This is a genomic window from Flavobacterium gawalongense (assembly GCF_007097265.1).
Lineage (GTDB): Bacteria > Bacteroidota > Bacteroidia > Flavobacteriales > Flavobacteriaceae > Flavobacterium > Flavobacterium gawalongense.
The window spans coordinates 1-52,037 of the sequence record NZ_VJZP01000030.1 but is presented as its reverse complement, the minus strand read 5'-3'; the positions used below and the strand labels follow the sequence as shown (position 1 = coordinate 52,037).

Here is a 52,037-nt window from a genome sequence, read left to right as displayed (position 1 = left end):
TTAGTGGTGAATTTTATGAAATATAAGTTGTTAACAATGAAAATGTTAAAACAATATTTTTTGAGATGTTTTTTGCGTAAGGTGAGTAATAATTTACTTTTTGTATTCTAATCCAGGACCATCACAGCTTTTCCAAATACTTGACAAGCTGTTGTTATCCGTAAAATAAAGCACCTCTTTTTGATTTCCGTAGCAGTTTCCTATAATCTCGCTGGCATTGGGATATGTCAATTCTAAATACATTCCGTCCGAATGAGTTGTAGCAGTGTAAGTTCCAGAAATAGTTGTTTTAATCGCATTTCTTTCTCTGGATTTTGTAAATGTTCCATTAGTGTTGAACAAATAAAATTCTTGCCATTCCATTGCTGCGCCTGTCGTTTCAGAATTAGAAAGAGTCCCCGACATTTTAACCAAAGTCCATTTTCCGTAATAACCAGTATTATCCGATGTTAAAGCGTCTTTTGAACAGGAATTAAAAATAGAAAGGAAAGCAACAAGAATAGTAAAATGTTTCATATATCAGTTTTTACAGCTACTATATAGATGATGCCAATTATAAAAGGTTGCGTAAAATTATAATTATTTGCTTTTTTTTAATGCTAAAATAAATTAGTCCGAATTAGTATCATTCACAGCTAACTTTTTTAGTATCTTTTTATCTTTCTTCATACATTTTTAACAACTGCGTCACCGTATTCCAATTTCTGATAGTTGCCGTAACATTCAGTTTTTTCTCGATATATTTTTGATCAAATCTTGTCTTTCCTGCACCAACAGCGTATTTAATAAAAATTCTGCTGCCATCAATACTGGCTTCATCCGGTTTAAATTGGCTAATTTTCAAATCATTGATACTATCGCTTCGCAAAGCGGTAGAAATAAAAGCCACATATAGTTTTTTAATGTCTATATCTTTTTCTTTCAAAAAAGGATTGTTCCTGAAACATGCTTCCAAGTCTTCTTTGGCAATAACCACAATGGAAACTTCATGTCCAAAAACTTTGAAAATTTCCTGTTTGATTAGAAATCCTACTTTTGCAGGATTTTCTTCATCTGTATCCACAAAGACATTTCCAGATTGAATGTAGGTTTGTACATTTTGAAAACCGATAGATTCTAAAGTCGTTTTCAAAGCCTCCATTTTTATCATGTTGTGACCGGAAACATTGATACCGCGAAGCAATGCGAGATGAGTTGTCATTTTTAATACTTTTTATATTTTGCGAAGATATTGTGTTTGGAACGGAATTCGCAACTTAATTAATGGAGATTATTGTATAAAAAAAACAACCTCGCTCAAGACGACTTAAACGAGGTTATTTTTTTTATCTTTAGCATGGTTGCAGATTGTTGCAGATTGCTACCATTGTTAACAATGAATAGCCTGATTATCGAATTTGTACCTTTACAACAACTTTTTTTACTTTAGAAACTTGATCTGCTTTTACACAAGGTCTATGAAGATCATCCGGAAAAAAAATGGTAAACATTCCCTCTTCTACTCTAATCAAGGAGGTATCACCTTCATAGAAAGAATAATCTTTTTCCTCATCAGTAAGTATCATTTTTTGATTGTTTTTAGTCGTAACTCCCATCAATTCAACACCTTTTATAATATATTGAATATCGATATACTTAGTATGTCCTTCTAACTTACAATCTTTTACTTCCTTTGTGTCATATTCCTGCACAATTGCAAAAATAGCATCATTGTCTATCTGATATTTCCCCGACTCTATTTGGACTAAATCAGTGTTGTTAATAAATTCAAATCCTTTAGCAATTCTTTCGCTCAGGTTCTCATAAAGTTTATAATTTTCAATTTTATCTAGTACCATTTTTTATTTTTTATTGTTATCAAAATCAATTCAGCTTTCCAAAATATGGGTGCTAAAGTAAGACTACTTTTTCAGGTTATTACTACTCTTTATTCTATAAATTCCTTTTCCGTTTATTATTGAAAACCCTAGTTTATCATGATAAGTCATGCGAGATGAGTTGTTATTTTAAGGTGTTTTTATTTTTGCAAAGATATTGTGTTTGAAGGGAATTTGGGGTTTTACTTTCAATGTTTATATTTGAAATTAATTTATTTTCTGCTGATAATCTTGAATTATTTTATAATCCTTATTTTTTACAATTATTCGATAATTGCCTTTGTCTAAAACTAAATCTACCGTTTGGTTTTTATTTGTTATTTCAGCAATATCAGCAGGGATTCCTTCTTGTTCAAATTCATTATTTCTGTAGGCCATAACTAGAACAGGATATTCAGAAATAGAATTGGCAGGAATATGAAAAAATTTTCTTCTCCCATCTAATGTAAGCCAATCTGCTCTTCCATTATTGTAAACACTTAAGGGGTGAATAATTCTACAATCAGCTTTATTCTCGTTTATTTCACCATTATAAGTTTTGCCTTTAGCATTAACCATTACAACTGGTTTCTTCGAATTGGCCATTTGTATATAAGGGCTATTAAATTTTAAATTCCCTTTCTCAGAACCTGGGATTTGATCAATGGTAAATGGATTTATTCCCGTTAAATCATTCAATCTGCCTGCCATAGCTTTTTCCCATTCTTTTATGCCTGGAATTCCCTCATTGAGGTGATCATAACCACAGTGAATTAAAAATTTAGAATTGGGGTTTTGGACAATCACTTTAGTGATATTTTTTGCCTGTTCTCTTTCTCTATCTTTTCCGGTTTTACCTTTGACATACTTGTATTCGTAGTTGAATAAAATGAAACCTATATCTAATGCTTCTTTTATTAAATTTGAATATTGAGACTCATGAATGTACATACTTCCACTTTCCAAAACAGGAAACTTTCGTTGGTTTATTAATGTATCTGAAAGCGCTTCAATTCCTAAAAAGCGATAACCATTTTTATATAATCCTTTCAATAGTGAGGTGGTAAATACTCTATGTCTGGAATTATTGTGAGCTTCATTAATTATGATTATTTTTTCTTTTTTGGAGCGATTTAAAATGTATTCTTTAGCATTCTGAGATTTAAATTCTTTAAAATAGACACTATCTTGAGCTGAAATAGAAGGAATCTCACTTCCTGTTTTATCCCATGTTTCTAATGCTTTTTTATAATTTCCACTTATTGCATAATCAGTTGCCCCTACTTGAGTTTTCCAAGGAACGGTATCTTTTTCCATTTTTGTCTCTATATCTTCGGAGAATTTATAGACTTTTTTTGTTACTTGCGCATGTAAGTTAATGTTTATTGAAAATAAGACGAATACAGTAGTTAGGGCTAATTTCATTTGATTTTTATATTGTATAGTTTTAAAATTTATTTTACACTTTTTCAAATATACCATTTTTCCTACTCCAATACCAAACAATCTCATTTCCTATTTTCCAAACAAAAAACTATCTTCGCTTTTAAAAGATAAAAGAATATAGAACAAAGGGAATAGACTCAAAAATCTATTTTCTATACTCTTTATTCTATTTTCTAAAAAAATATAAAATGTCCAACAACCTCCTCCTAACTCCCATAGAATACCTCAAAGGCGTTGGTCCCAATCGGGGCGAATTGCTGCGTAAGGAACTAGGGATTCATAAGTATGTGGATTTGGTTAATTTTTTTCCAAATAGATACATTGACAGAACGCGGTATTACAAGATTAACGAACTGCAAAACAACATTGCCGAGGTTCAGATTATTGGTAAAATCATCAACATCAAAACCGTAGAATTTGGCAGAAACCAAAAACGATTAGTCGCTACTTTTGTTGATGATACGGGGCAAATGGAACTCGTTTGGTTTCAAGGTCACAAATGGATTCGGGAGAGTTTAAAGCTAAATGAAATCTGTGTGATTTTCGGGAAATGCACGTCTTTTGGAAATGCCTTCAATATGGCGCATCCAGAAATTGAACTCATGAGCGAACACGAACAAAGTTTACGTTCTGCGATGCAACCTGTTTATCCTTCGACAGAAACCTTGACGAATCGAGGGATTTCAAATCGGGTAATTAATAAACTGATGCAGCAATTGTTTCTGGAAACGCAGGCGTTGTTCACGGAAACCTTACCAGATTATTTGATCAACGAATTGAAACTAATTCCTAAAAAAGCAGCTTTATTCAACATTCATTTTCCAAAAAGCGCCGAAGTTTTGGCGAAAGCCAAATTCCGATTAATCTTCGAAGAATTGTTCTTTATCCAATTGCAATTAATCACAAAAAATCTGATTCGGAAACATAAAATAAAAGGGCATCCGTTTACCACAGTGGGTAAATATTTCAATGATTTTTATCAGAATCACCTGCCTTTTGAACTCACCAACGCCCAAAAAAGAGTAATCAAAGAAATAAGAACGGACATGGGCAGCAACGCCCAAATGAACCGATTGTTACAAGGCGACGTAGGTTCCGGAAAAACAATTGTGGCTTTTATGAGTATGCTTTTGGCACTTGATAATGGCTTCCAAGCGTGTTTGATGGCGCCCACTGAAATCTTGGCCAATCAGCATTTTATTGGTTTATCCGAATTGGCACATCCCGACGGTTCGGGACTAAATATTAATATTAGAATATTGACGGGTTCCACCAAAATAGCTGCTCGAAGAATTATCCATGAAGAACTGGAAAACGGAACGTTACACATTCTTATCGGAACACATGCTTTATTAGAAGATAAAGTAAAATTCAAGAATTTAGGTTTGGCTGTGATTGATGAGCAACACCGTTTTGGCGTAGAACAACGTTCTAAATTGTGGAAGAAATCCACCCCTGACCCCTCCAAGGGAGGGGAAATAATTCCGCCACACGTTTTGGTAATGACCGCCACGCCTATTCCCCGAACTTTGGCGATGAGTTTGTATGGCGATTTAGACATTTCAGTAATTGATGAATTGCCTCCGGGACGAAAACCGATTCAGACCGTACATCGATTTGACAGCAACCGTTTGAAGGTTTGGAAATTCCTACGGGATGAAATCGCTTTGGGTCGCCAAATCTATATTGTGTATCCGTTGATTCAGGAATCGGAGAAAATGGATTTCAAGGATTTAATGGACGGTTACGAGAGTATTTTCCGTGATTTTCCGTTACCTCAGTATTCTATTTCCATTCTTCACGGAAAAATGAAACCTGCCGATAAAGATGCCGAAATGAAACGCTTTTCGGAAGGAAAAACGAATATTATGGTGGCTACAACCGTAATTGAAGTCGGTGTGAATGTTCCTAACGCCAGTGTAATGATTATTGAAAGTGCGGAACGTTTTGGATTATCGCAACTGCACCAACTTCGGGGTCGCGTGGGTCGTGGTGCGGAGCAAAGTTATTGCATCCTGATGACAAGCCATAAATTGAGTTCCGACAGTAAAACCCGAATGGAAACAATGGTGCAAACGAATGATGGTTTCGAAATTGCCGAAGTGGATTTGAAGCTTCGGGGTCCGGGAGATTTAATGGGAACGCAACAAAGCGGCGTGCTCAACCTTCAAATTGCTGATTTAGTAAGAGACAGAGATACTTTGGCATTAGCCAGAAATTATGCTTTAAAATTACTTAAGGAAGATTCGGGAATGCAAAAACCGGAACATGCTACTTTGAGAGCCGTTTTTATCGAAATGGCCAAAAAGAAAAACATCTGGAATTATATTAGTTAAATACTTAAAAATCAATTTATTGTGTTGTTTTTATTTTGTAAATTTGCTAATACTAACTGTAAAAATGTATTCCGATGTCTAGAAAGCCAAGTTTTACAAAATCTACAGAAGAGGACCAGCATTTTATTCTACTAAAAGAGGCGGTTAAGGAGCGCTTGGATTTAGAAGAAATAAATTATCAAAACCAATTTAAAGTCCTTTTGTTACCTTCTCTTTATTTTCTATTTTGGTTTGTAGCCATGCAATACCAGTCCTATTCTTTCTTATACTATCTTTTTTATGGACTAATGGGAGTTCTTGTAACTTTAATTTTTGTAAATCTTATCCATGAAGCTTGTCATTACTCCTTATTCAAAAAGAAATGGAAAAATAAAGTTATCATGTATCTTTTTGATTGTATTGGAGCAAATAGCTTTATTTGGATTAACCGACACATTAGAATGCACCATAACTATCCCAACACTATTGGTTGGGATACGGATATTGAACAAGGAGGACCACTTAAACTTTTTCCTTCAGAAAATAATTTATTTATTCAAAAATACCAACATTATTGGGTGTTTTTTCTGTATCCATTATTTCTTTTAAATTGGTTACTCGTACGGGATTTTAGAGATTTCTATTCGGCTAAGCGATACATCAGAAAGTTTGTCAAAATTCCTCTTGTGGAGTATTTTAAATTGTGGTTTTTTAAATTATTATTTATCTCTTACGCCATTATAATTCCTATTTTAGTTTTTAATGTTAGTATCGGTCAAGCCTTATTAGGCTTTTTAATACAAATGATTTGCGGCAGTTTAGTAGGACTGGTCATATTACTCCCGTCACATGCTAATGTTGGCAATGAATTCCCTATACCAAATGCAAATTACCGACTTCCTACTACTTGGCTGAGACATCAATTTATAACTACAAATGATGTTCATTGTGAAAATTTTGTATCAAAACACGTAATGAATAATTTTAATTATCATTTGGCACATCATTTATTTCCAAATGTCAGTTCTACACAAATTATTAAAGTAACTGAAATCATCAAAGAATTTGCCATGGAATATAACTTCCCCTATAAAAGCTATTCCTTATTAAAAGCTTTCCAACTTCATTATCAACTAGTAAAAAAGAATGCGATTAAACCCGAAAGTTTTTTTGAAGAAACAATGTAATTAAACATGAAAAACGAATTCAAATTTGCCGACTTGCATTGCCACCCAACATTAAAAACCTATGGACATTCGTTTGAAGACAGCAGTTATGGCTTGAAAAGAAGAAATATTTGGTATCAGCAAGAAAATAGTTTTGTTCGAAAACTAATCAGTAACTATCTTGGTTTGACTAAATTTTCACAAGCTGATTTTACCACGTTGAAAAATGGAAATGTCAAAATTGTTACCGCTTCACTTTATCCTTTTGAAAAAGGCTTTTTTATAAATTCATTGGGCGGTGGTTTTGTTTCTGCTTTTTTGGCAAATATCATAACCGGAATCAGTTATTACAGAATCAGAAACATTCAGCAACATATCAATTATTTTGAAGACCTCGAAAAAGAGTATTACTTTTTACTGGAATCCATTCATCAGAATAATAAAATGGGACTGTTTTTTCCTAAAAAATCAGAAGATTTTAAATTAATTAGCCATGCAAACAAAACGGCTGTAATCCTCGCAATTGAAGGAGCTCACGTATTTAATTCAGGATTAAAAAAATATGGGAGAGAAACCGTGGAAAAAGAAGTTCTTGAGAATATATATAAAGTTAAAAATTGGAAAATTGCTCCTATCACTATCACTTTTGCCCATAATTTCAGTAATAATTTTTGCGGTCATGCCAGAAGTTCAGATGCTTTAGGTCCATTAGTCAATCAAAATGAAATGCTAAACGATGGTTTTACGGACTTGGGATTGAAGGCCGTAAAGGCATTATTAGACAACAAAAACGGTAAAGTTATTTATCCCGATTTAAAACACATGTGTTTACAGTCCCGTAGAGAATATTATCACTATTTAGACACCAACTTTAAAGGAAAAAACATTCCCATTATTGTAAGTCATGGAGCTGTGACCGGAACCTCATGGAATAATCCAGAATCAATTTCTGATGAATCCATTTTCTGTAATACAGATATTAATTTCTATGATGAAGAACTAATTGCAATATCAAAAAGTAATGGCCTTTTTGCGATTCAACTTGATGGCAGGAGATTGGCTAAAAAAAATGTTTTGAAGAAATTAAATTCCAAAAAAAACAAGGCATTTGCCTCAGCAGAAATTATATGGAGACATTTAGAACATATTGCAATCCTTTTAGATAAAAATGATTTGAATTCATGGAATAGTACCTGTATCGGAAGTGATTTTGATGGTACCATAAATCCTTTACCTGGTATTTACAATGCTTCCGACTTACCTCTATTAGCAAATAATTTGTTGGAATTATCTACCCACTTTTTATCGCATTATGATTTCAAAAATGACTTTAATAAATTGACAAGTCCTGAAACAATAGTGAATCAATTTTGTTATGACAACTTGCATCATTTTTATTTAAATAAGTTCTAAAAAAATCAAAAATACTTTTGCTTGATCTGTTTTTTTAACACAATGCAGACATTTTTTTTGGACTACTAATAATTTCTAATAGCACTTTCTATAATTCATCCCGTATAATCAATGTTTTTTCGATTAACATTAGCTAATTTTTAACCTAAATATTAATATTTGTATGTACAAACGTTAAATAAAAATTAACGTGCCTTTTTTTTAAAATTGAATACCCTAACTTTGCTTATTGCGTCAAAACGACACTTTAACAATGCTTTTACCCAATAAAACATGAAAATAAAATACCTTGTTTACACCTTATTGCTTGTCGGAATAGGTGGTTTTATAGCTTATCGAATTTCATCAAACAGTGCCAAAAATGAAGATTCAAAAGATAAAGGAATGAATAAAGCCATGACATTGAGTGGTATTGTCGTGGAACCCCAAACTTTTGACAATAATTTATCTCTTTCCGGTTCTATCGAAGCAAACGAGCAAGTAGAAATTAGAAGCGAAGTTTCGGGTATTGTTGAAGGCATTTATTTCAATGAAGGAAGTAACGTAGCAAAAGGGCAAGTACTTTTTAAAGTAAATGATTTAGAATTAAGAGCACAATTGACTCAGGCCAAAACCAGAGAAGGTTTAGCCTCGGAAAACGAAAGAAGAGCGAAACTTTTGCTGCAAAAAGAAGCCATCAGCCAAGAAGAATATGATGTGGCAAGAGCTGATTTCAAATCGGCACAAGCACAAAGCCAATTGATAAAAGCACAAATCGCAAAAACATCGGTTAGAGCACCATTTTCAGGAAAAATTGGATTGCGTTCCATTTCTCCCGGAACCTATATCACTCCTACTGTTTTGGTAGCGAAACTGGTTAATATTGGCAAACTGAAAATCACTTTTTCGATTCCTGAAAAATATGCCAATCAAATTAAAACAAATTCTAATTTAAGTTTTAAAGTTGCCGGTTCCACCGAAAATTATACCGCAAAAATATATGCTATAGAACCTGAAGTGGAAATTGCCACAAGAACATTAAAAGTTCGTGCGATTGCCGAAAATAGAGACGGAAAATTATTACCGGGTACGTTTGCCAATGTTGAATTGCCTTTAGACATTATTAAAGATGCCATCGTAGTTCCCACTGAAGCCATAGTTCCTGTACAAAACGGCAAGAAGGTTTTTATTTCGAATAACGGAATGGCCAAAGAAATTATGGTAGAAACTGCTACCCGAACCGATGCTTCCATCTTGGTACTTTCCGGTTTGAAAGCGGGCGATACCGTTATTACAAGTGGTGTAATGTCATTGAAAAATGAAACTCCTGTGAAGGTGAAAGTAAAGTTATGAGTTATAAATGATGAGTTGTAAATTTTTGTCCCTAAAATCAAAATGATAATTCAGAACCAACAATTTCATAATTCATAACTACTAATTTATAATTCAAAAAAATGAGTTTATCTACTACAAGTATAAGAAGACCCGTATTAACCATTGTTATTAATTTAGCAATTGTATTGTTCGGTATTATTGGGTACAGTTTTCTGGGAGTACGAGAATTCCCTTCTATTGATCCTGCTCAAATTTCGATTCGGACCAATTATACGGGAGCCAATGCTGATATTATTGAATCCCAAATTACCGAACCACTTGAAAAAGCAATCAATTCTATTGATGGAATTCGAAATGTAACTTCTTCGAGTGCGCAAGGAAGCAGCAACATAACTATCGAGTTTAATTTAGATAAAGATCTGGAAGAAGCCGCTAATGATGTTCGTGACAAAGTTTCTCAAGCCGTAAGGAACTTGCCACAAGATATTGATGCGCCTCCCGTTGTTTCTAAGGCTGATGCCAATGGTGATGCCATTATTTCGATGACGGTGCAAAGTGATACCAGAAGCGCATTAGAGCTGAGTGATTATGCCGAAAATGTAATTTCCCAGCGATTGGAAACTATTCCGGGCGTAAGTGGTGTTCAAATTTGGGGCCAAAAAAGATACGCGATGCGTTTGTGGATTGATCCCGTGAAATTAGCTTCTTATGGGTGTACGGTTTCGGAAGTTAGAGAGGCGCTGAACAAACAAAATGTGGAATTGCCTTCGGGAAAACTGACAGGAAAAAACACAGAATTAACGGTTAAAACCGTTGGTAATCTTTCTACAGCAGAAGAATTCAATAATATCATTATTCGTTCAGACGGTGAAAAAGTTGTTCGCTTGAGTGATATTGGAACAGCGAGTTTGGGTCCTGAAAACACAGAAACTCAAATGACACAATCCGGAACTCCATTAGTTGGTGTGGCTATTGTACCGCTTCCTGGGGCCAATTATTTAAATATTTCGACAGCATTTTATAAAGAATTTGAAAAATTAAAAAAGGATTTACCCAAAGATATTCAATTAAATATAGCTATTGACACTACTGTTTTTGTAAAAAAATCAGTTATTGAAGTAGCCGAAACCCTAGGGATTTCAATTATTCTGGTAATTTTAATTATCTATTTGTTCTTTAGGGATTGGGCAATTGCTTTTAGACCGCTAATTGACATTCCGGTTTCGTTAATTGCTACTTTCTTTATCATGTGGCTTTTTGGATTTTCGATAAATGTATTGACTTTGTTGGCGATTGTTCTTGCCACAGGTCTTGTAGTCGATGATGGAATTGTAGTGACTGAGAATATTTTCAAAAAAGTAGAAGAAGGCATGTCGCCCATCGAAGCAGCAATAAAAGGCTCAAATGAAATCTTTTTTGCGGTAATTTCGATTTCGATAACTTTAGCAGCGGTATTTCTTCCTGTAATTTTCCTCGAAGGATTTGTCGGGCGATTGTTTAGGGAATTTGGCGTCGTCATTGGTGCTGCGGTATTGGTTTCTGCTTTTGTATCCTTGACATTAACACCTATGTTGAATGCCTATTTAATGAAAGGTGGCGAACAAAAAAAATCAAAATTCTACATTCGAACAGAACCTTATTTTCAAAAACTGAACAGCGGTTATGCCGATGCATTGAATAGTTTTATGAAAAGAAAATGGTTGAGTTTTCCTATTCTGATAGCTTGTTTTGGATTAATTTATTTGTTTTTCAATCTTTTGCAAAAAGAAACAGCACCTTACGATGATCGAAGTGGATTTGTAATGCGTATGTCTACACCCGAGGGTTCTTCTTATGAATATACCGATCGATTTATGCAGGAAGTTTCAAAACTGGTAGATGATTCTATTGCTGGAAAAAAAGTAAGTTTGGTTATCACTTCACCAGGTTTTGGGTCCTCTTCAGTGAATAGTGGTTTCATTCGTGTTTCCTTAGTTGAACCTAACGAAAGAAAGGATTCGCAAAAAGAAATTGCTCAGAAACTAACGAAATGGACCAAGCAATATCCTGATGCAAAAACTTCGGTTATTGAACAACCCACAATTGCTGTAAACAGACGCGGTGGTTTACCAATTCAATATATTATACAGGCCACAAATTTCAAAAAATTAGAAGAGAAGATTCCATTATTTATGGATGAAGTGTCTAAGAATCCAACTTTTGCTATAAGTGATGTGAATTTAAAATTCAATAAACCGGAAGTCAATGTAACTATCAACAGAGAGAAAGCAGAGAGTTTAGGAATATCAGTAATTGACATTGCGCAAACCTTACAACTTTCGTTAAGCGGTCAACGTTTTGGCTATTTTATGAGAAACGGAAAACAATATCAGGTGATTGGTCAATTTGATCAAAAAGACCGTTCAAAACCACTGGATTTGACCTCTATGTATGTGAAAAATAACAAAGGGGAATTGATTCAAATGGATAATGTGGTAACTATTGAAGAGAAAAGTAATCCTCCTCAATTGTATCATAATAACAGATATATGTCGGCAACAGTTTCTGCAGGTCTCGCTCCAGGCAAAAGTTTAAGTGATGGAATTGACGCGATGAATGAAATAAAAGCCAAAGTGCTTGACGATACGTTTACCACCGATTTAGGAGGAGAATCACGAGATTTTGTCGAAAGTAGTTCGAATACTTCATTCGCATTTGGACTGGCTTTGCTATTGATATTTTTAATTTTAGCTGCGCAATTTGAAAGCTTCATTGATCCGTTTATTATCATTTTAACGGTACCAATGGCAGTTGCCGGAGCATTATTCTCCTTATGGTTGTTTGACCAAACCTGGAATATCTTTAGCCAAATTGGTACGGTAATGCTTATTGGTTTAGTGACCAAGAACGGAATTCTGATAGTCGAATTTGCGAATCAACTGCGAGAACAGGGTAAATCGAAAATTGATGCCATATTAGAAGCTTCCGAAGCACGGCTTCGACCTATTTTAATGACCAGTTTAGCCATTTCATTGGGTGCATTGCCTATCGCAATGTCGCTTGGAGCAGCTTCAACGAGTAGAATCGGGATGGGAGTTGTGATTGTAGGAGGAACTATTTTCTCTTTGGTTTTAACCTTATTCGTTATTCCAGCGATATATTTAATGTGGTCGAAAGCCCGAAAACATTATCCTGAATTTGATCATATTGATGAATATGAAACCAGCATTAAAAAAGGCTTTTCTTCCAATGAAATAAAAAAGCTGGTTCCTGACGACCTTGGGCAAATAATAATTTCACCGGAAGAAAAAGAAAGTAAATAATTATGACACATTCTAAAATACTATTTCAAAGTCTAATACTACTATTATTTTGTATTGCAAAAACCAATGCACAAGAAGTTTTGACATTGGAAAGTGCTATAAAAATAGCATTGGAAAACAATTACGAAATAAAAATTGCGACAAACAATTTAGACATCGAAAAAACAAATGTGGCAATTGGAAATGCCGGTATGTTGCCAAAAGTCACTGCAACAATTGTGGACAATAATAGCGTTCAAAACAGTTCGCAAACGCGTCAAGACGGAACGGAAACAGAGCTAGACAATGCCAAGAACAACAGTTTGAGTTATGGTGTTGGCTTGGATTGGACTATTTTTGACGGACTGCGTATGTTTGCCAGACTAGACCAGCTAAAAGAATTACAAAAATTAGGAGAAGCACAATTAAAACTGACGGTAATCACTAAAATAAGTGATGTACATGCAGCCTATTACGATTTGGTACAACAACAACAGCAATTAGCTGCTTTAGATACCACGATTGTTATTTCGAATCAGCGATTGGCTTTGGCACAAAACAGGTTTACCATTGGAAAAGCGTCCAAATTAGAGGTTTTGAATGCCCAAGTAGATTTGAATACCGATCAGGTTGCGGTGCTGAGACAAAAAGAATTGTATGCCAATAGTAAGATTTTATTGAATCAAATATTGGCCAGAGATCTTAAATCTGATTTCAAAGTGATTGATTTTATTGCGGTTGACAACCAATTATTGCTTCCGGAACTTACCGCTTTAGCCGAAAAACAAAATCCGCAATTAGAAACGCAAATTATCAATAAAAAAGTAGCAGAATTAGAATTAAAACAAATCAAAGCGGGACGCTATCCTACCATAAGAGTAAATACAGGCTACAATTTTTCTGAAAGTCAATCCAGTCTTGGATTTGTATCACAATCCGCATCCAAAGGATTGAATTATGGTTTTAGTGCTTCTTTGAATGTATTTGATGGTTTTGCACAAAACCGAAACGAGAAAATCACCAAAATTCAGATTGAGAATTCTAAAATGACAATCGAGCAGCAAAATTTGACATTGCATTCCCAGTTAGCGACTTCGTATCAAACGTATTTGACCAATTTGGAATTAATTGCTTTAGAAGAAAAAAACGAATCTATCGCCAAACAAAATCTAAATATTACGCTGGATAAATTTCGTATTGGAACCATAACGACCTTAGAATTCAGAACCGCACAATTGAATTATGTCAATGCAAAAGTGCGTTACAGCAACGCCCAGTTTCTTGGTAAATTATCCGAAATTGCACTTAGGGAATTAGCTGGTAATCTAAATTTTTAATATATTTTTGCTGAAAAATTTAGCCTAAAATGATTTCATACAATACAAAAGACTGGTTTACTTTTATCTTTCGTTTTCATAAAGCGGATACATTCAGAACATTGTTTCCAATCATGCTTGCCATAGGCGCCTATTCCGGAATTATAGGCTATTTAGAAGTCGAATATTGGCAATTAGCAGACAATAGCTATGTGAAGAATATTACCATCATGCACGGAATGTTGGGTTTTGTGATTTCATTATTATTAGTTTTCAGAACCAATACTGCTTATGACCGTTGGTGGGAAGGGCGTAAAATGTGGGGTGCTTTAGTCAACAACAGCAGGAATTTTGCCCTCAAATTGTCAGTAATATTGCAGGATGAAAAAGACCGCAATTATTTCCGAAAAATGATTCCGTGTTATGCATCCATTTTACATAAACATTTGAATGATACCGATACCAGTAAACAATTATTTGATGATGTGGATTTAGAAATTGACCATCACAAGCACAAACCCAATCAAATAGCAAAAATGCTATTTCAAAAAATAAATGATTTATATACTTCAAAAAAAATAACAGGTGATCAATTGATTATTTTAAATGCCGAAGTATTATCCTTTACTGAAATTTGCGGTGCTTGTGAAAGAATTAAAAACACGCCTATTCCCTACTCTTACAGTGCTTTTTTGAAAAAATTTATTTTCTTTTATGTGATGACTTTACCTTTTGGCTATTCTTTCAGCTTGGGTTATTATGTGGCGCCGGTTGTAGTTTTTATTTTTTATGTTTTGGCTAGTTTAGAGTTAATTGCTGAGGAAATCGAAGATCCTTTTGGAACTGATGAAAATGATTTACCGATTCATAAAATTGCCGAAAACATAAAAAAACATGTGGAGGAATTGATTTAAAATGGCGCCGAAAAATAGAATAAGGTTTTAAAACTTTGTTCCCTACTAACTTTGAACCTCAAGAAACATTGATTATATTTGCAATCTTATTAAAATTGACAGATGAAAATATCTTACAACTGGTTAAAACAATTCATTAAAATAGACTGGAAATCCGAAGAAACAGCAGCATTGCTAACAGATTTAGGTCTGGAAGTAGAAATTGTTGAAAAATACCAATCGGTAAAAGGCGGATTAGAAGGCATTGTTGTGGGACATGTTCTTACCTGCATTCCGCATCCGGATGCTGACAGGCTCAAAATAACTACCGTAGATTTAGGCGATGGTGTTCCTGTGCAAATTGTTTGTGGCGCCAGTAATGTCGCTGCGGGACAAAAAGTTCCAGTTGCCACAATCGGTACTACATTATATGATAAAGAAGGTATAGCATTTTCGATAAAAAAAGGTAAAATACGAGGACAGGAAAGTCACGGAATGATTTGTGCTGAAGATGAGTTAGGTCTTGGCGAAAGCCACGATGGGATTATGATACTGGACGATGCTTTAGTAGCGGGAACTTCTGCTGCAACAGTTTTCAATATTGAGAACGACGAAGTTTTCGAAATTGGGTTGACACCTAATCGTGCCGATGCCATGAGTCATCTGGGAACAGCCCGTGATTTGAGAGCGGGAATGTTACAAAGTGGCATTAATGTTGAATTGATTACGCCTTCCGTAAGTAATTTTAGAGTCGATAAAAGAATACTGAAGATTGATATCGATGTCAAAGAGGCAAAACTTGCTCCTAGATATTGTGGAGTTACTATTTCTGGAATTACAGTAAAACCTTCACCAGCTTGGTTGCAAAACCGATTGAAAGCCATTGGAATAAATCCAAAAAACAATATTATCGATGTAACCAATTATGTTTTACATGAATTAGGTCAACCGCTTCATGCTTTTGATGCTTCAAAAATCAACGGAAAAATAATTGTAAAAACACTTGCTGCAGGAACCAAATTCACAACTCTTGATGACGTTGAAAGAACGCTACACGAGGAAGATTTAATGATTTGTGATGAAAAAGGTCCATTATGTATTGCAGGAGTTTTTGGCGGGAAAAAATCTGGAGTTTCAGAAAATACGAATTCAATTTTCTTAGAAAGTGCTTACTTTAATCCTGTAAGTATTCGTAAAACTGCCAAAAGACATCAATTGAACACCGATGCGTCTTTTAGATTTGAAAGAGGAATTGATCCAACTATTACTGAATACGCATTGAAGCGAGCCGCTTTATTGATTCAAGAAGTGGCAGGTGGGGAAATAACTTCGGATGTAATTAACGTATATCCAAAGAAAATTGAAGATTTCACGGTGTTTCTAAATTTTAGTAAAGTAGCCAAAATAATTGGTCAGGAATTACCAAAAGACACCATTAAGAAAATATTAGTTTCATTGGATATCAAAGTAAACAGCGTTTCGGATGCCGGATTGGGATTAACAATTCCTGCATACAGAGTTGATGTACAAAGAGAAATTGATGTTATTGAGGAAATTTTGAGAGTTTATGGATATAATAACATTAATTTCTCGAAAAAACTAAATGCAACGGTTTCCAATTCTCCCAGAAACGAAGATTATAAAATACAAAATACGATTGCCACACAATTAAATTCTCAAGGATTTCATGAAATGATGGCTAATTCATTGACTACGGCATCTTATGTACAACTTTCTGATGTATTGAATTCAGAACATAATGTTACAATGCTTAATCCATTGAGTGCTGATTTAGCAACGATGCGTCAATCATTATTATTTTCGGGATTAGAAGCTATCTCTTATAATATCAATCGTAAAAACGCCGATTTAAAATTATTCGAATTTGGAAAATCATATCATAATTTTCCTTCTGGTTATGAAGAACAAAAACATTTAACTTTATTTCTTTCCGGGAACAGAAATCAGGAAAGCTGGACTAGCGCACAAAAACCTTCGGATTTCTTTTTATTCAAAGGATATGTAACTGGAATACTTTCAAGATTAGGCATACAAAAAACACAAAATTTACCGGTAACTTCGGATGTGTTTTCTGAAGGAATTGCAATTGGTTTTGGTCAAGATACATTGGTTGAATTAGGAGTGGTTAAAAAATCAATATTGAAACATTTTGGAATAAAACAAGAAGTGTTTTTTGCTGATTTTAACTGGGCTTTGATTCTAAAATTGATTGCTACCAAAATAAAATATACTGAAATTCCTAAATATCCTGAAGTTCGCAGAGATTTAGCTTTACTAATTGACCAAAACGTAACTTACGATAGTATTTACAATATTGCACGTCAAACGGAGAAATCACTATTGAAAGATATTAATTTATTCGATGTTTACGAAGGCAAAAATCTTCCTGAAGACAAAAAATCATATGCCTTAAGCTTTACCATTCAAGACAATTCAAAAACATTGACTGATGCTCAAATTGACAAAATCATGGGTAAATTGCAAAATAATTTTGAAACAGAGCTTGGAGCCAGTTTAAGATAATCTCTTTTTATAAAATTAAAAATCCCAATTCTAGAATTCAGAATTGGGATTTTTTTACAAAAAAAGTCCTGTAATTAATTATGCAAGACTTTCTCAATTAACAAAATCAAACCTCTATCAAAAAATTATTGTTTAGGCAATACAACAGCATCAATCACGTGAATCACACCATTTGATTGATTAACATCAGCAATTGTTACTTTAGCTTTATTCATATTCTCATCTGTAATGTATAAATCTTTTCCTTGCATCCAAGCCATCAAAGTTCCACCACTAACCGTTTTCATTGTAGCTTTTCCATTACCCATTTTAATAGCTTTTACTATATCAGAAGTATTCATTTTTCCTGCTACAACATGATACGTAAGGATTGTTTGCAATGTTTTTAAGTTTTCTGGTTCTAATAATGTGGTTACAGTTCCAGCTGGCAATTTATCAAACGCTGCATTTGTTGGGGCAAAAACGGTGAATGGACCTTTACTTTGTAAAGTTTCTACTAATCCTGCCGCTTTAACAGCTGCAACTAGCGTAGTGTGATCTTTAGAATTTACTGCATTCTCAACAAATCTATTTTTTTAAGTTATATAAAAGCATTTACGCACTAAGATTACTTTTGGTTTAAAAAAAACGAAATTATTTTATAAACAACTAGTTTTCAAATGGATAAATTTAATTTTAAATAGAAGTTGATACCGCAGAAATTTTAATTAGCCCCGATGGCAGCAAGTATCCTTTTTATTGCGAGTATTAAAGATGTGTTTTTACAAGATAGCTCTCGCAATAAAAAGATACTGCGTACAGCGGGAGGATTGTGTATTGGAAACTAAATGTTGTGCTCCAAAAAAACTAAAGCAAATCCGTTCTGTTTTAAGCAAAAAAAGCCCCGAAAATTGCGGGGCTTTCTATATTCAAAAAATTAAAGAAATTATTTTTTCTCTGATTTTTCCATTTTAGCTTTCAATGCAGCTAACATATCATTGTTATCACCTAAAGTTGCAGCTGGTGCATTTGTAGATGCAGATGAAGTATTTTCAGAAACTGCTTTCGCATTTTTCTCTTCTTCTTCACGGAAGATAGCAGTATGAGAAGCAACTACTCTTTTGAATTCTTTGTTGAATTCGATTACTTTGAAATCAGCTGAATCACCTTTTTTCAATTTCTTTCCGTCTTCTTTTTCAAGGTGACGTGTAGGAATGAAAGCAACGATATCATCTCCGAATTCTACAGTAGCTCCTTTGTCAACGATTTCAGAAATTTCACCTGTGTGGATAGTTCCAACTGCGAAAGAATCTTCGTATTGATCCCAAGGATTAGCAGTAGTTTGTTTGTGACCTAAAGATAATTTACGTCCTTCAACATCTAATTCTAATACTACTACGTCAAGTTTTTCACCAACGTTTACAAATTCAGATGGGTGTTTGATTTTCTTAGTCCAAGATAAGTCAGAGATGTAAATCAATCCATCAATTCCTTCTTCTAATTCTACGAAAATTCCAAAGTTTGTAAAGTTTCTAACGATACCTGTATGTTTAGAACCTACTGGGTATTTAGCAGTGATATCAGTCCAAGGATCTTGAGACAATTGTTTGATACCTAATGACATTTTACGGTCATCTCTATCTAAAGTTAAGATAACAGCTTCAACAACATCACCTACTTTTACGAAATCTTGAGCAGAACGTAAATGAGTAGACCAAGACATTTCAGAAACGTGGATTAAACCTTCGACACCTTCAGCAACTTCGATGAAAGCACCGTAATCAGCGATTACAACTACTTTACCTTTTACTTTGTCTCCAATTGCTAATTTAGCATCTAGAGCATCCCAAGGGTGAGCGTTTAATTGTTTCAATCCTAATTGAATTCTTGTTTTCTCATCATCGAAATCAAGGATTACAACATTTAATTTTTGGTCTAATTCCAGCACTTCACTTGGGTGGTTAATTCTACTCCAAGAAAGGTCAGTAATGTGAATTAATCCATCAACACCACCTAAGTCAATAAACACACCATAAGAAGTAATGTTTTTAACAACACCTTCTAATACTTGTCCTTTTTGTAATTGACCGATGATTTCTTTTTTCTGGATTTCAATATCCGCTTCAATAAGCGCTTTATGAGAAACAACAACATTTTTGAATTCGTGGTTAATTTTTACCACTTTGAATTCCATCATTTTGTTTACATATACATCGTAGTCTCTAATTGGTTTAACATCAATTTGAGATCCTGGTAAGAAAGCTTCAATTCCGAAAACGTCAACGATCATACCACCTTTAGTTCTGCATTTTACAAAACCATTAACGATTTCTCCTGTTTCGTTAGCCGAAATAACTCTATCCCATGATTTGATAGTACGTGCTTTTCTGTGAGATAATACTAATTGACCTGTTTTATCCTCACGGATGTCAATTAATACTTCAACAGTATCACCTACTTTTAAGGCTGGGTTGTAACGGAATTCGTTCAATGAAATAACACCTTCCGATTTTGCGTTGATATCAACGATAACGTCTCTATCTGTAATTCTAACAACTACACCATCTACCACTTCTTCTTGATCAGTAGCGATAAATGTTTTTGAAACTAGTTCTTCGAATTCTAATAAGTTTTTCTCATCAACAGCATCAATACCTTCTTCGAAATTGTGCCAGTTAAAATTTGCTAAAAACTCTTCTTGTGATTTTACTTGTTCAGACATGCTGATTAAAAATTTGTATTCTGTATTCTCTCGAGTTTCTTAATGTGATAGAAAACAACAGAAGTTGTTTGTATAATTAGTTGAACCCTAAAGGAAACTCTTATTCACCAAAAGGATTGCAAAAATAACACATTTATCTTAAACTGCAAAATTTTACAAGCAAGATAATAGAGAACAGACAAAAAGATAATAGATTGAGAATCAGGAGCGAATTATTTGGCATTTTTGGAGACAAAGTTCCCGCTCTCGCCTTTATCTCTCCGCTACGCTGCGAGGATATCGGCTCCATCGGGGACTAAAGAGTATTAATTGTTTTTTTAACATAAAAAAAGTGACACATTTCTAAAAACGGATCGCGTCTAACTACAAAACATCTTTGTCAAAGTTTTGAACTTTGACAAAGAGTACTATCGTTTAATGACTGAATTTTTCTAATGCTTTTGCATCGTTTTTATATTTGAAAACAAAAGGAAAAATAATAGCCAGCACCAAAGCATAACTGGCAAAAGTTATCCAAATATTCTGCCATTCCTTACTTCCGTCTGCCAAAGTGAAATATTTTTGAATAATATAGCCACTGGTAAAACTTCCTATTAATGCTCCAAAACCATTCACCATCATCATAAATAATCCTTGAGCACTTCCTCTAATTTTTGAATCTGTTTGTGTTTCAACAAACAAAGAGCCTGAAATATTAAAGAAATCAAACGCCATTCCGTATACAATACAAGACATAATTATCATCCACAATCCATCAGATGGGTTTCCAAAGGCAAACAATCCGAAACGTAAAACCCAAGCCAGCATACTGAATAACATCACATATTTAATTCCAAATTTTCTAAGAAAAAATGGAATAGCTAATATAAACAGTGTTTCTGAAACTTGTGAAATCGACATGATTATAGCAGGATATTTCACTGCAATCGTATTTTTATAAGCGTCAACATTGGCAAAATCATGAATATAGGTATCGCCATACGCATTGGTTAATTGCAAAGCAGCACCCAATAACATCGAGAAAATAAAGAAAACGGCAAATTTTCGTTTCTTAAACAATTCAAATGCATTCAATCCCAAAGCTTGCGTAAAAGAAGTGCTTTTTTCGCCCTTACACATCGGAGGACATTTTGGAAGTGTGAATGCGTAAATCCCTAATAGAAACGAAACTACTCCAGCAATATAAAATTGATTGGCAGAAATCTCATTATGTGTTAAACTTACCACCCAAAGTGCAGCGATAAAGCCTATAGTTCCCCAGATTCTAATAGGAGGATAATCCTTTACGACATCCATTTCTTTTGCAATTAAAGCATTATAAGCAACCGTTATAGATAAGGAAATGGTTGGCATATAGAAAAACATATTCACTAGCATCACCCAAAAAAATGTAGTTGGATTATCTACTTGAGGCAAGTAAAATAAAGCAGCGGCTCCTAAAAAATGAAGCAATCCGTATAATTTTTCGGCATTGATAAATCGATCCGAAATAATTCCTGTTAAAGCCGGCATAAAAACAGAAGAAATACCCATTGTAGAAAATATGATTCCAAACTCGGTTCCAGACCAATGTTTGTTATTAAACCAATACGCTCCAATAGTTAGCAACCAAGAACCCCAAATGAAAAATTGAAGGAAGTTCATTAATACCAACCTGTTTTTAATTCCCATACAATGAATTGTTTTTTATTTTTAAAAATTAACAAGGCGTAAATCTAATATTAAAAAAGAGATCTACAAAAGATTAAAGTGTTTTAACAACTTCATCAACTAAATCTAAAACAACCTTAAATTGTTCTTCACGAGTAAGGTGAGAATTATCTATTTCAATAGCATCTTCAGCCATCACCAAAGGCGAATCTTTTCGGTGCGTATCAATATAATCGCGTTCTTCTACATTTTTTAATACTTCTTCATACGTAACTGAATCTCCTTTTTCCTGTAATTCATCAAAACGTCTTTGCGCTCGGGTATCTGCCCCTGCTGTCATGAATATTTTAAGTTCTGCATCCGGAAAAACCACGGTACCAATATCTCTTCCGTCCATGACAATCCCCTTGTCTTTTCCCATTTCTTTTTGCTGTTCCACTAATTTGGCGCGAACTTCGGATATTTCAGCCACTTTGCTCACAAAATTAGAAACTTCAATAGTTCTTATTTCGGTTTCAACATTAATATCATTCAAATACATTTCAGCAAAACCAAAATCAGCATTGAATTTGAATTGCAATTTTATACTTGGCAAACTGTTAATTAATGTTTCTTTATCAAAAGAATCAATATTTATATATCCATTTTGCATCGCAAAAAATGTAACAGCGCGATACATTGCTCCTGTATCGACATATACATAACCCAAGTGCTTTGCAAGTTGTTTTGCTAAAGTGCTTTTCCCTGTGGATGAAAACCCGTCAATTGCTATGGTAATTTTTTTATCCAAAATAATATTATTGTAAGTTAATAGTTAAACCAAATAAGCTCGTATTTCCCGCTAATGTATATCGGGAATACGAATAATTGAATTTTAATTTATTCATTTTTAATCCAAAACCTAAAGAGACTCCCGAAAAATTGCGTTGTTCCAAAAGTCGTAATTCTTCTGCTCTTCGAAAATTATAACCTAATCGAATATTAAACGATTTTTTAGGAAAAAGCTCTGCTCCCATAATTACATGGCGCAAGGCATTATTTATTACTGATACTTTTTCGTCAGTAGAACTTCCATCAATTGAAGATTGAGCTCTTTCAGGATTAGAAAAAGCAATATTCCATTGTTGTAAATTTTCCAGTGTTAGATGCCAACGAATCGGTACATTTTCTAATTCTTGTGAAACTCCTGCTATAATTTCAAGGGGTAGTTTTTCGTTTGTACCATTGTAGGTCGTAAATTGAGTTCCTATATTTCGTATTGCCAAGCCCCAATTCACATCGTTTCTTTCGTCTATAAAAAGAGCGCCTATGTCAATCGCTCCGCCAAAAGAACTATAACTTTCTAAGGTAGAAGAAATCAATTTAGCATTCGCACCTAAATGAATAGTGGTGTTAGGAATATTGTACGCATAACCTAAAGAAAGGGCAATTTCGCTTCCGGTGAATTCTGAAGTTGGCTGACCATTTTCGTCATAGCCTTCAAAATTACCATAGTTCACATAATTTACACCAGCCTGAAAAGTTTGCAAATGGCGGTCATAGGTGTAAGCATAAGAAGCCGTTCCATAAGTCACTTCTTTGAAATAACTTCCATAATTTAATGCCAGATGATTATCCATATCCGCATTTAATGTTGCTGGATTAAAATTGACCTGATTCACATCATCGTCATAAATTGTAACCGTTTTTCCTCCTAAAGCGGCTTGTCTTGGCGAAGTAACCAAGTTCAAAAACTGATAGGTATACTTTCCTCCTATTTGACTGTAAGACACAGCGCAAACTGAAAATAAAGAGAATAATAAAAGTTTTTTTAACATGCTTTAAATCGCTGTTTATCCATGGAAAACGCAAATGCGAAGATAAAATTATAATATAATATATTACTGGTTTCGCCTCGAAGTTTCGAGAAAAATACTAAATAAAATAAAAAAATCCATCTAGAAATTTCATAACGAAACTTAAACTAATAAGTATCATCTTGAAATTTCTAGATGGATGTTTTTGAATAAAAAATTATTCCTTACAATACCTTTGCGTTTTTTACTTTCTGATCAGTCAAAGCAAATTTAAGCACTTCGCTCATTTCTTTGACATAATGAAAGCTCAGACCTTCAAGATATTCCGGTTTTATTTCATCAATATCGCTTTTGTTTTCGTGACACAGAATAATTTCTTTAATATTAGCTCTCTTAGCAGCCAAAATCTTTTCTTTTATTCCGCCAACAGGTAAAACTTTTCCACGCAAAGTAATTTCTCCTGTCATCGCCAAGTTTTTCTTAACTCTCTTTTGCGTAAACAGAGAAACTAATGACGTCAACATTGCAATTCCGGCACTAGGACCATCTTTTGGAGTGGCTCCTTCCGGAACGTGTAAGTGGATATTGTATTTAGAAAGTATTTCAGAATCCAATCCTACAAGCTTCGCATTTGCCTTAATGTATTCTAAAGCAATTGTTGCAGATTCTTTCATTACTGTACCTAAGTTTCCAGTAATTGTCATCGTTCCTTTTCCTGGAGAAAGTAAAGATTCTATAAAAAGAATATCACCACCGACAGAAGTCCAAGCCAAACCAGTTACCACTCCGGCAACATCATTGTTCTCGTATTTATCTCTTTCTAATCTTGGAACACCAAGTGTTTTTATAATATCTTCGTCAGTGACTTTTTTGTTATACTCTTCTTCCATCGCAACAGATTTTGCTGCATTACGAATTACTTGAGCAATTTTAGCTTCTAAACCACGAACTCCAGATTCACGTGTATATCCTTCTACAATTTTTTCTAATTGTTTTTTTCCAATCGTTAAATTCTTGGTTGTTAGGCCATGTTCTTTCAATTGTCTTGGAAACAAATGCTGACGCGCAATTTCTACCTTTTCTTCAATCGTGTAACCAGACATTTTGATGATTTCCATTCTGTCTTTCAACGCAGGTTGAATCGCAGCCATATTATTAGACGTAGCGATAAACATTACTTTCGACAAATCATATCCCATTTCCAGGAAATTGTCATAAAATGAATTGTTTTGTTCCGGATCTAAAACTTCCAATAATGCCGAAGAGGGATCGCCTTGATTACTATTCGATAATTTATCGATTTCATCCAAAACAAATACAGGATTTGAAGTTCCTGCTTTTTTCAAACTTTGGATAATTCTTCCTGGCATAGCACCAATATAAGTTTTTCTGTGTCCACGAATCTCCGCTTCATCACGTAAACCACCTAATGAAATTCTAACATATTTTCTACCCAATGCTTCTGCGATAGATCTTCCAATGGAGGTTTTTCCAACTCCCGGAGGTCCTGTCAAACAAATTATGGGTGATTTCATATCATTTCGCAATTTTAAAACTGCCAAATGTTCTATCATTCTTTTCTTAACATCTTCAAGACCAAAGTGGTCTCTATCAAGGATTTTTTGTGCTCTTTTTAAATCAAAATTATCTTTAGAATATTCATTCCAAGGCAATTCTAAAAATAATTCCAGATAATTTCTTTGAATTCCAAAATCAGGCGCTTGTGGATTCATTCGGCGCATTTTGGATAATTCTTTTTCGAAGTGTTTCTTCGTTTTTTCGTCCCATTTTTTGGTCAAAGACTTCTGTAACATTTCGTCCATTTCCTCTTCCTGAGAAACACCACCCAATTCTTCTTGAATCGTTTTCATTTGTTGGTGAAGGAAATATTCTCGTTGTTGCTGGTCTAAATCGAAACGAACTTTTGATTGAATATCATTTTTCAATTCCAATTTTTGCAACTCAACATTCATATAACGCAAAGTCTCTAAAGCTCTTACTTTTAACTCATTAATAGCTAACAAGTCTTGCTTTTCTTTAACCGTTAAATTCATGTTAGACGTAACAAAATTGATTAAAAACGATTGGCTTTCAATATTTTTAATCGCAAATGTAGCTTCACTAGGAATGTTTGGGCTTTCTTTGATAATTTGAATCGCTAATTCTTTGATAGAATCCAGAATGGCTATAAATTCCGTATCATGTTTTCCTGGCCTTTTTTCAGGAACTTCTTTAATTTTTGCAGTTATGTATGGAGTTTCAGCAATTACAGAATCAATTTCAAATCGCTTTTTTCCTTGAAGTATCACTGTAACATTACCATCAGGCATTTTTAAAACCCGTAAAATTCTGGCTACAGTTCCTATTTTATGAATATCATCAGTGGTTGGATCTTCATCTTGCTCATTTTTTTGAGCTACAACACCAATAATTTTGCCCGCAGCATTGGCATCATTAATTAATTTTATTGATTTATCACGTCCGGCAGTAATTGGTATTACAACACCTGGAAATAAAACCATGTTACGCAATGGCAAAATAGCCAATGAATCAGGCAATGCTTCATTATTCATTTCCTCTTCGTCTTCAGGAGTCAATAGTGGTATTAAATCTGCTTCCGAATCAAATTCCTGAAGTGACAGATTGTCAATAGTAAGTATTTTATGATTTGACATATATTATTTAAGTCTTTTTGTCATTAAAAATTTTTATTCGTCTAGCAAATGTAAGGTATCATAGTATTAAATTTAAATAAAATCGATGTATGACATAGATAAGATGCTTAACGTTAAAATAGTCAATCATTATGCCAAAGTGAAAGTAAAATCGATTATATCTTCTTACAAATAAAGAAAAAATTCATAAATTATAATTAAGAAAATATCTGTTTTTCAAAGTGCAAAAAATAAAAAATCGGAAGTACTATTTTGCATTCTATTAATTTAAGACACCTCTTTTTGGAACTCTCCTAAGTAATAGAACACCAGCAATAAAAAACACTCCAAGAAATACGATTGCTAATCGCGGACTTCCAGTAATTTGGTCAATAATACCATAGATTAACATCCCAAAGACTATCCCAATTTTTTCGGAAACATCATAAAAACTAAAAAAGGAAGCGGTATCCTCCGTTTCGGGTAATAATTTAGAATACGTTGAACGTGATAAGGCCTGAATTCCGCCCATTACAAGCCCAGCTATCCCTGCCATAACATAAAAATGTATCGGTAAAGTAATAAAAAATGCAAGGGCACAAAATACTACCCAAATACAGTTAATCACAATTAAAGTTGGAATATTTCCGAACTTCTCTGACGCTTTTGAGGTGAATATCGCACCAATAATGGCTACTATCTGAATTAATAAAATACAAATAATCAAACCTGTTGTACCTTCACTTTTAGATTCCCAAGCAATTTCTTGCGCCCCAAAATAAGTGGCTACAAGCATCACCGTTTGTACGGCCATACTCGAAACAAAAAAACTTCCTAAATATCGTCTTAGTGCAATGTTTTCTTTCAACAAAATCCAAACTTTTTTTAACTCTTTAAAACCATTAAAGACTACATGGTGTGTCACTTTACGATTGGCATTTTTATTGCCTTTTGGCAAAAAATAATAAGTGTACTGACTGAATAATATCCACCAAACTCCAACCATAACAAATGAATATCGCATGGCTTTCATGGCTGCTTCTCCATCTGTTCCTGTAATTCCAAAAAGTTTTGGTTTCATGATCATCGCTAAATTGATAATCAATAAAATAACACTTCCAATATATCCAAATGAATATCCTTTGGCGCTAATTTTATCTTGTTGTTCTACATAAGCTATGTCCGGTAAATAGGAATTATAAAAAACTAAACTTCCCCAATATCCAATCAAGCCAAGAAAATAAAATGCCAATCCAATGTATATATTATCAAGATTAAACCAATATAATCCCATACAGGACAGCGCTCCCAAGTAACAAAAGAATTTCATAAATGATTTTTTATTTCCCACATAATCTGCAATACCAGATAATAAAGGCGAAATAAAAGCTATCAATAAAAATGCTAAAGCGGTAACAAAGCTTATTAAAGCTGAATTTTTGAGATGCAAACCAAAAACATCAATGTAATGATCTCGCTCAGAAAATAAAGCTTCATAAAAAATTGGAAATACTGCAGATGCAATGGTAAGCGTATAAACTGAATTTGCCCAATCATAAAAAGCCCAAGCGTTTAATAATTTTTTACTCCCTTTTTGTAAATCTGCCATGGTTCTTTTTTTTTTATGCTACGAATTTATTTATTTTTTGTTTAGAATTATCCAAAAAACAAATAATTTGATATTAATAAATCCTTAATAACTAATAATCAGATCTATAAAATTAAAAAAATAGGCTACTCTCTTTTGAGAATAGCCTATTAAAATCTTCCTTAAATGTTCCAATTAATAAACATTAAAAATTTAAAGTATTATCTGTAAATAATCCCAACTTTAGCAGCTAATGCTTTTGCTTCCGGGATTAATGCTTTTAAATTTGCAATTCTGGTAGCATCAGATGGATGCGTACTTAAAAATTCCGGTGGCGATTGTCCTGCAGATTGCGCAGCCATTCTTTGCCAAAAGATTACGGAATCATCCGCATTATATCCTGCAATTGCCATAAGTGTAAGTCCTATTTTATCTGCTTCAGTTTCGTGACTTCTGCTAAATGGAAGCATAACTCCCACTTGTGAACCTAATCCGTAATATTGTTGCCACATTTGTTGTTTTTCGGTACTTTGACTTCCAGTTGCGACTGCAACTCCTACAGCTCCCAATTGTTGCAATTGAGCAGCACTCATTCGTTGTGCTCCGTGATTTGCTAATGCATGAGAAACTTCATGTCCCAATACGGTAGCTAAACCCGCATCATCTTTAGTTATTGGTAATATCCCCGAGTAAACAACAATTTTTCCACCAGGCATACACCAAGCATTAACTTCTTTGCTGTCAATTAATTTATATTCCCAACGGTAATCATTTAAATATTGTGATTGTCCCAAATAGGTTAAATATTTTTCTGCCGCTGCTTTAATTCTCATCCCAACTGCTTCTACTCTTCTTGCATCAGCTGTTCCTACAATAACTTTATTTTCCTTTAAAAAAGTTCCGTATTGTTGAAAAGATGATGGGAACAACTCACTGTTAGAAACAAAATTCAAGCTTTTTTTTCCTGTAAGAGGATTGGTTGCACAAGAGTATAATAATCCTATCGCAAAAATCCCTAGTAATAAGTTCTTTTTCATCATTTTAAGTTTAATTTTTATACAAAAATACAACTATTATGAATTTTTTATTTACATAATTAAATTTAAATGTATCAACTTTATTGTTATTCACCGGTTATGTGCAATGCTGTAAAACCCTTATCGACAATCAAATAGGCTTCATTTTCTAAAGTTTTTTTATCAAATGAAACTTCTACATTGTCGATTTCAATCATTTTAACTTTAAATGGCAAGCCAACTAGATTTATTTTATACTTGGAATAATTAGTATCATATTTTCCTTCTTTATGCAACTGAATGATTAATTCTTTCTCTTTACCAGTCGTTTGAAATGACAAGAAGCTGTATCTTCCTTTTTTATAATCATAACCATCCTGAGCATCCTCATAAACTACTGATTTCTCTTTACCTTCTTTGTAATAGATGTCCAAGATTAACTCATCAAATTCAAGTTCGCCAACATATTGTTGAACAGGATATTTTGGAATTATGGCACCGGCTTTAACAAAAAGTGGAATTTGGTCAAATTTAGTATCAACCCAAATTTCTTTTCCTCCTTTAACTTCTTCATTGGTCCAATAGTTATACCACTGTCCACGAGGAACATACATTCTTCTTCCTAAAGAATTAGGTTCTAAAATAGGACAAACTAATATTTGGTTTCCAAAAACAAACTCATCATTTCTGTAATGCGTTTGAATATCTTCTTGGTCATAATAAACCAGTGGTTTCAACATAGGAATCCCTTCTTCAATGTATTGCCAAAACATAGTATACAAATAAGGCAATAATTGATAACGCAAGTTGACGAATTTTCTGGTGATATCAATCACTTCTCCATCAAACGCCCATGGTTCCTGATCGCCGTGATCACCAGAAGAGTGGGTTCTGCAAAAAGGATGAAAAACACCTAATTGAATCCAACGTGCATACAATTCCCCAGAAGGTTGTTCAGCAAATCCTCCAATATCTGATCCCGTGAAACCCATTCCGGAAATGGACATTCGTTGCACCTGAATGTTTGCAATCCACAAATGTTCCCATGTAGCAACATTATCACCTGTCCAAGAAGAGGTGTATCGTTGTGCTCCTGCATACGCTGATCTTGTAATAACAAAAGGCCTTTTTGGATAAGCAAACCTTTTTACACCATGATATGTAGCTCTTGCCATTTGTGTTCCATAGATGTTATGTGCTTTTCTATGACTGCATGGATTTCCATCATAATCATGTCTTACATCCATCGGGAATGTTTTATTAGGAACCTCCATAACAGCAGGTTCGTTCATATCATTCCAAACTCCTTTTACACCAATCTCCGAAACTAATTCTTTAAACAATCCAGCCCACCATTCTCTTACCGCAGGATTCGTATAATCAGGAAAGTTACATTCTCCCGGCCATACTTTTCCTTTCATGTAAGGGCCATCAGCTCTTTTACAGAAATAATCATTTTTTAGTGCTTCTTTATATATGGAGTACTCTTTGTCAATTTTTATTCCCGGATCAATGATTACAACGGTTTTGAAGCCATCTTCGGCTAATTCTGCCACCATTCTTTTTGGATCAGGAAAATATTCTTTGTTCCAGGTGAAACATCGAAAACCTTCCATATAATCAATATCCAAATAAAGGGCATCACATGGAATTTTCAATTCTCTAAATTTGGCTGCAACTTCTTTTAAATTACTTTCAGGATAATAACTCCATTTGCATTGGTGGTATCCTAATGCCCAAAGTGGCGGCAATTCGGGTTTACCGGTCAAATCAGTATAAGTGGTAACAACATCCTGCATTTGTGGCCCATAAATGAAATAGTAATTCATTTCTCCACCTTCGGCCCAATAACTGGTTACATTTCTTCTTTCGTGACAAAAATCAAAATAGGTTCTAAAAGTATTGTCAAAGAAAATTCCGTAAGATTGTTTGTTTTGCAATCCAATATAAAACGGAACAACTTTGTATAATGGCTCCTGGTCTTTTTGAAATGCGTATTGATCCGTAGCAAAATTCTCTAATCTTTTTCCTTTCAAATTTAATTGGGTTGCTTTATCTCCAAGTCCGTAAAAGCATTCCCCATCTTTTGAAGCCTTACTCATTTTCACGATATTGCCCCCGTATTCATAGCTTTCTTCCCAATGAAAACCTAATTCATCTTCTAAAATAACATTTTCATCCAAATCAAAAATAGACAATCTCATATCTATTTTTTGAATTCTACATTGTACTTTACTAGTTTTTATCTGATAATAATCTTCTACTTCAGAAACCTCAAGAAAGTTATATCCATGAGAATGACTTTTATCAATAGCATAGGAAAAATCGTTGCTAAAATATCCTTTTGTAGTAAATCTAAAACGTATTAAACTATCTCGTAATACTGTTACTTTTAATATTACACTATTATCTGTATGAAAACATACGGAATCTACTTCATGTTCAAAAGCAACTATTTTTGTAGGATATAAATCTCCTTTGTATTCTAATTCTGTATTTGTGATCATTTTCTATGGTATTAATTTTAATCTCTTTTGGAACTCAAACATACAAAAAATACTTTCTTTACTTTCCAAAATAATGATTTAAATGATGCGTTTTTTAACGAAAACGTTATTAATTTATTAAAAAAAGAGATTCTAACTACTTTTAAACATTGATAGTTTACGAACTATCCAAATTAACTTAACAACAAGTATGTTTGAATTTAAAAAAAATTAAATTATCATGAAATTTTAAAAACAGTTACACTCAATGGAGGCAAAAGCAATTCAGTTGAATAATCTCTTCCGTCATAAGGTAAGGCTTCAATTGTTAATTTTTTAGGGTTGGAAACCCCGCTTCCCCCATAATTTGCAGCATCACTATTAAAAATCTCTGTCAATTTACCTTTCCTTGGTAAACCAATACGATAATTCGGACGAACAACTTGAGTGAAATTGCAAACTACAATAACATCATCTTTTTGATTGTTTCCTTTTCGAATGAAAGACATCACCGCATTTTGATGATCCGAATAATTAATCCATTCAAATCCTTCTGGACTAAATTGTTTTTCATGCAAAGCAGGTTGCGTTTTGTACAATGCATTCAAATCAGTAATCAGTTTTTTCACCCCTTCATGGTATGGATATTGCAATAAATGCCAATCTAAACTTCCTTCAAAATTCCACTCACTACTTTGTCCAAATTCACTCCCCATAAACAACAATTTGGTTCCGGGATGTGTAAACATATAGCCGTACAACAATCTTAAATTTGCAAATTTTTGCCATTCATCGCCAGGCATCCTTCCTGCAATTGATTTTTTCCCATACACTACTTCATCATGGGAAAGCGGCAACATGAAATTTTCGGAAAAGGTATAGGTCATTGAAAAAGTCAAATCATTTTGATGGTATTTTCTATATACCGTATCTTTTTGAAAATATTCTAAAGTATCGTGCATCCAGCCCATCATCCATTTCATCCCAAACCCTAAACCACCAACAGATGTTGGTCTTGAAACCATAGGAAAAGAAGTACTTTCCTCTGCAATGGTTTGCACTCCTTCATAATTCAAATAGACCGCTTCATTAAATTCCTTTAAGAAACTTATGGTATCAAGATTTTCTCTGCCTCCGTAAATATTTGGCTCCCATTCCCCTTCATTTCTGGAATAATCCAAATACAACATGGAAGCAACGGCATCAACACGCAAAGCGTCAGCATGATAATGATGCAACCAAAATAAAGCATTACTTATTAAAAAGGAACGAACTTCATTTCGCCCATAATTAAAAACTAAACTTTTCCAATCCGGATGATATCCTTTTCTGCGATCAGGATGCTCAAAAAGGTTTGAACCATCAAAAAATCCTAAACCATGTGCGTCATCTGGAAAATGAGATGGAACCCAGTCCAGAATTACTCCAATTCCCGCTTCATGCAATTTATCAACCAAAATCATAAAATCTTGCGGTTTTCCAAAACGGGAAGTCGGTGCAAAATAGCCTACTAATTGATACCCCCAGGAAGGATCGTAAGGATACTCCATTATGGGCATAAACTCAACGTGGGTAAAGCCCGTTTCTTTCACATAATTCACTAAATCTTCGGCAAATTCTAGATAAGTCAAAAATCGATTTTCTTCGGCATGACGCTTCCATGAACCTAAATGCACTTCATAAACGGAATAGGGCTTGTCTAAACCATTATGATTTTGACGGGTTTCCATCCAGTTATTGTCTTTCCATTTATAATCTAAATCCCAGACTACTGAAGCAGTATATGGTGGTTTTTCACAGTAAAAAGCAAAAGGATCTGCTTTTTCAGTGATAATTCCACCGTTATTAGATTGTATTTTATATTTATAGGTAGCTCCTTTTTTAATATTTGGAATAAATCCTTCCCAAATACCTGATGAATCCCAACGTACTTTCAACAGATGTTCGCCTTGTGTCCAGAAATTGAAATCTCCAACCACAGAAACCGAATGCGCGGTTGGGGCCCAAACGGCAAAATAAACCCCATCTACTCCATCAACCGTTATAAGATGTGCACCTAGTTTTTCGTAGAGTCGGAAATGTTTCCCAGCTTTAAATAAATCAATATCAAAATCAGTAAAAAGGGAATGCGAGATAACTTTACTCATATAACAATTGTATAATTCTATTTTTATAAAAAGAACAGAATATTAGTTTAAGAAAAAACAGTTTTTAAATTTACTTAATGATATAATTGTCAGGTATAACTGCTCCTTTTTTGATAACAACAATTCCGTCTTTAATGGCATATAATTCATTAGAAAAATCTTCTAAATGACTGCCTCCATTGATGTAAACATCATTACCAATTCTGCAATTTTTATCTACAAGAGCATTCTTTATAAAACATCTTTCTCCAATGCCTATCAATTGTTTATTATTTTTAATGTCTTCATTCATATCATCAATATTCTGATAGAAATCATTCCCCATCACATAACAATTTTGAATTATGGTACCTTCACCAATTCTAGATCGAATACCAATCACGGAATGGTTTATTTCTTTGGCATTCAAAATACAACCTTCAGAAATTAATGATCTGTCAACCGTTGTTTTCTGGAATTTAGATGGTGGTAACAATCTTGGTCTAGTGTAAATTTTATTGTCGTTATCAAATAAATTAAACTTAGGCAAGTCTTCTGTTAATCCAATATTAGCTTCAAAAAAGGAATCTATATTACCAATGTCAGTCCAATACCCTTCATATTGGTAACTCAATATCTTTTTCTTCCCAACAGCTTGTGGAATAATTTCTTTACCAAAATCTTTAGTTTCCTTATTGGACATTATATCTACCAACAATTTTTTGTTGAATATGTAGATTCCCATCGAAGCCAAATAATGTTTTCCTTCACTCTTCATTTGCTCGCTCACATCAGATTCCCAATCTGGCAACAACTCTTTTGCAGGTTTCTCAATGAAAGATTCAATACAACTTTCGGAGTTTGTTTTTAATATTCCAAATTCAGGAGCATCTTTTGCATTTACCGGTAAGGTAGCAATCGTAATATCAGCTTCTTTTCTAATATGCTCCTCCAGCATATCGTTAAAATCCATTTGATACAACTGATCTCCCGAAAGTATTAATGCATAATCAAAATCATGGTTTAAGAAATGAGGCATACACTGTCTTACAGCATCTGCAGTTCCTTGAAACCAAGTCGGATTATCAGGAGTTTGTTCCGCAGCAAGAATATCAACAAATGCATGGCTAAAAATACTAAAGTTATACGTGTTTTTAATATGTGCATTTAAAGAAGCTGAGTTGAATTGCGTCAAAACAAACATTCTATAAATATCTGAATTCATACAATTTGAAATAGGAATATCGACCAATCTATATTTACCTCCTATCGGCACAGCTGGTTTAGATCTTGTTTCTGTCAATGGGTATAATCTGGATCCTTGTCCACCACCTAAAATAATTGCAATAACATTTTTCTTTTTAGCTTTCATTTCTTCTTAATTATTAAATTGTACATTTCTATATATTCCTGACAGACTCTTTCCCAGGAATGATCCGTGCTCATTCCTATTTTTCTGATTTTATTTAAATGTTTTTTATCGTCATATAAATCGACTGCTCTTTGAATCGAATAACAAACATCTCCTACTGTTGCCTGATCATGACAAATTCCATTTCCATCATCTCCAAAATCAATAACCGTATCTTTTAATCCTCCTGTCCTTCTTACAATAGGAATTGTTCCATATCGCAACGAATACATTTGATTTAAGCCACATGGTTCCACTCTAGAAGGCATTAATAGAAAATCAGAGCCCGCGTAAATTAAATGAGCTAATTCTTCATTATACCCTATAAAAGTATTGTAATTACCTTTATAATCCGCCAATAAACTATTCAGTTGATTTTCAATAATTGGATTTCCCGATCCTAGAATTAAAATATTAATTTGGTTATAATTTTCAGATAATGCCAGTGCTGCAGCATGCGGTAATAAATCGCCTCCTTTTTCTTCTAATAATCTTCCAATAAAACTAAAAAGTGGTTTTCTTGGATCTAAATTGAACAGATTACATAATTTTTCTTTGTTTTCCTGTTTTCCTTTTTCGAAATTTTTAATCGAATAGTTCTTTTCCAACATATTATCTTTGGCCGGATCCCAAACTTCGATATCAATTCCATTCAAAATTCCTCTGGATTTATATCGTACCAGATTAAACAAGGATTCTAATCCATTAGCCGAATAATTGATTTCATTCAAATAATTAGGAGAAACTGTCGTCACTGCCCAAGCGCACTTAATTCCTACAGCGAGCGAATTGATACTATTATCCCATTCTAAAACATTCACATGAGCCAAATCAAACTCCGGTAAATAATGTAATTTATCAAATCCAAACTGCCCTTGATACAAACCATTATGAATGGTAATCATAGAAGGTGTATTTTGCAATTTTTTGTATTTATGACAATACAACATCATAAAAGGGATTAAACCTGTATGATGATCATGACAATTGATAACATCCGGAACTTCGTTTCTTCCTATTATCCAATCTAAAGAAGCAATTTGGAAAGATAAAAATCGTTCAATATCATCCTGATAACCATAAACTTCTTTTCGATCAAATAATTCTGGAATTTCAATTAAATACAATTCAAATCCTAACTTATCCGTTTTTTCTTTGAGAACGTTAAAAGGGAAATGAAAACTTCCTAACTTTACATGACCCCAATGTACACATTCAAACTCATTTTCGTTTTTGAACTTTGAATCATAACAAGGAATCACAACTCTTACATGATGTCCTGCATTATTTTGATATTTTGGTAACGCCCCTACAACATCGGCTAAACCTCCTACTTTTGCTACGGGGTAACATTCTGCACTGATATGAAATATTTCCATTTATGAAATTTTGTTGTTTTTCCGTTAATTCTAATACTATTCAATTAATTTTTTAACAATTCTAAATATTTATTATTCCAGTATTTATGTTAATCCCAATAAAAACTTTGTAAAAAATATTACTTTTATGTTTTTCTAAATTTAGTAAAAAAACTATAACATAATAACTCGCTTGAAAATTTATTGAAATGACAAAAAAAACTTCTATTCATACACAATCATTGAAAATTCCTAAGATTATCTTATTAACAAGTAAATTAATCTCGTTTATTTCGCCAAAATTAATAACATTATTTATTGCTAAACTCTTTACTACGCCCATAAAACATAAAATTCCAAAAAGAGAATTAGAAATGGACCGTAATAGTGTCCAAAAATTAATCAAAATTCCGGCAATTGACAAAGAGGTCGTTTTATATCAATATGGTAAAAGTGAAAAGAAAATTTTATTAGTTCACGGCTGGTCAGGACGCGGAACACAGTTATTCAAAATAGCTGACGAATTACTAAAAACAGAATATTCCACCGTAAGTTTTGATGCACCCGCACACGGAAAATCACCCGGAAAAACGTCCATTATGTCCGACTTTATTGCTACAATTTTAGAAATTGACAAACAATTTGGTCCATTTGAAGCCGCAGTTGGCCACTCATTAGGTGGAATGTCCGTTTTGAATGCTATAAAAAAAGGATTAAAAGTAAATCATGCCGTAGTTATTGGCAGTGGCGATATCGTGCAAGATATCATGGATGATTTTGTGGCAAAATTAAAATTGAAACCAAGTATAAGCACGCGTTTGCGTTTGTATTTTGAAAAAAAATATAAAGAAGATATGAACAGTTATTCTGCTTATTTAGCCGCAAAAGAGACTACTATTCCTGTCTTAGTTATCCATGATAATAATGATCCCGAAGTTCCGGTAACAGCAGCAATGCACATTCATAAATACCTAAAAAATGGAGAGTTACTCCTAACCGATGGATTAGGGCATAGAAAAATTCTTGGTAACCATAAAGTAATTGAAAAAACAGTTCAATTTATTCAAAACAAATAACTGTTTTACAACGTTATGCAAAAAACTTAAAAACATGAAATATCCTATCGAAAAAACAGAACTAGAATGGAAAGAACAATTGGGTGAAGAGCGCTACCGAATTCTTCGTCAAAAAGGAACCGAATATCCTCATACCGGAACCTATAACCTACATTACGAAAAAGGAACGTATTGCTGTGGTGCCTGCGGAGAACCTTTATTCGAAAGCAACTCCAAATTTGATGCGCATTGTGGTTGGCCTTCTTTTGATGAATCGATTCCTGGAAAAGTACAATATATTTCGGATGTCACATATGGAATGAAACGTACTGAAATCCTTTGTGCCAATTGTGGCAGCCACCTCGGACATGTATTTGACGATGGACCTACCAAAACTGGACAACGCTATTGTGTGAATTCTTTATCAGTAGATTTTAAAGAGTAATAAACGACAATGGGTATCGTCTCTGCGACTTTGCGAGATATAAATGACAAATCATCAAAAGTGAGAAACAATAAGTCAGATAATTTTAAAGAAAAATAATGCCATGGATTTATTTGAAACCTCAAATGATTGGGCTAAAAAATTAGAACCAATTTTAACAAAGTATAAAGGACGAAAACATCCGTTAGATTACCACAATTTATACCAGCTTTTGGTTATGGTTGTTTTATCTGCACAAGATTCTGATGCTCATATCAATAAAATTGCTCCTGCTTTATTTGAAGTATACCCAAATATGAAAAGTTTGTCTGTTTCGAATGTAGATGCATTAATCCCTTATATCTCCAATGTCAGGAACTTTGGAACCAAAGCCAACTGGTTGTTGGAAATCGCTCAAACCATCAAAAAAGACGAGAATATTCCGCTTACTATGGAGGATTTAGTTGCCCTGAAAGGTATTGGACGAAAATCAGCGAATGTGATCATGCGGGAAGCAAAAGTTCCCGCAAAAGGAATTATTGCCGATTTACATGTTATTAGAGTAGCGCCCAGAATTGGATTAATTACCGAAGCCAAAGACGGAATTAAAGCCGAAAAACAACTCATGCAAGTACTCCCAAGAGAAATTTGGGGAGAAATCGGGATGGCAATTTCGTTTCTGGGAAGAGAAATTTGTCGTCCGACACCCCAATGCCCGGAATGTCCGATTAATGCGGTTTGTGAGTATTATAAAAAGTTATTGAAGGAAGGTTTGGATTTATAAAAAATGGTTTGACTTTAGAATTGAAAAGTCAAACCATTTTATATTTATATACTTTTAAGAAACAATAGCTGTTTGTTTTTACATATTAGGTTTTGACCCTTTTGACCCTAATTTATCCCTCCACATAAAACCGAAACACGGATCAATATACATCCACAAGTTTACTTCAACGAAGCAATAATCACCCTAAAACTATCCAGACTAGCCTCAATATTCTCCACGATTTCCAACGCCAAAACATCGGGATCGGGTAAATTATCCAAATCCGCCAAGGATTTGTCTTTTAACCAAGTGATGTCTAAACTCGTTTTATCTCTGGCAATGATTTCATCGTAAGAGAACTTTCTCCAACGTCCTTCGGGATTGGTTGCTGCATTGTAGGTTTCAGTACGTTTGTTTCTATTTTCAGGGTTGTAAAGAGCAATAAAATCTTTTAAATCTTTTAGTTTTAATGGATTCTTTTTTAGCGTATGATGAATATTGGTTCTGTAATCATACACCCAGGTTTCTTTTGTCCAAACGTCCTTACTTGACGGTTTTCCATCAAAAAACAATACGTTTGCTTTTACACCATTGGCATAGAAAATCCCTGTTGGCAAACGCAATATGGTGTGCAAATCGGTGGTTTCCAATAGTTTTTTACGTACCGTTTCACCCACTCCGCCTTCAAATAAAACATTATCAGGCAACACCACTGCTGCCATTCCTGTTGTTTTGAGCATCGTGCGAATGTGTTGCACAAAGTTCAACTGTTTGTTGCTCGTAGTTACCCAAAAATCCTGACGGTTATAAGTCAAATCTTCTTTCTCTTGTTCGCCGTCTTGATTGGTAAAGGTCATACTACTTTTTTTACCAAAAGGCGGATTGGCTAAAATATAATCATAGCGCGTACCTGAATCCGTAATCAAGGAATCATTGGGCGAAATAAAATTATCGGAATCAATATCGCCAATATTATGCAAGAACAAATTCATCAGTGCCAAACGTCTGGTACTGGCTACAATCTCGTTTCCGAAAAACGTTTCGTATTTCAGGAATTGTTTAGCTTCTTTGTCTAAATCACGATTGTCCACAATCCAATCGTACGCCGCCAAGAAAAATCCTCCTGTACCACAAGCCGGATCCGCTATGGTTTTTAACGGTTCAGGACGCAAGCATTCGACCATTGCTTTGATTAATGGACGTGGCGTGAAGTACTGACCTGCACCACTTTTAGTGTCTTCGGCATTTTTCTCCAATAAGCCTTCATAAATATCGCCTTTGTCTTTTACGCCCATCAAAATCCAATTCTCGGCATTAATGAGCGCAATCAATTTATATAACTTGGCTGGGTCTTGTATCTTGTTTTGGCTCTTGACAAAGATTTGCCCCAAGATGCCTTTTTCTTTGGCCAACTCACGCAACATGATGTTATAATGTGACTCTAACTCAGTACCACTTTTGGTAGTCAAGGTTTCCCAAGCATACTCCGCAGGAATTGGCATTTCTCTGTTGTGGGGAGGCTTGCTGTATTCGTCTGCCATTTTCAGGAAAAGCAAATAGGTCAATTGCTCCAAGTAGTCGCCATAGCCCACGCCATCGTCTCTAAGGGTTTGACAAAATGCCCATACTTTGGAAACTATACTTGAAGTGTTTGCTGAATTATCTTTGCTCATTTTTACTTTTTTCTTTCTTTATACACGCCGTCTCTTTCTTTATCAAAACTGCCTCCTTCATAACCACATTCTCCCATTCGAGGGGAATTCACCACATCCATACTGGCATAATCGTCAAAATCTTCACAGGTTTTAGCATGCTTTTTGGCACAGGTATTACAAAAATAGGAATCGCCCTCCCACAAGCATACCGAACATAATACAGTCGCTGCTTTTTTATTGCAGACAGAACACATAATCTTTAAGGGTTCATTTCTTGACAGCAAAACAATGTCATCATCATCAAAGTCTAAATCATATACTTTTACGCTTTTTATAAATGTTCTGGTAGTTGTACCGTAATCATAGTCGTGGGAGACTTTGGTTTTAGGTGTTAATACATTACCAACAATATCATCCATCTCGATTTCTTCTCCTCTTTTGATGTGAAAACCACTGTCATGACCACAACACTCTAACCAAATATCTCTTAGGAAATTGTCGATTTCTTCCATCTCACAAGTACTTCTCACCAGTAGCTGCAAAAACATAACATCTGCTTCAACCACTATGTGATTGAAGCCATTTGTTTTTTTTCCTTTATCTTCCTTTTCCTTTATTTTCAAATGAGTCGCCAAATGCTTGCCGATGTCTTTTTGAGAAAAGTATTCATTGCAAAAAATACAATGTCCTTCTGATTGTAATTCCATATTATAATCTGTTATTTTAAAATTCAATAATACGTGTCCTTCCTACGGAACTTTTTGCTCGTTTTGTTTTTAATATCAACGGATTAAAATCCGTTGCTACAACATTGGTCATCCCAACGGGATTTATTCATTACGTCTCAGAGCCATCGGCTCGACCCATTTTGTAAGGCTGGACTTCAGTCCAGTTGACACAACAAAACGCCACCGTCATAGAGAGCCGTAGGCTCGGTACATATTATACAAGTTTGCCCTCAAACGCCTTTTTCAATATACTCTGTCTCAATGCCTCGGCTTGGAATAAACTTTGACTGATGCTTTCCTCCATTTTATCGGCAACGCTCAAACGGCTTTCGATTTCTTGGACGATGCGGTGTTGTTCTTCGATTGATGGAAGCGGAATTTCAAATTCTCTCATTGATTTAAGAGAAACATTTTTTATTGTACTTCCAGTTGCAACTTTAATGGAATAATTTGTAAATCTTTGACTAGTAAAAATGTATCTAATATAGTGTTTATCAATATCTTCTTTTACATTAAAATAACAAGCACTTTTCCCAAGGATTACAGGTTCATTATTATAGAAAGCTGTATAACCTAGTGAACCATTTATAGAGACAAAAATGGTTTTATCATTTAATTGTTTTTTATATTTTTCAAATTCAATTTTGGAAACTTTTTTTGTATTCTCTTTAATTTCTATTTTGCCATCGGTTAAGTTATTACCATTAATAAAATAGTAATCACCATCAGGATCATATTTTGGAGTTCCGTGTAAACCATCACCCAAAAGAGTTGTTATATTTTTTACATTTGTCCATTTCCATCCCTTCGGTAATTCTCCTTCCTTAACCTTTTTATTTGTCAACTTCCCTTCAAAAGCATATTTCAACACGCTTTGTCTATAGGTTTTGAGTTGCAGTTGTGCGGTTTTTAAATCTTCAATGCCTTTGTCTAACTCGCTAAATAGTTCTTCTATTTTGGAGACAATTGCTTGTTGAATATTTGGTGGAGCCAAAGGAATACTAATAGTTTCAAAATTTCCTTTATTTACTATAGAAACGGTTGTTCCAGTAGCTAGTTTTCCTAATTGATTTCTAAAAGTTGGTGATTGTGCTTGGTAAAAGATATATTTTCCGTCAATCTTTTCATTTTCAAGTATTGCATTTATTTGCTGATTGAATGCAGCTTCTTTCATTACAAAACCTGTTCTTCCAAGATTACCAATACAAGTAACTAATACAGTGTTTCGAGGTACAATTCTAGCTTTAGTAGCTCCTTTTGAAGAAAGCATTTCTTCTGTTTCACCAATTAAACCATCCCATAAATGAGGTGGTTTAAAAAAGGGTATATCCTTTCCATAATTAGTCATATCAGATTTTGGGGGTGTTGTACCTGTAATAACTTCACAAACTTCTTTGAGTTTAACCCATTTCCAATCTTTTGGTAATTTATTCTTTTGTGTCATTAAAGGCAAATTATTAATAATTTTGAGTTGTAGTCAAATTAGATATTGCTGTAAAATAGCGTGTTTTTATATGATTTATTCTTATCAAATAAAAACTAATCCATTTTCTCAAATTTTGTTCTTGATGTTCCTCTGTAAGCAAAAGGCGTTTTGTTTTTTTTGATTATTTTCTTAATGTCTTCCCATTCCGAAATTAATTTTTTAACTAAATCCCAATAAGAAAATCCACCATTTGAAGGGGGATTAAGAAATAAAATACCAACGCCACTTTCTATATATAACTCGCGTTGGTGTTTTTGGGATTGTATTCTAAAATCTTGAGTGATTACAATACCGTTTTCAGCACCAACTATTGGTATCCAATCTTCATCTTGTGCTCCTTGTCCAAATACATCTTTGATAGAAAGTACTTCTATATCGAAACCATCTTTTGCGTTTTGAGGTTGTTGCAAAGTATGTAAACCATGAGCCAATTGGCTTGGCATATTTTCATCAATATAGATTTTGTATTTTTTTACCATTAAGCTGCATTTTTATGAAAAGCTATGGCATCTTTAACCGACTTTAATGGAATTTCATAAATAGAAGCAATAAAATTCATGGGTTCTTTGGCAAGATACATTCTGTAAATAGCTTCCGATTGAATACTTGTGCCATCTAATATAGGTTGTCCAAACTTTCTATGCGGATCACAAACTACTTTATGGCTTTTGCCCATTGGCCAAAAACGAGAAGCTAACATATCATTATCAAAATCTAAATTCTTAAAAAACATTTTGATAATGTCTAAATTGAATTGCTTGCTTCCATCAAGAGTTATATTTACATCATTTATTTTAAAATATACTTTTAAACCATCAGTTGAGATATGGTCTAATACTTCTTTTTTTGCAAAAGGGAAATTGGTCTTAAAATGCTCTCCTAGTTCTTTGTGTGCTTTTAAAACTGCTTTAGTTTTTACTCCGGCTAATGTAAATTGCATCATTACATAAAACTCAATGAGTGTATGAAAACCAACAGCACGAGTATTTCCAACAGACCAAGAATATTGTTGTTCATAACATTTTCCCAGTTCACCATCCCAATATTGAGTAATCCAGTTTCTAACTTTAGGGTATGGCACACGAAGAATCTGCGCAATTTCTTGCGTAGTAAAAACTCCATTGCCAAGTTGTAAATGATTTTCGAACATTTCTAAATTTAAAGTTGATACAAAATTATGCTTTTTTATGCAGCCAATACCTCATTTAATTCATTAATAATCGCATCGGTGTCTTCACCAAACAACTGCCACATTTTACTCAATCCGCCTTCGGCATTGAAAGGGCTTAAATCAAAATCGTCTCGATCTATATGAAAACTGTTGGCTACATAGTCTTTCATCATACGTAACCATTGCATTTGGGGTTCGGTAAACTTTAGAGTTCCTGCTTGTTTCTTGAATACCCAATCTTGGAAATTCTTGTCTACGGTTTTATCATAAGCCGTGAGCGTAGTATCAATGCCGCTTACTCTTCGAATCAATGAAACTAAGGCAATCAATTCATTTTTGGCAGAACCGTTTGTTTTTTCCAATTGCTCGTAGGCACGCCAAACGGCTAATGGAGCTAACAAAGGTTTTTCAGTTTTGAGTTTTTCACACAAATCTTTAATCATTTTGTACGAGAACTCCCTATGGCGATAATCTTGAGCATAGAAAATCTGCAAAGCAGTAATTTCGTCTTTATTGCTTTCTATCCAAGTTTTGAAATCCGTTGTTGTTGTATTGGCTGCTGCATCTTGGTCTTTTACCCAGCCTATGTTGGTAATCATATCAATGTTTACGACATCAATAATCTGGTCGTATTTCTTGCGAATGTCCACAATAAAATCACGTAAGTCAGGATTGTGAAAAACGGCAACAGCATCTTCAATTAACTGTTGTTTTCCTTTTTCGATTGCGGCTTCAATTTCAATAGGCGCTTGTCCTCTTAAATTAGATTTCACTCCTAATTCCACTTTTTCAATGGAATCCGGGTCGTGTGCATTCAACAATTGTTTCACTATATGATTGATGGTAAAACCATTGGCTTGTTCAGCAAATTTGAGTTTGTCTTTTTCCGAAAGTTGGCGTTCCAAACGAATCAAACGATTGGCAAGCGTAGTTAACATATCCTCCGAAGTATTTCCCATGGCAATGTTTTGCAACACGTCTTTTAGGGAAACTCCCGGTGCTTTTTCTAACGGTCGGCTATCGGTTTTTTGAGAATTCTCGACACCAATAGCATCAATAATCACAAAATGGTCTTTACTGTATTTAGCCGAAGGGGTTCCTTTGGCTTTCAATTCCTCCACGGAACAAGTTCGCGTGCCACGACCTTTCATTTGTTCGTAATAAGAACGGCTTTTTACATCGCGCATAAACAACAATACTTCGAGCGGACGAATATCAGTTCCTGTGGCAATCATGTCAACCGTTACAGCAATACGAGGGTAATAATCGTTTCGGAATTGTTGCAAAACCGATTTGGGATCTTCTAGACTTTTATAGGTTATCTTTTTACAGAATTTATTTTCTTCTCCAAATTCCTCACGCACGATTTCGATAATGTCTTCGGCATGGGAATCGGTTTTAGCAAATATGAGCATTTTCGGCACTTCAAATCCATCAGCATAAGCATCAACCAAAATTTCACTACTCCCAATTTCGGTTTCGTCTCCCTCTCCTTTGGAGATGGTCGGGGTGAAGAACCTATCCGGGAACATAGCCGGCAGGTTTTCTTTCACCGCTTTGATAATCGTTCGTATGGTACTTGGATTTACAATGTCTTTGTCTAATTGTTTACCGCTATAGACTTCATCTTCATCAATGGCTTCCCAAAATCTTTTTCGGGTAAGTCGTTCTCGCTTGTCCACTTTTTCACCTATGTTTATGACGCTTCCTTCTTTGGTGATTTTAGTTTCTACCGTAAATACATTATACGGAACCAAAACACCATCAATGACGGCTTTTTCATACCCATAATCGCAAACCAGATTTTGGTTAAAATAACCAAAGGTTCTATTATCTGGAGTAGCCGTCAACCCAATTTGAAACACATCAAAATAATCTAATACTTGTTTCCACAAGTTGTAAATACTGCGATGGCATTCGTCAATAACCACAAAATCAAAGAACTCAATCGGCACTTTTTAATTATACCCGACAGGAACAGGTTCTTTAGGTTCAAAGCGTAGTTCATTTGGGTTTTCCTCTTCAGCACTTTCGTCCAATTCCGTTTCTTTCAAAATGGAATACATTCGTTGGATGGTGCTAATATACACTTGACTGTCATTAGGAATAAACGAACTACTCAAACGAGTTACGCCATACAATTCGGTAAACAAACAGTTATCCTCACTGGCAGTATAGGAACGGAATTCACCTTCAGCTTGTTCTCCCAAGTTTTTCGTATCTACCAAAAAAAGAATCCGTTTGGCTTTGGAATATTTCAACAAACGATAAATAAAAGAAATCGCTGTGAAAGTTTTACCTGAACCAGTAGCCATTTGAATCAAGGCTTTCGGGCGTTGGTCTTTGAATGATTTTTCTAAATTGGTAATGGCTGTAATTTGGCAATCCCGTAAACCATCAACTGGCAGCATCGGGATGTCGTACAAGCGAGCACGCAAGGTTTTAGATTCTTTCGACCATTGCAAGAAAGTTTCTGGACGATGAAAAGTAAAAACGTTTCGAGAGCGGGGTTTTGGATCTCTGTAATCGGTAAAACGAGTGATTTCTCCCGTGCTTTCATATACAAAAGGCAATGGGTCGTTATTTAATAAACGGAGTTTGGCGTTAGCATATTGAGAAGATTGCTCTTCAACTGAAGTTAAATGAATCCCTTCTTCTTCGCGTTTGGCTTCAATGATACCAACGGCTTTTTTATCTACAAACAAAACGTAATCCGCTGGACCAATATCGGTTTGGTACTCCCTGATAGCAACTCCCAAACCAGCCGCAAGATTTGTTTTTTTCTTATCCTGAATAATCCACCCACAATCAACTAATTGTTTGTCAATGTTATCTCGCGAAATTTGTTCTGGGTTTTGGTTAAGCATGAACTAAGTCAGAATGTAATTATGTTAAAGGTATAAAAATTAGTGAACACACTATTACAAATTTTGAGAGCTAAAATACAATTAAAAAGTAATTCCTACAATTTATAAAACCTATTATAAAACAAAAAACCCTGATTCGCTAGAAACAGGGTTTTTCAAAAGAAAGGCGACGACATACTCTCCCACATAACTGCAGTACCATCTGCAGGGGCAATTACTTACAATTCTGAATCCGTAATCGCAATACTTTAATGATAGCTACATAATTATTCAACTTTTTCATAAAAAAAATAAAATCTTTAATTCTTCCTAAATTTTATAGATTTGTTATGAAAGTAATCTGAATTTCTTAAATCAAGTGTTTGTAAATTTTAGAAAGGATTTGATTGATTTAAAAATATAACGAAAACTAAAAACTATATTTATAAAGATTTTATTAATTCCAAAATAAATATCCAAATGAATAAACTTGAAATTATTGATTATATAAAACAGCATCCATCCGGCAAGGTAAAACTGGCTATCGTCGATATTGACGGTGTTTTGAGAGGGAAATATATTTCTGCCGAAAAATTCAGTACCATTTGCGAAAGCGATTTTGGTTACTGCGATGTCATTTTTGGTTGGGATATGGCCGATGTTGCTTATGACAACGGCACTTATACAGGATGGCATAGCGGTTATCCTGATGCTAAAGTAAGACTTGATTTCAACACTTTTAGGAAAATTCCTTGGGAAAATGATGTTCCTTTTTTAATGGGTGAATTTATCAAAAATGACGGAAGTCCACTTGAAATTTGCCCAAGACAATTATTAAAAAAAATAGAATCACAAGCTAATCAAGCGGGATTCACGCCTTTTGTTTCCCAAGAATTCGAATGGTTCAATTTTGCTGAAACACCTGAATCAGCTGCAGCCAAAAATTTCCAAAACCTTACTCCACTCACACCGGGAATGTTTGGTTATTCGATTTTGAGAACTTCATTAAAGAATGATTATTTCACGGATTTGTTCGATTTACTGACGAAATTTGATATTCCTGTAGAAGGACTTCATACCGAAACCGGTCCAGGAACTTATGAAGTTGCCATTCAATACGGAACAACGATTTTGTCAGGCGACAGAGCAACTTTGTTTAAAACTGCTGTAAAAGAAATTGCCTATAAACACGGAGTTATGGCAACTTTTATGGCAAAAATTTCAGAAAATTTGCCTGGTTGCGGAGGCCATATTCATCAAAGTATTTGGAATGCCGATGCTAGCAAAAATCTGTTTTTCGACGAAAAAGATCCAAACAAGATGAGTGATCTGATGCGCAGTTACATAGCAGGACAATTGCTTTGTTTACCAGAAATATTGCCAATGATTGCCCCAACAATAAACTCCTACAAACGATTAGTCGAAGGAGCTTGGGCGCCAACAACCCTTACTTGGGGAGTTGATAATCGCACCGTGGCGTTGAGATCATTGCCTGCAGGTTCAAAATCCTGCCGACTGGAAACCAGAATCGTTGGTGCCGACACCAATCCTCACTTGGCAATAGCCGCTTGTCTGGCTGCCGGTTTGTATGGTATAAAAAACAACTTACAATTGAAACAACCCCGAACTCTCGCAAACGGATACACCGACGAAAGCAACGGACGCCTTTCTAAAAATTTGATTGACAGCACCTTGAAAATGCGTGATTCAAAAATTGCCAATGAACTTTTTGGCGATACCTTTGTAAAACATTTTACGGAAACAAGAGAATGGGAATGGCGCCAATTTGCTAAAGTTGTTACTGACTGGGAAATGAAAAGATATTTCGAGATAATATAATGTCTTCTTAAAACTGGAGTAATGAAAATACAAAATCTTAAATTATAAAAGCATAACAATGATTTCACAATTTAATTTTCCAACGACGATACGTTTTGGAGCTGGAGTAATAAAAGAACTACCCGAATATTTGAAGAAAAATGGTTTCAAAAAACCATTATTGGTAACAGATCCAAATGTCTTTGCCTTGCCTTTCTTCAAGACAATAGTTGCAGATTTGCAAAATGCAGGTTTTGAACCGGAAGTATTTTATGACATTCATAAAAACCCTGTAAAATCAGACGTTTACAAAGGTGGCGATGGGTATGATAATGCCAAATGTGATTGCATTATTGGCATTGGTGGCGGTGCTGCCTTAGACGTGGCAAGAGCCATTGCCTTGCGAATCAATCACCGGGAAGACCTATTTAAATACGACGATTTAATAGGCGGAGATGTGTATATTACCAATGACGTGCCAACGCTTATCACCATTCCTACCACAGCCGGAACCGGAAGTGAAGTGGGTCGAAGCGCTATTATTTCGGACGATGAAACACACCAAAAAAAGATATTGTTTTCGCCAAAACTGTTGGCGGCAATCGTTTTTGCCGATCCAATGCTCACGATGGAATTGCCGGCATTTATAACGGCAGCCACCGGAATGGACGCTTTGACGCATAATATGGAAGCATTTTTGGCGAAAAATTACCATCCTATTTGTGATGGAATTGCACTTGAAGGAATACGATTAATCAGCGAATCCTTGGAAAAAGCCACCAACAATCCCGATATGGAATCTCGTTCTAAAATGTTGTTGGGCTCGATGATGGGCGCCATCGCTTTCCAGAAGGGGCTTGGTGTGGTGCACTCTTTGGCACACCCACTTTCTTCTTTGTTGGACACACACCACGGATTGGCAAATGCCGTGAATATTCCTTATGGAATGCGTTTCAATATTGCAGGAAACGAGGATAAGTTCAAAAGAATTGCCCAAACCTTGGAACTAAAAGAACATACCGGCGAAGCTGTTGTACAATATCTGTTTGACTTGAATACCAAAATAAATATTCCGCATAAATTAAGTGCTATCGGAGTGAAATTAGAACATATTGAAACTCTTGCTGATTTAGCAATTGAAGATTTTGCACACCCAAATAATCCAAAACCGGTAAGCAGGGAAGATTTCAAAAAACTGTATTTAGAAGCACTTTAAAAATGAAAATTGGAGTAACATTTTCCGAAACAAATTATCACAATTATCCTCGCTGGATAAAAGGAAATGATGAAAACATCGACATCGTTGAACTGTCGTATGAAAAAAATAATTTGCAAGATGTCGCCAATTGCGATGCGGTCGTGTTTACTGGCGGTATCGATATGGAACCCAACGAAAAGGTAGATTATGCAAATGCACCTGAAACATTCAATACAAAACGGGATACATTTGAAATGGAGGTTTTGGCAAAAGCCTTGAAATCACATAAACCAATCTTGGGAATTTGTAGAGGTTTGCAATTAATCAATGTTTACAAAGGTGGAACTTTGCATTTAGATAATGGCGAAAGCAAAAACGAAATTCATAAAAAAGGAACAGAAGACAAAAAACACCAAGTTCAAGTAGAGAAAAACTCCTTCTTTTATTCGATTGTGAAAGAGGAAACTGGGGAAGTTAACAGTTCACATCATCAATCCATTGAAAAATTGGGAACTGATTTAAAAGCAGTCGCGCATTCCGAAGATGGAGTTATAGAAGTTATAGAATCTACAAATCCAGAGGAACAATTTCTTTTGGCGGTGCAATGGCATCCAGAAAGAATGAGTGATTTAGAAAGTCCTTTCAGCAAAAACATACGAAAAGCTTTAATAGAAAAAATATGCAATTAGAAATAATAAATCCTGCAAACGGAAAGGAAATAGCAAAAATAAACCAAGATAATAAAGCAAGTTTGTCTGAAAAATTTAATGATTTAAAGAAAGGACAACTCGATTGGCAAGCCAAAACAGTAGAACAAAGACGGAAAATCATAATGATATTCCACGATTTGTTGGAAAAAAATATAGAAACCCTAGCTGAAATTTTAACGTCTGAAGTTGGCAAACCCACACAACAATCCAGAAACGAAATCAATGGCGCAAGAGCCAGAATTTCCTGGCTTTGCAGCAATGCGGGAAAATATTTGGCTGACGAATATATGGTGGAACAAGAAGGAATGGGAGAGAAAATTGCCTATGAACCTCTTGGAGTTATTTGCAATATATCGGCTTGGAATTATCCTTATTTAGTGGGAATCAACGTGATTGTACCTGCGCTACTTGCTGGAAATACAGTATTGTATAAACCATCGGAATTTTCCTCTTTAACGGGATTAGAAATCCAAAAACTGCTTTTGGAAGCTGGCGTTCCCGCTAATGTTTTCGAAATTGCCATTGGAAAAGGAAACATAGGAGCAGCATTATTGGAAATGGCTTTTGACGGCTATTTCTTTACCGGTTCTTATAAAACGGGACAATATATTTATAAAAAAGTGGCTCCGAAAATGGTTCCTTGCCAAATAGAACTTGGCGGAAAAGATCCTCTTTACGTAACCAACGATGTCGAAGATCTGAAAAATATTGCAATTGGCACTGCTGATGGCGCCTTTTACAACAACGGGCAAAGTTGTTGCTCGGTAGAACGCATTTATGTCCAAGAAAAAAATTATGATGCGTATGTACAGGCTTTTGTTGAAGAAGTAAAATCTTGGAAAGCGGGTTTACCAACAGAAGAAGGGGTATATTTAGGAGCATTAACAAGACCCGAACAAATTGAAATCTTGGAAAACCAAGTGAAAGATGCCTTGGAAAAAGGAGCAAAATTGGAATGTGGCGGAAAACGAATCAACAAACCCGGCAACTATTTTGAACCAACGGTTTTGTCTAATGTCACTAACGATATGCTCGTGATGCAGGAAGAATCTTTTGGACCAATTATCGGGATTATGAAAGTCCAAGATGATGAGCAAGCCATTCATTTGATGAATGACACTGATTATGGACTGACAGCTTCGGTGTATTCTGTATCACAAAAACGCGCCGAAGCAATTCTTTCAAAAGTAAATTCAGGAACGGGTTATTGGAATTGTTGTGATAGGGTTTCTGCAGCGTTGCCTTGGTCTGGACGAAAACATTCCGGTTTTGGCGCTACACTTTCACACGCGGGAATTCGGGCTTTTACCAAACCCAAAGCCTATCATTTAAGAGGAGACTGGAAGAAATAAATTTGATTTAGGATTGATCCCAGGTTTTGGGATTTATGCATAATTTTTATCGCTCCACAGGTTTTAGGATTGATCCATTGATCCCGAAAAATCCAAAATCAATTATAAAACAAAAAACCCCATTCCGATAGGAACAGGGTTTTTCAAAAGAAAGGCGACGACATACTCTCCCACATAACTGCAGTACCATCTGCGCAGGCGGGCTTAACTACTCTGTTCGGGATGGGAAGAGGTGAGCCCCGCCGCAATAACCACCTTAAGAGGTTATAATTGCTTTGGGCAATTATCCATAATTAACAATTCATAATTATAGTAATATCTTAACATACTGAGATAAAGAAAAAAGTATTATTAGAAAGTTTCTTCCCCCCACACTTGCGTGTAGTCACCCCCTGCTTCGCAGGGGGCTGGGGGGAGGATTGTACATAAGCTTACGGGTTATTAGTACTACTCGACTATGACATTACTGCCTTTACATCTATAGCCTATCAACGTAGT

36 protein-coding genes, 1 rRNA gene and 2 pseudogenes are annotated in these 52,037 nt (G+C 34.6%); 15 read left to right on the top strand and 24 right to left on the bottom strand.

Annotated elements, in window-relative coordinates; genetic code table 11:
* Positions 1 to 93: 93 nt before the first annotated feature.
* From FNW38_RS14175 to FNW38_RS14160, 4 genes are all read right to left on the bottom strand, one after another.
* Positions 94 to 516: a hypothetical protein gene (locus FNW38_RS14175; protein ID WP_143388427.1), complete on the bottom strand. Its 423-nt coding sequence runs from the start codon at positions 514 to 516 to the stop codon at positions 94 to 96.
* Between the two features lie 139 nt (positions 517 to 655).
* Complete coding sequence (locus tag FNW38_RS14170) at positions 656 to 1,201, bottom strand: DUF1697 domain-containing protein (RefSeq protein ID WP_143388426.1); 546 nt, start codon at positions 1,199 to 1,201, stop codon at positions 656 to 658.
* A 187-nt stretch (positions 1,202 to 1,388) separates the two neighbouring features.
* Positions 1,389 to 1,838 carry a YhcH/YjgK/YiaL family protein gene (locus tag FNW38_RS14165; protein ID WP_143388425.1) on the bottom strand — a complete coding sequence of 150 codons (450 nt, stop codon included), beginning with the start codon at positions 1,836 to 1,838 and terminating at the stop codon, positions 1,389 to 1,391.
* 246 nt (positions 1,839 to 2,084) lie between these two features.
* Positions 2,085 to 3,281, bottom strand: coding sequence for a hypothetical protein (locus FNW38_RS14160; protein ID WP_143388424.1), 1,197 nt, complete (start codon positions 3,279 to 3,281; stop codon positions 2,085 to 2,087).
* 209 nt (positions 3,282 to 3,490) lie between these two features.
* On the opposite strand from FNW38_RS14160, the gene recG reads away from it, so the two are divergent.
* The 8 genes from recG (at position 3,491) to pheT (ending at position 17,544) form a co-directional block, all read left to right on the top strand.
* On the top strand, positions 3,491 to 5,638 hold the full coding sequence (gene recG / locus FNW38_RS14155) for an ATP-dependent DNA helicase RecG (protein ID WP_143388423.1): 2,148 nt from the start codon (positions 3,491 to 3,493) through the stop codon (positions 5,636 to 5,638).
* Between the two features lie 74 nt (positions 5,639 to 5,712).
* Complete coding sequence (locus FNW38_RS14150; protein WP_143388422.1) at positions 5,713 to 6,804, top strand: fatty acid desaturase family protein; 1,092 nt, start codon at positions 5,713 to 5,715, stop codon at positions 6,802 to 6,804.
* Between the two features lie 6 nt (positions 6,805 to 6,810).
* Positions 6,811 to 8,196: a membrane dipeptidase gene (locus FNW38_RS14145; RefSeq protein ID WP_144064964.1), complete on the top strand. Its 1,386-nt coding sequence runs from the start codon at positions 6,811 to 6,813 to the stop codon at positions 8,194 to 8,196.
* A 273-nt stretch (positions 8,197 to 8,469) separates the two neighbouring features.
* Entirely contained in the window at positions 8,470 to 9,528 is a 1,059-nt protein-coding gene (locus FNW38_RS14140) for an efflux RND transporter periplasmic adaptor subunit (protein ID WP_144064965.1), read from the top strand.
* A 101-nt stretch (positions 9,529 to 9,629) separates the two neighbouring features.
* On the top strand, positions 9,630 to 12,812 hold the full coding sequence (locus FNW38_RS14135; protein ID WP_144064966.1) for an efflux RND transporter permease subunit: 3,183 nt from the start codon (positions 9,630 to 9,632) through the stop codon (positions 12,810 to 12,812).
* Between the two features lie 2 nt (positions 12,813 to 12,814).
* Positions 12,815 to 14,128, top strand: coding sequence for a TolC family protein (locus FNW38_RS14130; RefSeq protein ID WP_143388417.1), 1,314 nt, complete (start codon positions 12,815 to 12,817; stop codon positions 14,126 to 14,128).
* A 29-nt stretch (positions 14,129 to 14,157) separates the two neighbouring features.
* Entirely contained in the window at positions 14,158 to 15,021 is an 864-nt protein-coding gene (locus FNW38_RS14125) for a bestrophin family protein (RefSeq protein WP_144064967.1), read from the top strand.
* A gap of 102 nt (positions 15,022 to 15,123) precedes the next feature.
* Complete coding sequence (gene pheT / locus FNW38_RS14120) at positions 15,124 to 17,544, top strand: phenylalanine--tRNA ligase subunit beta (protein WP_144064968.1); 2,421 nt, start codon at positions 15,124 to 15,126, stop codon at positions 17,542 to 17,544.
* Positions 17,545 to 17,669: 125 nt separating this feature from the next.
* Here the strand turns inward: pheT and FNW38_RS14115 are convergent.
* The 12 genes and pseudogenes from FNW38_RS14115 to FNW38_RS14060 all read right to left on the bottom strand — a co-directional run.
* Positions 17,670 to 18,107, bottom strand: a pseudogene (locus FNW38_RS14115) (fasciclin domain-containing protein); the annotation flags it as partial.
* A gap of 362 nt (positions 18,108 to 18,469) precedes the next feature.
* Complete coding sequence (gene rpsA, locus FNW38_RS14110) at positions 18,470 to 20,245, bottom strand: 30S ribosomal protein S1 (RefSeq protein WP_143388414.1); 1,776 nt, start codon at positions 20,243 to 20,245, stop codon at positions 18,470 to 18,472.
* A 414-nt stretch (positions 20,246 to 20,659) separates the two neighbouring features.
* Positions 20,660 to 21,916 (bottom strand): nucleoside permease, encoded by a 1,257-nt coding sequence (locus tag FNW38_RS14105; RefSeq protein WP_143388413.1) that lies wholly within the window; start codon positions 21,914 to 21,916, stop codon positions 20,660 to 20,662.
* 73 nt (positions 21,917 to 21,989) lie between these two features.
* Positions 21,990 to 22,685, bottom strand: a complete 696-nt coding sequence (gene cmk, locus FNW38_RS14100; RefSeq protein ID WP_144064969.1) for a (d)CMP kinase — start codon at positions 22,683 to 22,685, stop codon at positions 21,990 to 21,992.
* Between the two features lie 7 nt (positions 22,686 to 22,692).
* Positions 22,693 to 23,712, bottom strand: a complete 1,020-nt coding sequence (porQ, locus tag FNW38_RS14095) for a type IX secretion system protein PorQ (RefSeq protein WP_144064970.1) — start codon at positions 23,710 to 23,712, stop codon at positions 22,693 to 22,695.
* Between the two features lie 203 nt (positions 23,713 to 23,915).
* Positions 23,916 to 26,366 (bottom strand): endopeptidase La, encoded by a 2,451-nt coding sequence (lon, locus tag FNW38_RS14090; RefSeq protein WP_143388410.1) that lies wholly within the window; start codon positions 26,364 to 26,366, stop codon positions 23,916 to 23,918.
* A gap of 262 nt (positions 26,367 to 26,628) precedes the next feature.
* Complete coding sequence (locus FNW38_RS14085) at positions 26,629 to 27,954, bottom strand: MFS transporter (protein ID WP_143388409.1); 1,326 nt, start codon at positions 27,952 to 27,954, stop codon at positions 26,629 to 26,631.
* A 200-nt stretch (positions 27,955 to 28,154) separates the two neighbouring features.
* Entirely contained in the window at positions 28,155 to 28,970 is an 816-nt protein-coding gene (locus FNW38_RS14080; RefSeq protein ID WP_143388408.1) for a M48 family metallopeptidase, read from the bottom strand.
* Positions 28,971 to 29,056: 86 nt separating this feature from the next.
* A complete protein-coding gene (locus FNW38_RS14075) occupies positions 29,057 to 31,456 on the bottom strand; it encodes a glycoside hydrolase family 31 protein (protein ID WP_143388407.1) in 2,400 nt (799 codons plus the stop codon).
* Between the two features lie 218 nt (positions 31,457 to 31,674).
* Positions 31,675 to 33,582 carry a 1,4-alpha-glucan branching protein GlgB gene (glgB, locus tag FNW38_RS14070; RefSeq protein WP_143388406.1) on the bottom strand — a complete coding sequence of 636 codons (1,908 nt, stop codon included), beginning with the start codon at positions 33,580 to 33,582 and terminating at the stop codon, positions 31,675 to 31,677.
* Positions 33,583 to 33,652: 70 nt separating this feature from the next.
* On the bottom strand, positions 33,653 to 34,933 hold the full coding sequence (locus FNW38_RS14065; RefSeq protein WP_143388405.1) for a glucose-1-phosphate adenylyltransferase: 1,281 nt from the start codon (positions 34,931 to 34,933) through the stop codon (positions 33,653 to 33,655).
* A complete protein-coding gene (locus FNW38_RS14060) occupies positions 34,930 to 36,351 on the bottom strand; it encodes a glycogen synthase (protein ID WP_143388404.1) in 1,422 nt (473 codons plus the stop codon). The genes FNW38_RS14065 and FNW38_RS14060 overlap by 4 nt, the downstream gene beginning before the upstream one ends.
* 188 nt (positions 36,352 to 36,539) lie before the next feature.
* On the opposite strand from FNW38_RS14060, the gene FNW38_RS14055 reads away from it, so the two are divergent.
* The 3 genes from FNW38_RS14055 (at position 36,540) to FNW38_RS14045 (ending at position 38,593) form a co-directional block, all read left to right on the top strand.
* Positions 36,540 to 37,406 carry an alpha/beta fold hydrolase gene (locus FNW38_RS14055; protein WP_143388403.1) on the top strand — a complete coding sequence of 289 codons (867 nt, stop codon included), beginning with the start codon at positions 36,540 to 36,542 and terminating at the stop codon, positions 37,404 to 37,406.
* A 34-nt stretch (positions 37,407 to 37,440) separates the two neighbouring features.
* Positions 37,441 to 37,830 carry a peptide-methionine (R)-S-oxide reductase MsrB gene (gene msrB, locus FNW38_RS14050; protein WP_143388402.1) on the top strand — a complete coding sequence of 130 codons (390 nt, stop codon included), beginning with the start codon at positions 37,441 to 37,443 and terminating at the stop codon, positions 37,828 to 37,830.
* Positions 37,831 to 37,933: 103 nt separating this feature from the next.
* Positions 37,934 to 38,593, top strand: a complete 660-nt coding sequence (locus FNW38_RS14045; RefSeq protein ID WP_143388401.1) for an endonuclease III domain-containing protein — start codon at positions 37,934 to 37,936, stop codon at positions 38,591 to 38,593.
* A 161-nt stretch (positions 38,594 to 38,754) separates the two neighbouring features.
* Here FNW38_RS14045 and FNW38_RS14040 read toward each other — a convergent pair whose 3' ends face one another.
* From FNW38_RS14040 to FNW38_RS17800, 7 genes and pseudogenes are all read right to left on the bottom strand, one after another.
* Positions 38,755 to 40,248: a class I SAM-dependent DNA methyltransferase gene (locus FNW38_RS14040; RefSeq protein WP_143388400.1), complete on the bottom strand. Its 1,494-nt coding sequence runs from the start codon at positions 40,246 to 40,248 to the stop codon at positions 38,755 to 38,757.
* A gap of 2 nt (positions 40,249 to 40,250) precedes the next feature.
* Positions 40,251 to 40,937, bottom strand: coding sequence for a hypothetical protein (locus tag FNW38_RS14035; protein ID WP_143388399.1), 687 nt, complete (start codon positions 40,935 to 40,937; stop codon positions 40,251 to 40,253).
* Positions 40,938 to 41,172: 235 nt separating this feature from the next.
* Positions 41,173 to 42,402, bottom strand: a complete 1,230-nt coding sequence (locus tag FNW38_RS14030) for a restriction endonuclease subunit S (protein WP_143388398.1) — start codon at positions 42,400 to 42,402, stop codon at positions 41,173 to 41,175.
* Between the two features lie 95 nt (positions 42,403 to 42,497).
* Positions 42,498 to 42,923, bottom strand: a complete 426-nt coding sequence (locus tag FNW38_RS14025) for a PIN-like domain-containing protein (protein ID WP_143388397.1) — start codon at positions 42,921 to 42,923, stop codon at positions 42,498 to 42,500.
* Complete coding sequence (locus tag FNW38_RS14020; RefSeq protein ID WP_143388396.1) at positions 42,923 to 43,594, bottom strand: DUF433 domain-containing protein; 672 nt, start codon at positions 43,592 to 43,594, stop codon at positions 42,923 to 42,925. The genes FNW38_RS14025 and FNW38_RS14020 overlap by 1 nt, the downstream gene beginning before the upstream one ends.
* Positions 43,595 to 43,629: 35 nt before the next feature.
* Entirely contained in the window at positions 43,630 to 44,574 is a 945-nt protein-coding gene (locus tag FNW38_RS18010) for a type I restriction-modification enzyme R subunit C-terminal domain-containing protein (protein ID WP_394344770.1), read from the bottom strand.
* Positions 44,575 to 44,757: 183 nt separating this feature from the next.
* A pseudogene (locus tag FNW38_RS17800) lies at positions 44,758 to 46,482 on the bottom strand (type I restriction endonuclease subunit R); the annotation flags it as partial.
* Positions 46,483 to 46,941: 459 nt separating this feature from the next.
* On the opposite strand from FNW38_RS17800, the gene FNW38_RS14010 reads away from it, so the two are divergent.
* Genes FNW38_RS14010 through FNW38_RS13995 form a run of 4 tightly spaced genes read left to right on the top strand, consistent with a single transcriptional unit; the run spans position 46,942 to position 51,539 of the window.
* Positions 46,942 to 48,300: a glutamine synthetase family protein gene (locus FNW38_RS14010; protein ID WP_143388395.1), complete on the top strand. Its 1,359-nt coding sequence runs from the start codon at positions 46,942 to 46,944 to the stop codon at positions 48,298 to 48,300.
* A 58-nt stretch (positions 48,301 to 48,358) separates the two neighbouring features.
* Complete coding sequence (locus tag FNW38_RS14005) at positions 48,359 to 49,495, top strand: iron-containing alcohol dehydrogenase (RefSeq protein ID WP_143388394.1); 1,137 nt, start codon at positions 48,359 to 48,361, stop codon at positions 49,493 to 49,495.
* 2 nt (positions 49,496 to 49,497) lie between these two features.
* Positions 49,498 to 50,166: a gamma-glutamyl-gamma-aminobutyrate hydrolase family protein gene (locus FNW38_RS14000; protein ID WP_143388393.1), complete on the top strand. Its 669-nt coding sequence runs from the start codon at positions 49,498 to 49,500 to the stop codon at positions 50,164 to 50,166.
* Positions 50,157 to 51,539, top strand: coding sequence for an aldehyde dehydrogenase family protein (locus tag FNW38_RS13995; protein ID WP_144064971.1), 1,383 nt, complete (start codon positions 50,157 to 50,159; stop codon positions 51,537 to 51,539). The genes FNW38_RS14000 and FNW38_RS13995 overlap by 10 nt, the downstream gene beginning before the upstream one ends.
* 149 nt (positions 51,540 to 51,688) lie before the next feature.
* On the opposite strand, the gene rrf is transcribed toward FNW38_RS13995, so the two are convergent.
* Positions 51,689 to 51,798, bottom strand: a 5S ribosomal RNA gene (gene rrf / locus FNW38_RS13990).
* Positions 51,799 to 52,037: the final 239 nt, after the last annotated feature.

Coding starts and splice junctions, on each gene's coding strand:
- FNW38_RS14135 (WP_144064966.1), top strand. CDS start 9,630: ATGAGTTTATCTACTACAAGTATAAGAAGACCCGTATTAACCATTGTT.
- FNW38_RS14035 (WP_143388399.1), bottom strand. CDS start 40,937: ATGGAATTACAATCAGAAGGACATTGTATTTTTTGCAATGAATACTTT.
- FNW38_RS14045 (WP_143388401.1), top strand. CDS start 37,934: ATGGATTTATTTGAAACCTCAAATGATTGGGCTAAAAAATTAGAACCA.
- FNW38_RS14040 (WP_143388400.1), bottom strand. CDS start 40,248: ATGAGCAAAGATAATTCAGCAAACACTTCAAGTATAGTTTCCAAAGTA.
- FNW38_RS14060 (WP_143388404.1), bottom strand. CDS start 36,351: ATGGAAATATTTCATATCAGTGCAGAATGTTACCCCGTAGCAAAAGTA.
- FNW38_RS14020 (WP_143388396.1), bottom strand. CDS start 43,594: ATGTTCGAAAATCATTTACAACTTGGCAATGGAGTTTTTACTACGCAA.
- FNW38_RS14165 (WP_143388425.1), bottom strand. CDS start 1,838: ATGGTACTAGATAAAATTGAAAATTATAAACTTTATGAGAACCTGAGC.
- rpsA (WP_143388414.1), bottom strand. CDS start 20,245: ATGTCTGAACAAGTAAAATCACAAGAAGAGTTTTTAGCAAATTTTAAC.
- FNW38_RS14130 (WP_143388417.1), top strand. CDS start 12,815: ATGACACATTCTAAAATACTATTTCAAAGTCTAATACTACTATTATTT.
- FNW38_RS14175 (WP_143388427.1), bottom strand. CDS start 516: ATGAAACATTTTACTATTCTTGTTGCTTTCCTTTCTATTTTTAATTCC.
- FNW38_RS14085 (WP_143388409.1), bottom strand. CDS start 27,954: ATGGCAGATTTACAAAAAGGGAGTAAAAAATTATTAAACGCTTGGGCT.
- FNW38_RS14005 (WP_143388394.1), top strand. CDS start 48,359: ATGATTTCACAATTTAATTTTCCAACGACGATACGTTTTGGAGCTGGA.
- porQ (WP_144064970.1), bottom strand. CDS start 23,712: ATGTTAAAAAAACTTTTATTATTCTCTTTATTTTCAGTTTGCGCTGTG.
- FNW38_RS14055 (WP_143388403.1), top strand. CDS start 36,540: ATGACAAAAAAAACTTCTATTCATACACAATCATTGAAAATTCCTAAG.
- FNW38_RS14105 (WP_143388413.1), bottom strand. CDS start 21,916: ATGGGAATTAAAAACAGGTTGGTATTAATGAACTTCCTTCAATTTTTC.
- FNW38_RS13995 (WP_144064971.1), top strand. CDS start 50,157: ATGCAATTAGAAATAATAAATCCTGCAAACGGAAAGGAAATAGCAAAA.
- pheT (WP_144064968.1), top strand. CDS start 15,124: ATGAAAATATCTTACAACTGGTTAAAACAATTCATTAAAATAGACTGG.
- FNW38_RS14160 (WP_143388424.1), bottom strand. CDS start 3,281: ATGAAATTAGCCCTAACTACTGTATTCGTCTTATTTTCAATAAACATT.
- FNW38_RS14125 (WP_144064967.1), top strand. CDS start 14,158: ATGATTTCATACAATACAAAAGACTGGTTTACTTTTATCTTTCGTTTT.
- FNW38_RS14080 (WP_143388408.1), bottom strand. CDS start 28,970: ATGAAAAAGAACTTATTACTAGGGATTTTTGCGATAGGATTATTATAC.
- FNW38_RS14000 (WP_143388393.1), top strand. CDS start 49,498: ATGAAAATTGGAGTAACATTTTCCGAAACAAATTATCACAATTATCCT.
- FNW38_RS14030 (WP_143388398.1), bottom strand. CDS start 42,402: ATGACACAAAAGAATAAATTACCAAAAGATTGGAAATGGGTTAAACTC.
- glgB (WP_143388406.1), bottom strand. CDS start 33,582: ATGAGTAAAGTTATCTCGCATTCCCTTTTTACTGATTTTGATATTGAT.
- FNW38_RS14065 (WP_143388405.1), bottom strand. CDS start 34,933: ATGAAAGCTAAAAAGAAAAATGTTATTGCAATTATTTTAGGTGGTGGA.
- recG (WP_143388423.1), top strand. CDS start 3,491: ATGTCCAACAACCTCCTCCTAACTCCCATAGAATACCTCAAAGGCGTT.
- FNW38_RS14140 (WP_144064965.1), top strand. CDS start 8,470: ATGAAAATAAAATACCTTGTTTACACCTTATTGCTTGTCGGAATAGGT.
- FNW38_RS14010 (WP_143388395.1), top strand. CDS start 46,942: ATGAATAAACTTGAAATTATTGATTATATAAAACAGCATCCATCCGGC.
- FNW38_RS14025 (WP_143388397.1), bottom strand. CDS start 42,923: ATGGTAAAAAAATACAAAATCTATATTGATGAAAATATGCCAAGCCAA.
- FNW38_RS14075 (WP_143388407.1), bottom strand. CDS start 31,456: ATGATCACAAATACAGAATTAGAATACAAAGGAGATTTATATCCTACA.
- FNW38_RS14150 (WP_143388422.1), top strand. CDS start 5,713: ATGTCTAGAAAGCCAAGTTTTACAAAATCTACAGAAGAGGACCAGCAT.
- msrB (WP_143388402.1), top strand. CDS start 37,441: ATGAAATATCCTATCGAAAAAACAGAACTAGAATGGAAAGAACAATTG.
- FNW38_RS14170 (WP_143388426.1), bottom strand. CDS start 1,201: ATGACAACTCATCTCGCATTGCTTCGCGGTATCAATGTTTCCGGTCAC.
- lon (WP_143388410.1), bottom strand. CDS start 26,366: ATGTCAAATCATAAAATACTTACTATTGACAATCTGTCACTTCAGGAA.
- FNW38_RS14145 (WP_144064964.1), top strand. CDS start 6,811: ATGAAAAACGAATTCAAATTTGCCGACTTGCATTGCCACCCAACATTA.
- FNW38_RS18010 (WP_394344770.1), bottom strand. CDS start 44,574: ATGGGAAATACTTCGGAGGATATGTTAACTACGCTTGCCAATCGTTTG.